Origin of the sequence: Heliobacterium mobile (genome assembly GCF_009720735.1) — a bacterium.
Classification (GTDB): domain Bacteria; phylum Bacillota; class Desulfitobacteriia; order Heliobacteriales; family Heliobacteriaceae; genus Heliobacterium; species Heliobacterium mobile.
This window is the reverse complement of sequence record NZ_WNKU01000007.1, coordinates 115,343-159,048: the sequence shown is the minus strand read 5'-3', so window position 1 is coordinate 159,048 and position 43,706 is coordinate 115,343. Positions and strand designations below refer to the sequence as shown.

The 43,706-nt window shown below is 48.3% G+C and carries 44 protein-coding genes, 5 tRNA genes and 1 riboswitch (1 of these 50 cut by a window edge); of the genes, 16 read left to right on the top strand and 33 right to left on the bottom strand.

Going from position 1 to position 43,706, the window contains the following annotated elements:
- Positions 1 to 177: 177 nt before the first annotated feature.
- Positions 178 to 2,103: a threonine--tRNA ligase gene (gene thrS, locus GJ688_RS08430; RefSeq protein ID WP_170291805.1), complete on the bottom strand. Its 1,926-nt coding sequence runs from the start codon at positions 2,101 to 2,103 to the stop codon at positions 178 to 180.
- A 275-nt stretch (positions 2,104 to 2,378) separates the two neighbouring features.
- Complete coding sequence (ytxC, locus tag GJ688_RS08425; protein WP_155476099.1) at positions 2,379 to 3,296, bottom strand: putative sporulation protein YtxC; 918 nt, start codon at positions 3,294 to 3,296, stop codon at positions 2,379 to 2,381.
- Between the two features lie 162 nt (positions 3,297 to 3,458).
- Here ytxC and GJ688_RS08420 point away from each other — a divergent pair, with 162 nt between their 5' ends.
- The gene (locus GJ688_RS08420) at positions 3,459 to 4,016 is read left to right on the top strand and encodes a GerD family protein (protein ID WP_155476098.1); all 558 of its coding nucleotides are present in this window, start codon (positions 3,459 to 3,461) and stop codon (positions 4,014 to 4,016) included.
- 20 nt (positions 4,017 to 4,036) lie between these two features.
- On the opposite strand, the gene GJ688_RS08415 is transcribed toward GJ688_RS08420, so the two are convergent.
- Positions 4,037 to 5,485, bottom strand: coding sequence for an N-acyl-D-amino-acid deacylase family protein (locus tag GJ688_RS08415; RefSeq protein ID WP_170291800.1), 1,449 nt, complete (start codon positions 5,483 to 5,485; stop codon positions 4,037 to 4,039).
- Positions 5,486 to 5,570: 85 nt separating this feature from the next.
- Here GJ688_RS08415 and tpx point away from each other — a divergent pair, with 85 nt between their 5' ends.
- Positions 5,571 to 6,089 carry a thiol peroxidase gene (gene tpx / locus GJ688_RS08410; protein WP_155476096.1) on the top strand — a complete coding sequence of 173 codons (519 nt, stop codon included), beginning with the start codon at positions 5,571 to 5,573 and terminating at the stop codon, positions 6,087 to 6,089.
- Positions 6,090 to 6,267: 178 nt separating this feature from the next.
- Positions 6,268 to 6,747, top strand: a complete 480-nt coding sequence (locus GJ688_RS08405) for a ribonuclease H-like YkuK family protein (protein ID WP_170291799.1) — start codon at positions 6,268 to 6,270, stop codon at positions 6,745 to 6,747.
- A gap of 1 nt (position 6,748) precedes the next feature.
- Here GJ688_RS08405 and GJ688_RS08400 read toward each other — a convergent pair whose 3' ends face one another.
- Complete coding sequence (locus tag GJ688_RS08400; RefSeq protein WP_170291798.1) at positions 6,749 to 8,185, bottom strand: GTP pyrophosphokinase; 1,437 nt, start codon at positions 8,183 to 8,185, stop codon at positions 6,749 to 6,751.
- Positions 8,186 to 8,398: 213 nt separating this feature from the next.
- Here GJ688_RS08400 and GJ688_RS08395 point away from each other — a divergent pair, with 213 nt between their 5' ends.
- Positions 8,399 to 9,265: a YitT family protein gene (locus tag GJ688_RS08395; RefSeq protein ID WP_155476093.1), complete on the top strand. Its 867-nt coding sequence runs from the start codon at positions 8,399 to 8,401 to the stop codon at positions 9,263 to 9,265.
- A 52-nt stretch (positions 9,266 to 9,317) separates the two neighbouring features.
- Here the strand turns inward: GJ688_RS08395 and GJ688_RS08390 are convergent, their stop codons facing one another.
- Both GJ688_RS08390 and GJ688_RS08385 read right to left on the bottom strand, forming a co-directional pair.
- Positions 9,318 to 10,319 carry a MerR family transcriptional regulator gene (locus GJ688_RS08390; protein WP_155476092.1) on the bottom strand — a complete coding sequence of 334 codons (1,002 nt, stop codon included), beginning with the start codon at positions 10,317 to 10,319 and terminating at the stop codon, positions 9,318 to 9,320.
- A 162-nt stretch (positions 10,320 to 10,481) separates the two neighbouring features.
- Positions 10,482 to 11,117 (bottom strand): deoxynucleoside kinase, encoded by a 636-nt coding sequence (locus GJ688_RS08385; RefSeq protein ID WP_170291797.1) that lies wholly within the window; start codon positions 11,115 to 11,117, stop codon positions 10,482 to 10,484.
- Positions 11,118 to 11,402: 285 nt separating this feature from the next.
- Here GJ688_RS08385 and GJ688_RS08380 point away from each other — a divergent pair, with 285 nt between their 5' ends.
- Positions 11,403 to 12,137 carry a LysE family translocator gene (locus tag GJ688_RS08380; protein ID WP_155476090.1) on the top strand — a complete coding sequence of 245 codons (735 nt, stop codon included), beginning with the start codon at positions 11,403 to 11,405 and terminating at the stop codon, positions 12,135 to 12,137.
- A gap of 183 nt (positions 12,138 to 12,320) precedes the next feature.
- Here GJ688_RS08380 and GJ688_RS08375 read toward each other — a convergent pair whose 3' ends face one another.
- Together GJ688_RS08375 and GJ688_RS08370 are read right to left on the bottom strand one after the other, a co-directional pair.
- A complete protein-coding gene (locus GJ688_RS08375; RefSeq protein ID WP_155476089.1) occupies positions 12,321 to 12,989 on the bottom strand; it encodes a PspA/IM30 family protein in 669 nt (222 codons plus the stop codon).
- A 37-nt stretch (positions 12,990 to 13,026) separates the two neighbouring features.
- Positions 13,027 to 13,551, bottom strand: coding sequence for a DUF4178 domain-containing protein (locus GJ688_RS08370; protein ID WP_328597338.1), 525 nt, complete (start codon positions 13,549 to 13,551; stop codon positions 13,027 to 13,029).
- 131 nt (positions 13,552 to 13,682) lie between these two features.
- On the opposite strand from GJ688_RS08370, the gene GJ688_RS08365 reads away from it, so the two are divergent.
- Positions 13,683 to 14,381 carry a peptidylprolyl isomerase gene (locus GJ688_RS08365; protein ID WP_155476088.1) on the top strand — a complete coding sequence of 233 codons (699 nt, stop codon included), beginning with the start codon at positions 13,683 to 13,685 and terminating at the stop codon, positions 14,379 to 14,381.
- A gap of 114 nt (positions 14,382 to 14,495) precedes the next feature.
- On the opposite strand, the gene GJ688_RS08360 is transcribed toward GJ688_RS08365, so the two are convergent.
- The 5 genes from GJ688_RS08360 to GJ688_RS08340 form a co-directional block, all read right to left on the bottom strand.
- The gene (locus tag GJ688_RS08360) at positions 14,496 to 14,699 is read right to left on the bottom strand and encodes a hypothetical protein (protein ID WP_155476087.1); all 204 of its coding nucleotides are present in this window, start codon (positions 14,697 to 14,699) and stop codon (positions 14,496 to 14,498) included.
- Between the two features lie 183 nt (positions 14,700 to 14,882).
- Complete coding sequence (locus tag GJ688_RS08355; RefSeq protein WP_155476086.1) at positions 14,883 to 16,598, bottom strand: methyl-accepting chemotaxis protein; 1,716 nt, start codon at positions 16,596 to 16,598, stop codon at positions 14,883 to 14,885.
- Between the two features lie 239 nt (positions 16,599 to 16,837).
- Complete coding sequence (locus tag GJ688_RS08350; RefSeq protein WP_155476085.1) at positions 16,838 to 17,623, bottom strand: LysM peptidoglycan-binding domain-containing protein; 786 nt, start codon at positions 17,621 to 17,623, stop codon at positions 16,838 to 16,840.
- A gap of 275 nt (positions 17,624 to 17,898) precedes the next feature.
- Positions 17,899 to 18,963 carry a hypothetical protein gene (locus GJ688_RS08345; protein ID WP_155476084.1) on the bottom strand — a complete coding sequence of 355 codons (1,065 nt, stop codon included), beginning with the start codon at positions 18,961 to 18,963 and terminating at the stop codon, positions 17,899 to 17,901.
- Between the two features lie 13 nt (positions 18,964 to 18,976).
- Complete coding sequence (locus GJ688_RS08340) at positions 18,977 to 19,615, bottom strand: YigZ family protein (RefSeq protein WP_155476083.1); 639 nt, start codon at positions 19,613 to 19,615, stop codon at positions 18,977 to 18,979.
- Positions 19,616 to 19,806: 191 nt separating this feature from the next.
- Between GJ688_RS08340 and GJ688_RS08335 the strand changes: the two genes are divergently transcribed.
- Positions 19,807 to 20,277: a TspO/MBR family protein gene (locus GJ688_RS08335; RefSeq protein ID WP_155476082.1), complete on the top strand. Its 471-nt coding sequence runs from the start codon at positions 19,807 to 19,809 to the stop codon at positions 20,275 to 20,277.
- Between the two features lie 172 nt (positions 20,278 to 20,449).
- On the opposite strand, the gene GJ688_RS08330 is transcribed toward GJ688_RS08335, so the two are convergent.
- From GJ688_RS08330 to GJ688_RS20625, 4 genes are all read right to left on the bottom strand, one after another.
- Positions 20,450 to 20,821: a NifB/NifX family molybdenum-iron cluster-binding protein gene (locus GJ688_RS08330; RefSeq protein ID WP_235910853.1), complete on the bottom strand. Its 372-nt coding sequence runs from the start codon at positions 20,819 to 20,821 to the stop codon at positions 20,450 to 20,452.
- A gap of 124 nt (positions 20,822 to 20,945) precedes the next feature.
- A complete protein-coding gene (locus GJ688_RS08325; RefSeq protein ID WP_155476080.1) occupies positions 20,946 to 21,413 on the bottom strand; it encodes a QcrA and Rieske domain-containing protein in 468 nt (155 codons plus the stop codon).
- 14 nt (positions 21,414 to 21,427) lie between these two features.
- A complete protein-coding gene (locus GJ688_RS08320) occupies positions 21,428 to 21,700 on the bottom strand; it encodes a DUF5320 domain-containing protein (RefSeq protein WP_155476079.1) in 273 nt (90 codons plus the stop codon).
- 264 nt (positions 21,701 to 21,964) lie between these two features.
- Positions 21,965 to 22,444, bottom strand: coding sequence for a PadR family transcriptional regulator (locus tag GJ688_RS20625; protein ID WP_155476078.1), 480 nt, complete (start codon positions 22,442 to 22,444; stop codon positions 21,965 to 21,967).
- Positions 22,445 to 22,782: 338 nt separating this feature from the next.
- Positions 22,783 to 22,979, top strand: a riboswitch (cobalamin riboswitch).
- Between the two features lie 185 nt (positions 22,980 to 23,164).
- On the opposite strand from GJ688_RS20625, the gene GJ688_RS08310 reads away from it, so the two are divergent.
- Both GJ688_RS08310 and GJ688_RS08305 read left to right on the top strand, forming a co-directional pair.
- Positions 23,165 to 23,866, top strand: a complete 702-nt coding sequence (locus GJ688_RS08310) for an energy-coupling factor ABC transporter permease (protein WP_456237461.1) — start codon at positions 23,165 to 23,167, stop codon at positions 23,864 to 23,866.
- Positions 23,863 to 24,204: an energy-coupling factor ABC transporter substrate-binding protein gene (locus GJ688_RS08305; protein WP_155476076.1), complete on the top strand. Its 342-nt coding sequence runs from the start codon at positions 23,863 to 23,865 to the stop codon at positions 24,202 to 24,204. The genes GJ688_RS08310 and GJ688_RS08305 overlap by 4 nt, the downstream gene beginning before the upstream one ends.
- Before the next feature lie 86 nt (positions 24,205 to 24,290).
- Here GJ688_RS08305 and GJ688_RS08300 read toward each other — a convergent pair whose 3' ends face one another.
- The 4 genes from GJ688_RS08300 to GJ688_RS08285 all read right to left on the bottom strand — a co-directional run bounded on the left by GJ688_RS08300 (position 24,291) and on the right by GJ688_RS08285 (position 28,700).
- Entirely contained in the window at positions 24,291 to 25,559 is a 1,269-nt protein-coding gene (locus tag GJ688_RS08300) for an ArsB/NhaD family transporter (protein WP_170291803.1), read from the bottom strand.
- Between the two features lie 105 nt (positions 25,560 to 25,664).
- Positions 25,665 to 26,489, bottom strand: a complete 825-nt coding sequence (gene yqeB, locus GJ688_RS08295; RefSeq protein ID WP_155476074.1) for a selenium-dependent molybdenum cofactor biosynthesis protein YqeB — start codon at positions 26,487 to 26,489, stop codon at positions 25,665 to 25,667.
- A 4-nt stretch (positions 26,490 to 26,493) separates the two neighbouring features.
- A complete protein-coding gene (locus GJ688_RS08290) occupies positions 26,494 to 27,600 on the bottom strand; it encodes an XdhC/CoxI family protein (RefSeq protein ID WP_155476073.1) in 1,107 nt (368 codons plus the stop codon).
- A 65-nt stretch (positions 27,601 to 27,665) separates the two neighbouring features.
- Positions 27,666 to 28,700, bottom strand: coding sequence for a molybdopterin-binding protein (locus GJ688_RS08285; RefSeq protein ID WP_155476072.1), 1,035 nt, complete (start codon positions 28,698 to 28,700; stop codon positions 27,666 to 27,668).
- A 320-nt stretch (positions 28,701 to 29,020) separates the two neighbouring features.
- Here GJ688_RS08285 and rbr point away from each other — a divergent pair, with 320 nt between their 5' ends.
- On the top strand, positions 29,021 to 29,560 hold the full coding sequence (gene rbr / locus GJ688_RS08280) for a rubrerythrin (protein WP_155476071.1): 540 nt from the start codon (positions 29,021 to 29,023) through the stop codon (positions 29,558 to 29,560).
- Positions 29,561 to 29,769: 209 nt separating this feature from the next.
- Here rbr and GJ688_RS21000 read toward each other — a convergent pair whose 3' ends face one another.
- Both GJ688_RS21000 and GJ688_RS08275 read right to left on the bottom strand, forming a co-directional pair.
- On the bottom strand, positions 29,770 to 29,898 hold the full coding sequence (locus GJ688_RS21000; protein WP_268892045.1) for a hypothetical protein: 129 nt from the start codon (positions 29,896 to 29,898) through the stop codon (positions 29,770 to 29,772).
- A gap of 127 nt (positions 29,899 to 30,025) precedes the next feature.
- Complete coding sequence (locus tag GJ688_RS08275) at positions 30,026 to 30,631, bottom strand: HD domain-containing protein (RefSeq protein WP_207708777.1); 606 nt, start codon at positions 30,629 to 30,631, stop codon at positions 30,026 to 30,028.
- Positions 30,632 to 30,707: 76 nt separating this feature from the next.
- Here GJ688_RS08275 and GJ688_RS20995 point away from each other — a divergent pair, with 76 nt between their 5' ends.
- The 3 genes from GJ688_RS20995 (at position 30,708) to GJ688_RS08260 (ending at position 35,505) form a co-directional block, all read left to right on the top strand.
- A complete protein-coding gene (locus tag GJ688_RS20995; RefSeq protein ID WP_155476070.1) occupies positions 30,708 to 32,042 on the top strand; it encodes an MFS transporter in 1,335 nt (444 codons plus the stop codon).
- Between the two features lie 203 nt (positions 32,043 to 32,245).
- Positions 32,246 to 33,535: an FtsZ/tubulin family protein gene (locus GJ688_RS08265; protein ID WP_155476069.1), complete on the top strand. Its 1,290-nt coding sequence runs from the start codon at positions 32,246 to 32,248 to the stop codon at positions 33,533 to 33,535.
- Positions 33,536 to 33,567: 32 nt separating this feature from the next.
- A complete protein-coding gene (locus GJ688_RS08260; RefSeq protein ID WP_170291796.1) occupies positions 33,568 to 35,505 on the top strand; it encodes a BUD32 family EKC/KEOPS complex subunit in 1,938 nt (645 codons plus the stop codon).
- A gap of 8 nt (positions 35,506 to 35,513) precedes the next feature.
- Here the strand turns inward: GJ688_RS08260 and GJ688_RS08255 are convergent, their stop codons facing one another.
- Positions 35,514 to 35,756 (bottom strand): hypothetical protein, encoded by a 243-nt coding sequence (locus GJ688_RS08255; RefSeq protein ID WP_155476067.1) that lies wholly within the window; start codon positions 35,754 to 35,756, stop codon positions 35,514 to 35,516.
- Positions 35,757 to 35,982: 226 nt separating this feature from the next.
- Between GJ688_RS08255 and GJ688_RS08250 the strand changes: the two genes are divergently transcribed.
- Complete coding sequence (locus tag GJ688_RS08250; RefSeq protein WP_328597337.1) at positions 35,983 to 36,609, top strand: fumarylacetoacetate hydrolase family protein; 627 nt, start codon at positions 35,983 to 35,985, stop codon at positions 36,607 to 36,609.
- A 75-nt stretch (positions 36,610 to 36,684) separates the two neighbouring features.
- Here GJ688_RS08250 and GJ688_RS08245 read toward each other — a convergent pair whose 3' ends face one another.
- A complete protein-coding gene (locus GJ688_RS08245; protein ID WP_155476065.1) occupies positions 36,685 to 36,822 on the bottom strand; it encodes a hypothetical protein in 138 nt (45 codons plus the stop codon).
- Between the two features lie 280 nt (positions 36,823 to 37,102).
- Between GJ688_RS08245 and GJ688_RS08240 the strand changes: the two genes are divergently transcribed.
- Positions 37,103 to 38,044, top strand: a complete 942-nt coding sequence (locus GJ688_RS08240) for an alpha/beta hydrolase (RefSeq protein WP_155476064.1) — start codon at positions 37,103 to 37,105, stop codon at positions 38,042 to 38,044.
- Here GJ688_RS08240 and pglX read toward each other — a convergent pair.
- The 4 genes from pglX to GJ688_RS08220 form a co-directional block, all read right to left on the bottom strand.
- Positions 38,030 to 41,545, bottom strand: a complete 3,516-nt coding sequence (gene pglX, locus GJ688_RS08235) for a BREX-1 system adenine-specific DNA-methyltransferase PglX (RefSeq protein ID WP_170291795.1) — start codon at positions 41,543 to 41,545, stop codon at positions 38,030 to 38,032. The genes GJ688_RS08240 and pglX overlap by 15 nt on opposite strands.
- Before the next feature lie 199 nt (positions 41,546 to 41,744).
- Positions 41,745 to 42,011 (bottom strand): hypothetical protein, encoded by a 267-nt coding sequence (locus GJ688_RS08230; RefSeq protein WP_155476062.1) that lies wholly within the window; start codon positions 42,009 to 42,011, stop codon positions 41,745 to 41,747.
- Between the two features lie 440 nt (positions 42,012 to 42,451).
- A tRNA-Leu gene (locus tag GJ688_RS08225) sits at positions 42,452 to 42,539 on the bottom strand.
- 22 nt (positions 42,540 to 42,561) lie between these two features.
- Positions 42,562 to 42,636, bottom strand: a tRNA-Cys gene (locus GJ688_RS08220).
- 90 nt (positions 42,637 to 42,726) lie between these two features.
- On the opposite strand from GJ688_RS08220, the gene GJ688_RS08215 reads away from it, so the two are divergent.
- Positions 42,727 to 42,966, top strand: coding sequence for a hypothetical protein (locus GJ688_RS08215; RefSeq protein ID WP_155476061.1), 240 nt, complete (start codon positions 42,727 to 42,729; stop codon positions 42,964 to 42,966).
- Between the two features lie 51 nt (positions 42,967 to 43,017).
- Here GJ688_RS08215 and GJ688_RS08210 read toward each other — a convergent pair.
- The 4 genes from GJ688_RS08210 to speE all read right to left on the bottom strand — a co-directional run.
- Positions 43,018 to 43,092, bottom strand: a tRNA-Gly gene (locus GJ688_RS08210).
- 3 nt (positions 43,093 to 43,095) lie between these two features.
- Positions 43,096 to 43,171 (bottom strand) — tRNA-Phe (locus GJ688_RS08205).
- 3 nt (positions 43,172 to 43,174) lie between these two features.
- A tRNA-Asp gene (locus GJ688_RS08200) sits at positions 43,175 to 43,251 on the bottom strand.
- Positions 43,252 to 43,351: 100 nt separating this feature from the next.
- Positions 43,352 to 43,706: the end of a polyamine aminopropyltransferase gene (speE, locus tag GJ688_RS08195; protein WP_155476060.1), read on the bottom strand. 482 nt of this gene lie beyond the right edge of the window; 355 of the gene's 837 nt are visible here — the last part of the coding sequence; its start codon lies off the right edge, out of view; it ends in the stop codon at positions 43,352 to 43,354.

Here is a 43,706-nt window from a genome sequence, read left to right as displayed (position 1 = left end):
CGAATTCATTAGGAATTCGCCTATTTCATCCACCTCGCGGTGGACACCCTTGCGCTTGGCTAATGGTTGGCAACTGCTAGCCCCCATAGCGGACTTTCACCGCCGAGTTACGCGCCGTGCGTGGCGCACAAAACAGGAGCCGCTAACATCGTTAGCGGCTCCTTCGCTTTATTTAGATTATGAGCAAGCTTTTTCTGGATTCTTTTTCGTTCCGATTTCCTCTATCAGCATCTTCGTAAACTCATCGAGTCCACAGGCGCCCTTATCCCCTTCTCCGTATTTGCGGACGGCGACAGCACCGTTCTCAGCTTCCTTGTCACCGACCACCAACAGGTACGGGATTTTCTTGACTTGGCCTTCCCGAATCTTATAACCGATTTTTTCATTACGGTCATCCACTTCAGCCCGGATACCCCGTTCAGCCAAGTGGGCCAGAACCTTCTGGGCGTATGCATGATGGCGGTCTGTAATCGGCAGCACCCGCACCTGCACCGGGGCCAGCCAGGCTGGGAATGCACCGGCAAAGTGTTCCGTAAGGATGCCGATAAAGCGCTCAATAGATCCGAAGACAACCCGGTGAATCATGACAGGGCGGTGTTTCTGCCCATCTTCACCCACGTAGGTTAGGTCAAACCGCTCCGGCATTTGGAAGTCCAGTTGGATCGTTCCGCATTGCCACGTCCGACCGAGGCAATCTTTCAGGTGGAAATCGATTTTCGGTCCATAGAAGGCGCCATCGCCCGGATTGATTTTATAATCCATGCCTTTGGATTTTAAGGCGTCTTCCAGTGATGATGTGGCAAGCTCCCAAATCTCGTCACTGCCCATGGCTTTTTCCGGCTTCGTGGACAATTCGATATGGTAGTCAAAGCCGAATGTCTTATAGAACCGGTCCACCAGATCGATGACACCCATGATCTCTTCTTTGATCTGCGAAGGCAGCATGAAGATGTGCGCGTCATCTTGGGTGAAACAGCGGACCCGCATCAAGCCGTGAAGGGCTCCAGAAATTTCGTGGCGGTGAACCAGTCCCAGTTCCGCCATGCGCAGCGGCAGATCGCGATAAGAATGAATGGAGTTTTTGTAGACGAGCATACTGCCGGGGCAATTCATCGGTTTGACACAAAAATCCTGCTCATCAATCTGCGTGAAATACATATTTTCTTTATAATGATCCCAGTGACCTGAGCGTTCCCAAAGGGAACGGTTCAAGATGATCGGGGTCCGGATCTCCTGGTAACCGGCTTTAGCATGTTGCTCACGCCAGTACTTCTCCAGTTCGTTACGAATGATCATCCCTTTGGGGAAGAAGAAGGGGAATCCGGGACCTTCTTCCATGATCGTATACAATTCTAGTTCCTGGCCGAGTTTACGGTGATCGCGGCGCTTCGCTTCTTCTAAGCGATGCAGGTAATCGTCCAGTTCCGCTTTTTTGGGAAAAGAAGTACCGTAAATCCGCTGCAGCATCTTGTTCTTTTCACTGCCGCGCCAGTAGGCCCCAGCCAGGCTCATGAGGCGCATCGCTTTAATCTGCCCGGTTGTCGGCAGGTGAGGGCCGGCACAAAGGTCGATAAAATCACCTTGGCTGTACATGCTGATCACAGCATCTTCCGGCAGATCCTCCACGAGTTCGACTTTGTAACTTTCACCGATCTCCTGGAAAAACCGAATCGCTTCTTCACGGCTGACTTCGCGCCGGACAATGGGCAAGTCCTCTTTTATGATCTGGTCCATTTCTTTTTCGATGGCTTGTAAGTCTTCCGGAGTAAACTTGTGTTCCGAATCAAAGTCGTAGTAGAAGCCTTCGTTGATAGCCGGGCCAATACCCAACCGGGTACCCGGAAAAAGCCGTTGCACCGCTTGGGCTAACAAGTGAGAGGAAGAGTGACGATAGACGTCCCGACCTTCCGGATCATCGAAAGTTAAGATCTCCACGAAGGCATCTTTTTCGATAGGCGTAGTTAGTCCGACGACTTTACCGTCGAGCTTCCCAGCCACTGCATGCTGTGCGAGCTTTCGGCTGAGGGCCGCAGCCACTTCCGCAACCGTCGTGCCTTGGGGAAATTCCCGAACGGCACCATCTTTTAGAGTAACCTTAACTATACTCAATGTATGTCCTCCTCACATATAGGTAAACCTCTCGCCCTAGAAGCTAGGCGAGAGGCGAAAGTCCGTCTCAAAATATAATTTTAGACCTCATATATGGGCTTGTCAACCGAACCGCTTTTTTTAACAGCGAAGTAAATCTTCGATAAAAAAGAGGTTCGATTTCTGTCATGAGTAGGTGTTTCAACTTTTTGAGGAACCGTCGATAATTCAAAGACCTTGAACGAACAGAGCCCCATCTAGATGTATAGATGGGGCTCTGTTCGCTATGTTCACCGCTGCAACACCCTATTATCTTGAATCATCATGCATCTATCACAGCCCGGGCAGTAGTGCAGTCGTTCTCCAAAAACGGCTTGTATCGTCTGCATCGATTCGTTCGACTGAACGCCTTCCGTATAATGAATGACTACTTGAACAGGAGCGACTGTGACTAAAGCGCTGATCAAGAGATCTTCGAAACAGATTTCCTCGTGTTGCAATGCATCTTGATGAAAACCATCGACGATTTCATTGTTCACCGGTCGTCCTCGTTCATCAAGGAGTTGAAAACCGCCAGGACGCATATACACGTGAACGATAGGGACACGCGTATCTTGAATCTCCAAGAAATAGCGTAACAAGCAGACGAATTCTTTGTACTCCTTCTCCATCATATATTCGTCTACAGCCACATCTACAGAGTCGGATAGGGACGATAAATAATCACGAAGTCGAAACCGGAGAAAGCCGTCGATGTGAACTCTTCCAAAGGTGACCAGTACATCGAGCATCCGTTCCAGAATCCGCTGACTTCGACCCACCCGATAGATGATATATTCCTTTGAGGTCTCTTCCTCTTGCTTTAATATCTGTGTCGCTTTCTCAGCGATGACCCTTCGTTCTTCTTCTGAAAAATAGGCATATTCGCTGTTGATACGCTTTTCAACCAGTTCCTGTTCCCAAACGTCAAGGATCCAGTCTGTCAGCTTTCTCGCACAGTATTGGCGCAAAATCAGCGCCATCTCTTCCGGCGATTCGCCTTCCGGGTGTTCATCGAGGTAGCACGTGAACTGGTGAACCCCGTTTAACCATTGTTGGCGGGTACCGAACTGCCATCCTTCTCCGGCCAGTTCAGCCAATTCGCAGGTGATTCGGTAACCTAGTTCATCCAGGTTACGGCTTGCACCGATAGATAAGATCAGGGCCAAGGAGTTCACCCCCTTTGATGTCTTTATTATATGTACGACAGCAGGGGAGTATACAGTTTATTCCCTCCATTAATATCCATATTCATTCCTGGAAAAGTAGAAGAATAGGGTCTTTCAGAACGGGCAATTTACCATTGAAAGCGAAAAAGGGGGGATAACTACATGCAGCGCTTACTCTGGTTACTTGTGATCGCCTTTGTACTGATCACTGGCATTACCTCCTGCTCTCCTCAGCGCCGTCCCGCTGAATCGCAAGGCCAAGGCCAGCAACAGGGGCAGCAAAATCAACAGGGACAACAGGGGCAGCAAGGCCAACAGCAACAAAAACCAGAATACCAGGACATGAAGGCCATGATGCTGGACATTATAAAAACCGATGAGTATCAGCAACGGCTGGCGCGCATGATTCGGGACCCCGAATTTCAGACGATGGTTTTGTCGCAAGATCCAAAGTTTATGAAGACGTTCCAGGAAATGTTGATGAGTTCCCAATTTCAAGAACAGCTTGCCTTGGCAATGAAAGAAAAAGAAGTGAAAAAGTCGATAAAAGAAACGGTCAAAGACGCTATGGACGATCCAGAAGTTAAGAAGAAAATCCAGTCTGCGGCGAAAGCCCAAGGAGGCAAAAGCGGCGGCAGTGAAGGCGGCGGTGAGAAAGGCGGTAGCAGCAGTGAAGGCGGCGGCGGAGACAAAGAAACCAGCAAAGATAAAGGCGGTTGATTTTTGTATTCGGGCTAAGCTTACGAATTAAAATGCAAACGCTGACCAGATCGGTTCCCTGTCGGTTCTCCTTCTTTAACTGCTGCCTGACCGTTGACAAAAACATATCTCATCCCCACAGGTAGCAGATTCGGTTTGTTCCGCTCTGCCCGATCTTGCACGTCTTCCAATCGAAAGATAAGCATGTCTGCCTTGTAACCAGGAGCAATTTTCCCCCGGCCAGAGATTCGAAAGCGCTGAGCCGGCAAGCCGCTCATCTTGGCCACGGCCTCTTCCAATGAAATCACTTGTCTATCGCGGACATAATGAGCCAACATCTTGGGAAAGTTGCCGTAGGCGCGAGGATGGGAAACTCTTCCGTTAGCGTAAAGCCCGGAATCGCTGGCGATAAATAAACGGGGATGGGCAAGTCCCAATTGAATATTCTCTTCCGAGATGGAAATACGTCCCGTACCAAAATCCCAGGAAGAAAAATCATAGAGGTACATGTCCCCCCAAAGATCAACTCCCTTTGCCACCGCATCGCTAATCCGTTGGAGAACTGCCGGATACTTGTCCCAATTGTCTCGGAAAAGAGCCTTCACATGGCTGTACTGCCAGGAAACACCTGATTCGAACGCTATCTCTGCCATCTCGTCGATAGACTCTAACAGTTGGACCGATTCGCTGCGCAAGTGGGTAGCCATGATCCCTCTATGGTGGGCAAGCGCTTCGGCGAGTATTTTCAGTTCCCGCTGGGTCGCTGATGATTGAGGTGCATATTCCAAAGCGAAAGAAAGGCCCGGTGAGCCTGCTTGAAGCCCTTGTTGAAGCAGGTCGACCATTCGATCGATTTCTCTACTACTAGCCTCACGTTCCGCTTCCTCCCCCATGGCTAACCTGCGCAGATTTCGATAGCCCATCAACTGCCCATAATTGATCCCCAAGTCGCCGAGACGCTGATAAAAACGCGGGATATCGTCGACCGATTCGCCACAATTTCCTCCAATTTGCGAAGTAACGCCTTGAAGAAGGCGAACCTCGGCCCGGGGGTTTGTCTTCAAATACTCTTCGTTATGGGTATGTACATCGATAAAACCGGGTGTGATGCAGGCACCGTCTGCAAGGATCACTTGGCAGTCCGGTTTTAATCGATACCGCTCTGTACCCATGTACAGTACATGCTGATCGATATTGGCGTTGCCCTCCATCACGGAGGAAATTCGGTCCTTCGTCACTGCCACCGTTCCTGAAAAGCCTGGTTTGCCTGTTCCATCGATCACGCGGCCGTTGGTGATGATCAAGTCCCAGTCGACATCCTGAATATCGGGCAATGTTTTCCTTTGAAGTTCGGTGGTAGTTACGCCTCGATTCGGTTCTTTGTTACTTTGCTGATGAGTTCCGCCAGCGGCACAACCGGTGAGACCTGTCAGTGAGACACTCCATGCCAATCCCTGAAGAATAAACTCCCGTCGGCTCCTGTCAAACATCGTTCTCCTTCCCTTCGCCATAAACAATCTTTTTGATGAGAATCTGGTATAATAAATATTCAAACTGCTAATAGGGGGAATTCAGATGGCTGAACGTACAGGTATCATCACATTTCAGGGAAATTCCTTAACTCTCATCGGTGCGGAAGTGAAAGTCGGCGAAAAGGCCCCTGCCTTTACGGCCACTGCGAATGACTTGTCCCCTAAGTCTCTTAACGACTTTGCAGGCAAGGTAAAATTGATCAGCGTGGTCCCCTCACTCGATACGCCTGTCTGCGATCTGCAAACGCGTCGTTTTAATCAAGAAGCGGCCGACTTGGGAAAAGATGTAGTCATACTAACTTTGAGCTGCGATTTACCCTTTGCCCAAGCACGCTGGTGCGGCGCCGCTGGCGTCGAGCAGGTCATAACCCTCTCGGATCATAAAGATGTTTCCTTTGGACAAGCTTACGGCGTGTTGATTAAAGAACTCCGTCTCTTGTCCCGGGCTATTTTTGTCGTCGATAAGCAGGATCAGGTAACTTACGTGGAGTATGTCCGGGAAATTACCAACGAACCTGATTACAACCAAGCACTTGCAGCCGTTAAAAAATCTTTAGGGTAATATTTTCCATACTCAGGATATTGAAAAAGCAAGGAGTATCCCTTTTTTGGGAACCCTTGCTTTTTTTCTTTTGAGGTCAACGAAAAGAGACGGTTCATCTGAATTTGTCCATAAATCCATCATCCATTGGATATCATAGTAATAGAGAATAGTGAACTGAACCAAGGAGGTTATGACGATGCTTTTTCGGGGCCAACAAGGTCTTTTGCCTTTAGAGAAGGTGGTTCGAGCCTTCCAACTATTCTCAGCCGAAATACCCGATGCACCAGTACGCCTCTGGATTGGGACAGACAGCCAGATTCACGGTGGAACGACTCGCGTCGTCACATCGATCACCGCCTACCGCGAACACAAAGGCGGGCAGTCCTATCAATATGTTCAGGTTTTGGAACGGGCGCTGACACTCGCCGAAAAACTCGATGTAGAAACACACATGTCCATCGAGGTCATCGGGAAACTGCGGGAATTGCTGAATCAGAAGCTCATTTACTGGGAGTTGGAATTACATATCGATGGAGGAAATAATGGGATGAGCCGGCTTCATCTCCCTCGTGTCGTCGGATGGGCCGAAAGTATGGCTTCCGTATATCAGTACGCCGTACGGACAAAACCGGACGCCATCGGTGCCAGCCGTGTGGCAGACCGGTACGCCAAATAGACTAGCCGCTTGCACCGACGAGACGGGGACTGCGTAATTCCTGCAGTTGCCCATCGATGAGCGAAAACAACTGGTCCAGATCGTCTTCCTTAAATATGAAAGATTCCGGTTCCACCAGTTCGGGCTCATGAAACTCATCCCATTCAATCTCCGGATACCGGTAGGTCACAGAGATGGGGCCGGCGACGCGGTAATTCAGTTTCACGAAAAATGTGATGACTTCATCTTCCCCGTTCTGGGGATCCCATTCCGAATCGATCTGTACACTCAGCCGATCTCCTACAGCCGCTTTAAACAAGGTCACCGTGCCTATGTTCAGCATGGAGGGACAGATCGTCAGATGTTCACCGAGGAGCACAGACGCTTTTTGTAAACGGTTCGCCAGCGGGGATTGAATTCGATCCATAAAAAACTGCTGAAACTTGCGGTGCATATGGCTCGCTTCTTCCCACTCGCTGCGCAGCTTGTTTTTCTCTTTTAATGGAGCCGCAGAAAATTCCCAGCGAAGAACCGGCAGGATCATCGAGTAACAGACTTTACAAAGGCGAACCGGCTCTACCCCTTGTTTCGAACCGTCGCTCTGAGGAATGATGGCTCGAACTTCTTCATGGAGAAGAAAAGGTGCTTTGCAACAGGAACATCGGGCCAATTCCTGGGGGTCGAAGCTTTCTGCGGGAAAGCCCTTCCGACCGAGTTGAAAGCTGAGTTCTAAGATCGTCATATTCGAAAAATATTTGGACGGGTCAAAAGATAAAACAGCACCGCTTCGCGGTTCCGTCCGGCGAAGCAGATGAGCCAATTGCTTGGCGTAGAGACGAATTTCGTCAACCTCCAGGTCGCGAGATACGGCCTGGCGCATGACCATCATCTTTTCATCAGCTTTGTTCGTTTCTTCGGCGATCAGACGCAAATTTTCCGAGATATGAGTAGGCACTTCTAAGCCATATTTATACATCATCGAATGCTGCAGGACAGCCCAGAAATGCTGCCCCACTGTACGAACCTGGATCTCGGCAAACCGAGTGATGGGACCTTCGGGAGCATACATGTCATATTCAATAATCAAGTGATAACTTCGATAACCGCTTGCTTTCGGGTTACGGACAAAATCTTTTTCGTTCACCAAGCGCATGTCCGAACGTTTTTTCAGAATATCTACGACCCGAGCGATGTCATCTAAATGTTGGACAATCACTCTTAAGCCGGCGATATCTTTTATATTTTTCGTGATACCTTCATTGACAGGCCATCCGTAGCGGCGCGCCTTTTCAATCAAACTTTTTGCCTTTTTCGTTCGGCTTTCAATAAACAAGATGACCGGACGGCCATACTTAATTTCTAATGGCCCCCGCAGTGCATCGAGTTTAACCCGCAGTTCTAATTCCATCTGCCGGTAAGAAGCAAGGATGCTTTCTAGTTGTTGACAGGTGAGTTCCATGGGCATTCACCTCAATCGTATGGGGCATATTTGTAACATGTCGTACATTCTTTTTATTCGCCGAAATGATGCGCCGTTCCTTCCCTGATGTATGTATACTTGCCGAGAATTATGAACTTTTTGTCAGTTCGGGAATTAGAAAAATTGGGGCGGCCATTGACCTTTACCAATTCTTTGATTAGGCTGATAGTAATTCATAGGGATTAAACTTAAGTGACGAGAAAGGTTCGGTGCCCCGTGAAAGAGACGCTGCGTGAGTACGCCCTTGTGATTTTAGGTGCTCTTTTCTTTGCCATCGGAACCCGGGAGTTTATCCTTCCTTCCAAACTGGCACCGGGCGGAGTGGCTGGCCTGGCTACGTTGATCTATTACATGACGAACATCTCTCCAGGTATTCTAATGTCCCTGATCAATCTCCCCTTATACATCCTCGCTTACCGCAATATCAACCGGGAGTTTGTCTTCAAGACCTTTCTCGCCGTTACGGCCTCATCCACTTTTATCGACTGGCTACGAGTACTTCCGGACTTTTCTACGCAAAACATCCTTCTCAATGCGTTGTACGGAGGCTTGATTTACGGAACTGGAGTAGGACTGATCGCACGTGTCGGCGGAAGTCTGGGTGGCGTCAATATTCTCGCAAAAATCTATTCCAGCCGGTTAGGTATTTCCTTCGGTACCTTGAACCTCACCTTAAACTCGATCATCGTTGTCCTTTCCGGATTGTTTATCGGTCATGAAGCAGCCATGTATACGATCGTTGCCTTCTACGCTTCCAACCGTTTGGTGGACTTCATCCAGGAAGGCCTGCCGAAAAAAGCAGTGACGATCATCTCCAAAGACCCAGAGTTGATCGCCCAAAGTATCATGGAAGAAATGGGACGAGGCGTCACCTTTCTCAAAGGAGAAGGCGCCTTTACACACAACGATAAAAATGTGATTCTCTGCGCCATTGAACCTAACCAGTTGTTCACCCTGAAAAAAACGGTCTACCGGATCGACCCAAACGCCTTTATCATCATTTCTGACGCTAAGGAGATTTTAGGGAGAGGTTTTAGGCCACTAAATCCATCTACGTAAAAAAGAAACCCCCATTTCGGGGGCGCGGTATCCCGCTTTATTTATATGAACATTATTTTGACAATATCGGTGATGAAGAGCGGCCCCAAAGCCGGTTCCACCATCCTTTGACACCTTTCTGGTTTTGGTCCCGCAGGACCTTCTGTCGCCATTTGATGATCATTTCGGTCGAACGATCTACCGACCGTCTCACTCCGTCTACAGAGCTCTTCAGTTCATCGAGACGTTGTTCGACCATCTCTGAACCGTTTTGTTGGTTGCCAACCACTTGGCTCAAGGTTTCACTCACTTCCACCATCAGCTTCTTCACTTCACCCACCGTAGACTGGTTGTCTACGGACAATTTATGGATGAAAGCTTGACGCATTTCCCCATCCGATTGGCTGGCGGCTACTTCCTGCAGCGTACACCGCATATCATCGAAGACGGTGTCTACATTGTGCTGCCAAGCATCGAGCCCACCGCGGAACTCACTGAGGCCATCGTTCAAGTCGTGCCGTACTCTTTCCATCGACGTCCGCAGATCACCGTTTACACTCTGATGCAGATGGACCACCCGGCCTTCCACTTTGCTCAAGTGCTGGTGAAACCCTTTTTTCAGGCCGAGCACATCCGACTGGACCTCGACGATTTGCTCGATCAGTTGTTCCATGCGTTGTTCCCAGTTAGGCATGGATCGTAACAGTTCGATCAGTTCTTTCGCCGTCGCTTCAGCCTCGGAAGAACTGTTTAGTCGTCTTTCGCTCTCCACCGGACATGGTAAAGCAGTCGCTTCACTCGCTTGTCCTTTCTCGACGGAGCCTTTTGCCTCCGCTTCCCCCTCCTGCACAAGCTCCTTCTTCGGCGCTTCCACACCCAGGACAGTCGATACAACGCCCCGGTGCCGACAAAAGTCTCGTAATCCTTCCAGGGGAATCAAATACATAAACCCTCCCGGGATCTTTTGCTGCTTAGCAGCCAATTCGCCACGGTGAATGGCGTCCCGCAGGGTATATCGTTGCAGACCAGTCATTTTCGATGCCTGGGCAACCGTCAACTCTCCCGGCAAGCTCATCGCGCGTGCCCCCTCCTTCTCACCCCAAATATTCGGCACTGCCGCTGCCATTTCCTTCCATCTGATTACATTTATATCAAATTTTTTCCAATATTTCAATTGTTAAAGGCAAAAAATAAAGAGGACCGACAATGGTCAGTCCTCCTGTTGCGATTTGATGACTTATTTCGCCGCTTTGTAGGCGCGAGTGATCTCTTGCAAAATAAAAGCTCGATCTTCTGGTTTGTGAACATAATCGAGGTTGGTCACATCCAAGGTCAGCAAAGGGCCTCCTTTGTAATCACGGTAATTATTTTCGTAAAAGACGTTCAGCAAGGCCCAATAATCGCGCTCCACTTCGACTTCATCGGCACGCCCTCGCATATGGATACGCCGTATCGCTTCATCTGTATCTACTTTTAGATAAACCATCAGACGAGGCGGTTCTAGTCCATCAATCATGCTGTTCAATAGATTTTCATAAACGTTGTATTCTTCGACTGTCAGGTATCCCTGTTCACGGTACATTTTCGCGAAGATGGCATCTGAATAAATGGAGCGATCCATAATCGCCTGGTTAGAACGGGAAGCTTCCCGGTATTGTTTAAAACGGTTGGTCAAAAAGTTGATCTGCATGGGAAAAGCCCATCGTTCCCGGTTGTGAAAAAACTTGTGCAGCAGTTGATTTTCATCTTCAAACATCTCTCTGAATTCAACCAGGTTCAGATCTTTGGCGAGCAAATCGACGAGAGTCGACTTCCCCACACCAGTCACTCCGTCGATCACCAATTGAACCTGACCGGACTTAGATAAAGTCATAAAACGCACTCCTTTTGGATCTGCAATTCTCTTTACCATCAGGCGCAGTCGCGCCGTATCTATCTCTTGATGATTACTTCGCTAACGTCTTCGGAATATCCTTCCACGAGCGGGAAAGTATCTCTTTGTCTATGGAATGTGACTTTTTGATTAGACATTTTTGAAAACCCTATGATATACTAAATCAAGCCATGTCCTCGGAATTACTTTTGTCTTACTGTAATATTTCGACCCCTTGAATCATATACATTTTTGGTAAGTACGATTGAAAGGAGGGCCGTTTACGTGGTCTATGCGGTGCCCCTCCAACCCTTGCAGAGCGTGCAGGCATTAATCAGCGGGTTGCTGCTTGGCATCACTTTGGCCATGCCCCTTGGCCCCATCGCGGTAGAAGTACTTCGTAATTCCATGCGCTACGGATTTTGGATGGGGTTGGCCGTCGGTACAGGAGCAATCATCGCTGATGGTTTCTATCTGATTCTGGTTCAATTCGGCCTTGTGCCTTTATTAGAAATGCCCTGGGTGCGTACCATCTTCGGTTTTGTGGGATCCATCGTTCTCTTCGTGATCGGCGCTTCTCTCGTTCGACCTCACAAACAAATGGCAAAAGCCTTCCCCGGTTCTGGAGAGATGGCACCGGAGATGGAGTCTCCCTGTTTAGGGCAGAGTAAATTTTCCCTACAATCGCTTTTATCGAATGCCACCTCCAATCGGGCAACAAAACGAGCTCTTTTAAATGGTATGTTGATCACCGGCCTAAACCCTTTGACGTTGACCTTGTGGATCGGTGTCGGTACTACGGCCGTTTCCAGTTGGAACTCCTCCTCTCCGTTGCTCGGATTGATCTTCATCTTTGGCATCCTCTTCGGACAGGAACTTTGGTTCGCTGCTATCTCCCGGCTAGCTCGTACCCGTTTCTTTCAATGGCAGATGCATATCGTCCCTTGGATTCAAAAAGGATGCGGCGTCTTAATGATCGGCCTTTCCTTCTTTACCATCTGGTATACCTTTTTCCGTTAAGAACTTAATTTCGCTAAAAGAAACCCCCTGTCCTAGACATTTCCTACGGACAGGGGGTTCGTTTTTTCTTTATCCCTTTGATAGACTTCATTTCGATGATCAAGGTACTATCTTCGAGATAGTAACGTTAATTATCAGGGTAAATTTATAGTTAGGTGTTGGTTTTTGGATTTCTTCGCGTTCTTACTTGCCTAATTGACGCTTCAAGGCAGCAAGCTCGTCGTCCACACCTTGGCCCTTATCTAAAGCAGCCAGTTCGTCATCGAGGCTTCCTGCCGAACCATGAGCTAACTCTTTGCTCGCTTCAGCGCGGGCTTCTATGCCTAAAACCTTTTCTTCCATCCGGTCAAAGCCCCGGCGCGCCGAATTACTGTCAAAACCACTCATAACCGAGTGGACTTGCTCTGTAGCCTTTGCCGCATTGGCCCGAGCCACAAGCGTATCCCGGCGGGCTTTTAACTTTTCGAACTCAGAACGCATCTCTGTCAACTGGGCTTTAAGTTTTTCTGAGGTAGCCGAATGAGTGTCATACTGGCTTTTGAAGTCACGTAACCGAGTTTCGTGGTTCTTTTTGTCTTCCAGGGCACGTTTAGCTAAATCGTCTCGACCAGCATTGATCGCTTTTACGGCGTCTTCCTGGCGTTTTTGAACCATCGACTCGGCCTCTTTGTATTGGGCCTCAAACTTCTTCGTCACCGCAATCTGCTGAGCTACCGCAGCAGATGCTTCCTGGATATCTTCGTCCATGTCCCGAAGGTATTGATCTAACATCTTTACGGGATCTTCTGCCTTGTCAAGAAGGGCGTTGATATTGGATAAGGTTAGATCCTTCAATCGTTTAAATAGACTCATAGCTTCTTTGTTCCTCCTCAAATTTCACAAATTCACGTTATCCAGCTACGATGGACAGTTCAAAAGCATCAATCCAACGCCCATCGTAATGAAAAAAGCGTCCCTGCTGCCATTCGATCCGGTAGATCTCACGTTGATCCGTCTCGAACTGCCAAAACATCAGCTGTCCCCGTCCGACCGTCGTCTCTCCAAAGGTGTCGACCAGACCTTCGCCATGGTAATCTAGGAAAAAATGTTTCCCGTCTAAAACATATTCTGTCTTCACATCGGTCATATCGCCGATCCGTCCGGCAAAGGGGGTGAGTACAACCGCCTTATCTGGTACGGAACGATCGATGAGCAATCCCTGCCGCTGTCGGCCAGACTTTAAGCCGTAAAGGACCCATCCCGGTTGCGCATGGTAGATCACTTTGCCCTCAATGATCCAGTCCTCCAAATCGAGCGAAACGACCTGGCCCACGTTGAGGTCGAACAAGGTGCGTTCTTTTGAAACCGGTTCATCGGTGTGAACTTCTGCCTCGAACATCTGGCGCAGGCGTCCAAAGAGGCTCAATATCCTCACCTCCATCTCCATCTTCTCATAAATCGGTCTCATTGAAAAGATTTCATACAATTTTCTTCACGACTTGTTTGTGAATGTTTGTCTGTTTATACTAAAAGCGTTGCACAGTTTCTACGAAAGGATGAAATGGAATGAATTTTACTTGGAAAAAAGGCACTGCCTTCGTCACCTTAGCTATCGCGACGTTCTTGGTCGGTTGCAACCAGACTTCCAATAAACCCTCCGAACCGGCCCCTGCTCAACAAAGCAAGGAATCTCCCGCTCCAGCCGCCAAAGCGCCGACAGCCGAAAAGAACAATAAGTATTCCAAAGCCCCGGAAATGCAGATTGACACGAAAAAACAGTATATCGCCACGATACAGACGAACCTCGGCAATATAAAGATTCAACTGTTAGCTGCCGAATCGCCCAAAACGGTCAACAATTTCGTATTCCTAGCCCGGGAAGGCTTTTATGACGGAATCCCCTTCCACCGAATCGTCAAAGACTTCATGATCCAAACAGGTGACCCTTTGGGCAAGGGTATTGGCGGTCCCGGCTACAAATTTGACGATGAACTACCGCCCAAACTCTCCTATGGACCAGGCGTTGTAGCTATGGCAAATTCGGGTCCAAACACAAACGGAAGCCAGTTCTTTATCTGTAACGGCGAGCAAGCGAAAGTTTTAAACAGTCACCCTAATTATACTGTATTCGGAAAAGTCATTGAAGGTATGGACACAGTGTTAAAGATTTCGGACGTTCGTGTTACGAAGAGTGACTTTGGCTCAGAGGTCAGCAAGCCCACACAAACCATTGTCATGGAAAAAGTCACAATCGAAGAAAAGTAATCAAACTGTCGCCCCCTGTATTACCAGGGGGCTCTTTTTCACCTTGTTTTTTTAATCCCAGGGCGAAATAAAAAAACCGTGAAAAAATATCACGGTCTTTTTGCTCTTGAAAAACTAGATGCACTTGCGCGTATCGGCAGGCCACTGCGATTTGCATTCAGGACATTGCCAGGCAACCGTCTGATCACCGTTATAGTTCAAAATGCCAATCGTCCGGAAGACCGAGCAGCAGTTATCGCTTTTCCGAGATGATTCACTTTTTTTGTCCGCCAATAAACTGGCTCCACATTCAGGGCACGTCGTCAACATTCTACCCATGAGGTTCTCCTCCTAACTTCAACAGATGTGAAGTTGTTTATCTTTTGCTAATGCTATTTTAACGAAATGTCGCAAAAACTACACATTAATTATTAAATCGATGTAACACTTTCTATACATTACTTTATCATAGTCTATACATAAAAGACAAGATTTGCCTCTGATGTCAGAATAATTAGATTTTCAATAACAAAACTTGTTCACAGCCTGGCGTAATTCTTGACCGAGTGAGGCCAGCATTTTTGCATTAGAAGAGATTTCTTCTGCAGAGGCGTATTGTTCCTCTGTCGTGGCGGCAATCGTCTGTGCATAGTCACTAATTTTCTTGGCGATCGCGCTGATCTCTTCGGTGGCATGAACCGTATTCGCACTGCCGACAGCCATATGCTCGATGGCACTAGTCACTTCACCAATCTGCCTGGACACACCGGCTGCCTCTTTTTCGATTTCCTGAAATGTCTTTACACCTTCTTTGATGGTTAGAACGCCCAATTTTACCGCATCGGAGTTATGCTCCATCGCCTCCACAGCTTCATGAGTTTCTTCGTGAATTTCATGAATGATCTTCGTGATTTCACTGGCAAACCGTCCCGCTTGTTCAGCCAGTTTACGAACTTCCTCAGCTACAACAGCGAAACCTCGTCCAGCTTCCCCGGCCCGAGCGGACTCAATCGAAGCGTTTAAGGAGAGAAGATTCGTCTGTTCCGCAATTTTATCGATCTGTTCAACCATTTTCTCGACCTTCTGGGTTTGCTTTTCGAGCTGATGGATCAAGGTAGCCACTTCGTTCGTGGAATGATTGATCTGTTCCATATCATGCATGGCCTTAATCATCGTTAACATGCCTTTAGAGGCCTTTTCGCTGGTCAGAGTTGCAGAGGAATAGACATGCTGTGCCGACGCGTTGATTTGCTCAGCCACGGCAGATATCGCCTCGGCGTTTTTAACGGTAGTCTCTAGATGATTTTTATGGTCTTCTAAGTCTTTCGCCAATTGTTGCGCCACAGTAGCGACCTGACTGACGGCATGTTTGTTCTGGTCTGTACTCGCACTCAGCTCTTCTGATGAACCGCCTAACTCTTGTGAGCCTTCGTCAATTTTCAAGACAAGATTCCGTAAACTATTTACCATCTCATTGAAACGAACCGCCAACATTCCAAACTCATCGTCTCCGATGATAGGTATCTTTTCTGTTAAATGACCATCAGATATTTGTTCTGCCGATTTTAGCAAAATGCTCATCGACCGGGTAATGCGGCGAACCATCGCGTATACGGCGAGTATCGAGAATGTCATAACGAGTACAATGAAGGTAATTAGTATGCTTCTTGTTTTATCGTGGTCCTGGTCGTTTTTGCGCAAATCCAAAGCGGCACTATTCAGGTTATAATCAACCAGACTTTCAGCCGACTGCCATAGGTGGTTAAAGTACTCTCGCAGTTCCCCTTTTAACAAAAGGGTAGCTTCTTTATCATCACTATCCCGCGCTAAATCAATAAATTTTGTACTGGCGGTTCGAAAAGCTTTCCACTCTTCGCGGATCGAATTTATGGCCTCAATGTCTGATGGTTCCATGGCTGTGTCTCGATACTCTGTAATCGCCCTTTCAATTTTTTCTTCTATTTCCGCTAGAGTCTTTTCATTGAGTTCATCTTCATCTTCGAAATAGGGGTGAGAGAGTTCTATTTGTTCCCTGCGGTATTCCACAAACAAGCATTTTAACTCATTGGACAAATCGACTCTCGACAGCCATATATCGTTCATCTTTTCTAACCTTTGATGGGAATCTTCATACTTCGTTAAGCTATACATTCCGAAACCAATGAATAAAAGCAAGGTGATTCCAAAGGAAACGAACAGTTTCGCTCGAATGCCCAGATGGGCTCCTTTCCAGCGCATAGGGTCAGAACATCTCCTTTCCAGCTTGCCCTGCTACAATGAGATCATTTGTTGTGCCTACTACCTCCCCCCCTTTTCATATACTTCAAATTTTCGTCGTATTTACATTTTAACAATCGTTATTTTTTTCGTTACAATTCTTATATTTGAGAGTAAAAAAAGAGGCCAGTTCAAATAAAATCATTGAACTGACCTCTTTTTTTATTTGAAAGTCTCTTTTACTATGAACAGCAAGAATTTTAGTTTCCGATAAACTCTTGCACCCAAGCCCCTTGATAGTAGCCGACACCAATAGTGTCATAATTCGAATTTAAGATATTCGCCCGGTGGCCGGAACTGTTCATCCAGCCCTGCATGACTTCCTGCGGGGACTGTTGACCTTCGGCGATGTTTTCTCCGGCATAGCTGTAGGCAATACCATATTGCTTCATCATATCAAAGGGAGAACCATAGGTCGGGGAGGTATGAGAAAAGTAGTTGTTTTGGATCATGTCTTTCGCTTTATCGGTAGCCATCGCGCTCAAAGGCCCGTCCATCCGAAGGGGTTGTAGTCCCGCTTTTGCCCGTTCTGCGTTGACCAGTTGGGCCACTTGCTGAGCAAAGCTAAGTTGCGGCGCTGGCTGTGGTGACGGTTGAGGAGCGGTTACAGAAGAAGGGACATTGAGCACCTGTCCAACATAGAGGTAGTTCGGGTTGACCTGAGGATTCGCCTGCGTCAGGCTGTTCAAGGAAACACCCAGTTTGGAGGCGATTTTCCACATGGTATCACCGGAGACAACCCGATAGGTTTTGCCTTGTGACGAAGGGATGGTCAATGTTTGACCAGGATAAATCGCGGTGGAAGACATGTTGTTGGCCTGCATCAGATTGGAGACAGATACACCGTTTGTCGCAGCGATTCTCCAAAGGGTATCACCGGATCGAACAGTGTAGTTCGACGAAGCCATGGCGGGTCCTGCTAAACTGGTAACTAGAAGCATTCCGGCAAGAAGGCTCGATGCCAGGGTCCAAGCTTTTCTCTTCATGTAGCGTCACTCCTTTCGCAAAATTGTAAGCCGCTATTGGATAACGACTTGAAAAGAAAGCTTGATGAAGTATAACACAGTAAAATTTCAACATCAATCGCATTTATATATTTACATATAATTACCTAACTAATAGAGTACCCAAATTAACACCCATTGAGAGCTTATGGAATGTTCATTTCATCATCCCTTTGTAATAAATCATCATCAGCGAGACTTCTGTTTAAAACTAAAAATCCCCCGCTTATCTCATCGGGGGATAAAGATATAAAATCCTAAAAAAGTTTTTCGCCGATACCCATCAATACTTCAAAAACGATCAATAGGATGATCGCCAGTTCGAGGAGCACGCCTCGATGATTGATGACCTCATCATTCAGCATGGAATAATTGCCTTCGATCACTTTTAACTTATGGCGGATGCTGTCCATCCACACCGATGTCCGTAATATGGAATGAGCCGCTCCATAGACACGCGCATAAAAAATATCTTCTGTCACTTTGATGGAATTCTGGATTTTTTCGGTCACTTCGTTGATATCGATTGCAAGAGCCATTAACGATTTCATGATCTGGCGGTATTGGCGAAGACGGGAGTACCAGAAATCCTGGTCAGCCCGCTCAATGTCGTCATACATACGTTTCATCTCTCCCGACAACAACCGATCGAAATACCGCAGTTCTACCAGTTGCGTTAAGGCAAACTCCACTAATTCGGGAATATCGGTGCTTCCTTCCGCGTCGACAACTAACGCAGAGTCCCAAGTGAGGATCGTCACGTCTTTCGTTCCGTAGGAAAAAGAATTTTTCAAGGTATCGTGGCGAACTTTTGGGCTTACCGGTTCCCGTTCAGCTAAAAGAATCGGAACAGGATCCCATTCATCCCGCCAACGACGGAAGAAAAAGAGGGTAAAGTCTTCCTCCACTTTTCCCTCTTGCAGCGGTTCCATGGCTCCCGATAATAAGCTGGTGACTTTTTCGAGCCACTTATGAAAGAGAGATTCCAGTTCTTCCTGTGTATACAAGGCAACCGATAAGTCCAAGAGTTGCTCATAAGTCAAATCATCGGGAAGCATGATTCGCAGGGTAAGTCCGATCACCCCTAGATCATACACCCGGGCTAAGACATGACAGGTGTAATTTTTTCCTCGGAATGAAATCTCCACAGGACCTAAATCGATCGATACAGGTGGATTTTCGATGATGATCGATTTGGGTCGCACACGGGATAAGCGCATGCGGCTCGTCGGCTTTTCCTTGGCAAAGATCGCCTGAACCAATCCTAGGTCAAATTCTTTGGCCTCTTCATAAATCCGGTACAACCAAATGGAATCCTGCATGGTTTCTTCCCCTTTAGAAGTCTAGAGGAGTATCCACATAAAGGACCCCCTCCTGCGCTATGGACGCTTGACCGGAGGTCCAATCATTCACCTTTTTCTCAAGGTTCCCCTCTAAACCGTTTATCTCTAGGGCCACGACGGTGACTTTATCAGTAAATCTCGTTTCATCGATGCGATAACCGAGGGAGCGCAGTTCATTCTCGACAGCTCCATAAAAGGTATAATCTATTTCGATGGCCATCCGCGTATGCAATCGACGCTCCACGATTCCCGCCGCTTTTAGTCCCAATGTCGCTCCTTTGCCATAAGCGCGGATCAGTCCGCCTGCGCCCAACTTGATGCCCCCAAAATAACGGGTCACCACGATCACTGTATCTTTGATCCCCATCTTTTTGATCACTTCGAGAATCGGTTTTCCGGCGGTGCCGGAGGGCTCTCCGTCATCGTCGGCTTTTTGGTGTTCATCCTTTTCTCCGATCACATAGGCGGAACAGTTATGGGTCGCATCCCAATGCTTCTTTTTGATTCGCCCGATAAACTCTATTGCCTCTTCCACCGTTTCAGCGCGGTTTGTATAGATAAGAAAGCGGGATTTGCTAATCTCCAATTCTGTTTCTCCGTATTCTTTCACGGTTTGATATATTTCAAGCATGATTTTTGTAGCACCTCAAGAAAAGCATACCCTACCGCTTCGCTGGGCACAATGCCGTATCGATAAAAAGGCTCATCGGGCCTAATACTTGACCGTATAGTCGGCTCTTACTAACGAAAAACTAAGCGAAACTACTTGTTTGCCAAACAATCCAGGCCTAAGCAAGTATGTAAAAACAGGGGTGATAAAGAATGGTCGATAAACTCTCTGGGATCACGACCTTTTTGCTTACCTATTTCGCTTTTTCCATCACCAGTTGGCTTTTTCCGATGGATCGGAAGTGGCTTGAGTCCCTGGACAAGCCGGCTTGGTCCCCTCCCGGCTCGGTCATCGGTCTCGCTTGGGTCGTCATCTTCGGCTTGATTTCCCTCGCTGTCGCCCTTTTGCAGGAGAAAATTGGCTGGCGTCGTCTCGGTTGGCTATGGAAAGGGGTCTTTATTGCTAATTATCTATTCAATCAACTCTTTATCATCGGACAGTCTTTCAGCCGCAACCTTTTGCTTTCCTTTTTGGATACGGCTGCTATCGCCGTTACTGCCTTTGCCTTAGTCTTCGTCACTTGGTCTTATTCCCGCCTTGCCTCGATGCTGTTTCTCCCCTATGCCCTCTGGTCAGGGCTGGCCACTTTTCTTTCTTACACTATATACCGACTTAACCGGTAAGAGAAGGAAAGTAGCTCATTAAATCTTTGCAAACATGAAAAAGACCTTTCCCAACATCTCTATTGGGAAGGGTCTTTTTTTGAATAATCCCTTTTCATCGAATGAGCCTATGAGCCAACAGTCATGAACGACTAATTAATCGGCCTATAGTCAAAACCAGCCTAGCAGTCCATCAATGGTGACTGCACACGTTCCTGTCATCGATGGGCGCGATTTTTCCCGCGCAAAAAGCGTCGACGACTTTCTCTACAGTCTGCTCGCTCGCTTGATACACTTCAATCCCTGCACGGCGAAAACCGGACAGAGGGCCTCCACCGATCCCTTGAACAACGAGCGAATCGACTTGATGAGCCGAAAGCAGTTGCACCGGCCGCGTGCACCCACCATGAACATGGGGCGGGTTTTGAATCACGTCGCTTCTTATGACTTTTCCTTCTTCCACGTCAACGACGGTAAAGCAATCACAGCGGCCAAAATGACCAGAGCAAACGGCTGAAAGGCCACCAGGAGCAACGGAAGGCACGGCAAGACGCTTTTTCGACATATGATTCATCCTTTCTTAGCTTTACCAGTGACTGTTCTGCCACGGCCAAAGCGCTCATCTGTTTGATCATCTAAATTAGGCCCTAAACTGGTGATTAGCACTTTCAACGGATTCACCTTCTCACTTATGCGCTCGTATTTTCTCCTTTATCCTGCACGATCACAGTCCCGTCAGAGGAAATCGATACAGCCAAGCGTTTTAAGGGCTTTGGCGGAGGTCCAGCCACGTTTGCCCCTACAGCATCAAAAACGCCGCCGTGACAGGGGCATACGATTTGCTTGTCTTTGAGATTCCCTTTGGGCACATCAACAGTACATCCCAAATGGGTGCATTTCAAGGTAAAAGATATAACTTGGTCTTTATCCACTTTCATCGCCAAGGAGGGAACGTCTTCATAGGCAAAGAAGACCGGTTCCCAGGGTTTCATATTGTCGATATGGGTGACTTTTTTCGGAGCCGGCGGTTGAAGCAACGAATCGGGAGGATAGATAAAACTCCCGGTAGCGGCTATCGGAGCGGAAATCGCTGCGACAGCCGGGACGGCGATCATACCGCCAAGAAACTTCCGTCGAGATAGGTTACGGTCCTGCATGGTTCGAATCCCCCTTAAAAGAATTGGCGTCCTTTACGCCCATTTCTCCGGCCCAGTCCTTGACCACCAAACTGACAAAGGTTGTCGATACAGTTGCGGAACATCGGACCAAGCCCCCTGCCTCCGAATCCTGTGCCAGTTCCCAAACCTCGACCGGCTATTTTTCCATCTTCGAAGGCGCTCTTCAGATTTGCTGGTACGTCTTCCCATTTCATGACACAGCGACCACGGCCTCGACCGGTCATCATTCCTTTGCCTAGAGGTCCTGCTCCATTAAATCCAGGCATACTGATTCCCTCCTCACTATTTCTGATTTGCTCTCAACTCGTTTACTCACGACTCACTATTTATGAACTCTGCTCTTACTGAACCTGCAATATGAAATATTTCGGGAAAAGCTGTTGTCATTCCGTCACTGCTAACAATTTATCACTATTGAATATCCGTCACTAGCTAGATACACTTGAACGCACCGATTAGGGGCACGAACTCACATATGTAACGTCCTGCATCTAACGATACCGTTGCCAGAGGCAACGGTATCGTCGGTTTCATTCAGCCTCACCAGAAGGTTCGATCCCCTCAAAGACCCGGAGAAAGGCTTCCAAATCGCTTTTTTGCTTTTTAAGACTGACCGCCCAAGCACGGAGATAACATTCTCCCTCTGGGGTGATCGAGTACACCTTTCGGGCTGGACCTCCTTTCCCAGGCTCCAGCCGGGATGACACCATCCCATCTTCTTCAAGGCGCCTCAGGTAGCGGTAGACAACAGCCGCATCAGGCAAGACATGGATAAAGGGCATCTGGGACAGCTTTTCCATCAATTCGTACCCGTGAGCGGGATGCTGCCGTAAGCTTAACAAGACACTGGGAAAAGCCATGGAATCGGTGCGACCACCATGTCCTCCGCCACAGCCGCAACGGCCTCGTCCTCTCCCCCGGCCACGGCCGTAACCAGGGCCGGCCTCAGCTGTTTCGTCAGGACCAAGATCACTGCCACACTTCAAATCACTTTCTTCTTCGAATGTCACATGGCATCACCCCTCGCCAGTATTATCTTATGTCACTACTTACATTTTATCACTAGTGATAAAATGCTGTCAACAATTCTTTCCAGTTCTCCCTAAATATATTTATCGGATCATTTTATTGTAAATCGTTGCATTCGTCGGTATATTGTGACCAACGCAGTATGTATGCAGATAAAAAGGATCATCGAAAGCCCTTTATTGCCCATGATCGCAGATAGTTTTGATACAGACAGGATTCGAGCGCTCGTTGCGAAACCATAAAAAACCGTAAAATAAAGAAGGATATTTGAGCTAAGAGTTGAATACATGTAAGTAACTAATGATCTCTGGAAAACCGAATATGGATTGCTGGAACAGGTCGCCCAACCTATCTTTTTGTTGGGCGTTAGAAAGGGAAGTTCGGTGGAAATCCGACGCGGTCCCGCCACTGTAAGGGGAATGACCCTCCACCAATGTCACTGGCGTTTAAGCGCTGGGAAGACGGAGCGGCCAGATGAACCCGAGCCAGGAGACCTGCCTGTTACCACGTCACCGCATTGACCCACGGCCGATGGGGAGGTGATGGTTCAGACGTAAGTATCGTCACAGTACAAAAGGAATTGTCTAGGCGACACTTGTTCTGGATTTCACACACCCCCTGCCGGTTTCATCCGGCCAGGGGGTGTTTCTGTTTAGAAACAGTCCCATCTTGCAGATCTACGTAAGTCATGCCCATCAGAGATTGAAGCAGGAGGATTTGTTATGCACATCATGGAAGGCTTTTTGCCAGCCACACACGCCGCTGCATGGACAGCCGCATCAGCCCCTTTTGTCATCCACGGCGTTCGCTCTATCCAAAAGACGGTTAAAGAGAATCCAGAGGCAAAAATGCTGCTCGGCGTTTCCGGCGCTTTTACCTTCGTACTCTCGGCGCTGAAACTTCCCTCGGTGACCGGAAGTTGTTCCCACCCGACCGGTGCTGGATTGGGAGCCATCCTCTTTCGCCCGACAGTCATGTCTGCTTTAGGCGCCATCGTCCTTTTATTTCAGGCCTTATTGCTTGCCCATGGCGGCATCACCACCTTGGGTGCCAATGTCTTTTCTATGGCTGTCGTCGGTCCCTTTGTAGCTTATGGCATATACCGTCTGGGACAACGTCTCAATCTGCCACTCAGCCTATCGATTTTCCTAGCCGCTGCCCTGGGCGACCTATTCACCTATGTCACCACGTCCTGCCAATTGGCTTTAGCCTTTCCCGATCCTGTTAGCGGTTTTATGGGTTCTTTCATCAAGTTTAGCACCATTTTTGCCGTCACCCAGATTCCTCTGGCCATCAGCGAAGGTTTCATCACCGTCGTCATCTTCAACACACTGGCCAAGTACAGCGGTCAAGAACTCTCACTGCTCAACGTGTTTCACAAAAAAGAGGAGGTCAAGGCATGAGCAAGTTCTCTTTGCGCAGCAACATCCTGCTGATTGTAGCCGCTGTTCTTCTTTCCGCAGTTCCCCTGTTCATGTCCTTTGATGTACCGGAAGGAAAAGAGCTCTTTACCGGTTCCGATGATCAAGCAGAGGCTGTGATTCAAGAAATCAATCCTGACTACAAACCATGGTTTCAATCCCTCTGGGAGCCCCCAAGCGGTGAAATTGAAAGCCTCCTCTTCGCACTCCAAGCGGCATTAGGCGCTGGATTTATCGGCTATTACATAGGGCGAGTTCGGGAGCGGCAAAAGCTGCTCGGCTCCGAAACGGGGAAAAATCTCTCCTTATACAACCAATAGGTAACTCGGATTGAAAATCGAAGGCCCTGGACTTTTTCTGAGGAAAAGCCCAGGGCCTTCTTTGTTTTCTTTGTGAATGCGTGCTTCTAAAAATATCTAACATACACATACATATGGGCCATCGCTACAGAAAGGAGCATAAAAGGAAATCCAATCACCAAAAACTTTCGGAAGGATATAGGCATTCCTGCTTTTTCGGCGATACCGGCCACGATAATATTGGCGGAAGCACCGACGAGTGTCCCGTTCCCCCCTAAACAAGCACCTAATGCCAACGACCACCAGACCGGTCCCAGTTCCATACCGGATAAGCTGCCCATCTCATGAATCATCGGGATCATGGTCGCCACAAAGGGAATATTGTCAACAAAGCCGGAGGCGATGGCGGAAAGCCACACGATTAAAAAGGACGTCGTTTGTGTGTTGCCTTGAGTGACCGTAAGAGCCCATTGGGCCAGTGAAGCGATGACACCGGTCGACTTCAGTCCCCCCACGAGAACAAAGAGACCGACAAAAAAGAAGATCGTCGGCCATTCTACATGGAGCAAGATATCTTCCGGTTCTTCCCGGCTGATGATCATCAACACCATGGCACCGGTCAGCGCAATCGTGGCCGACTCAAGGTGAAGTACTCCGTGTAAGGTAAAGCCAACGATAGTCAGGCCCAAGACAACCAGTGACTTTTTGAGCAGCGCCCAGTCCTTGATTTCTTCCTTCGGCTCCATAGTCAGGATCATCCGGCGGCTTGCTTCATCACCTTTTAACTCTTTACGATAGACCACCATCAAGAGTGCCGTCGATACCAGCAGAATCAGCAGCGCAATAGGAGCTAGGTGAAGCAAAAAATCCATGAAGCCAAGTCCTGTTGAACTGCCAATCATGATATTTGGGGGATCACCGATCAGGGTCGCTGTACCGCCGATGTTGGAAGCTAGCACTTCTGTGATCAGATAGGGTACGGGATTCACTTTCAACGTATCGGCTAAGATGATGGAAATCGGCGCAATCAGAAGAACTGCTGTAACGTTGTCCAACAGGGCAGAGGCAAATGCTGTAATCAACGATAACAACCCTAACAGATAAAGAGGATTACCTTGGGTCACCCGGGCTGCCCAGATGGCTAAGGCTTCAAAAATACCGGTGCGGCGAGTGATGGCGACGAGGATCATCATGCCAATCAATAAGCCGAGCGTATTGAAATCGATGTCATCTTTAATGGCGACTTCCTGGGTCAAGAAGCCCAGCAAAACCATCACAAGCCCGCCGAGCATAGCTGTAATTGCCCGTGGGATTTTTTCCCAGATAATCAGACCATAGGTGATCACAAAGATCACGATCGAGGCGATAAAACCAATATCCGTCACCGATAATTCCTCCCTTTTCCAGTGCAAAAAGACAAAAAGGAGCCTGTCGATGACAGGCTCCTCCTATTTGCACAATATGCACTTTATCCAGAAGTATTATACGATATCTATGCCAGGATTACCATAGTTTTTGCTACAAGCGGCCAGCATGGCTTCGAGAACCCCGCCCGCAACAGCTCTTGCCTTATCGCTGATGGTGAAACAGGAGTCCCGATCGGCTCGCGGATCTACATCTCCGATTTTCATTCCTGATGTGACTGCTATTCCATCTTTGATCAACCCGCGCAGCATGCCCGGAATCGTACTTTCAACGGGATGACCGTTGACATTCCCCACGATTTCGCCCGCTTTTACCAGATCACCGATGGCTTTGATAGCGGTAAAAGTCCCGTCCACCGGTGCTCGCAGCAAGCGCTCATGACTGAAACCGCCGATTTCGCCGGGAATCCCCGTATTCGCGATAGCCGGACCTTCCCAGATCACCCGTCCAAGATAATGGCCGCGCTTCGTCTCTACGACGGCATGGACATCCTTCCCTGCGTAAAATCCAGGGCCTAAAGCGATCACGACTGGCGCATCATCGATGCTCGTTCCCAGATTCTTCTTGGCCATGGTAGCGTCAATGAGCACATGGGGCCTTATTTGCAGAATCGCCTGCCCGGAAACATCGGTGAGCACCGGGATGATCCTCTCTCGGCGGTATTCCATGGCCTCCTCTAGATTCATGACCCTTTTAGCGGTAACCCCTTCCACCGTCACCTCACCGGAATACATCGCTTCAGCAAAAGACACGGTCCGGCGAACGACCAAGGGATGCTCCAGTTCGGTCATAACCGGCACAAAACCGGAGCGGTAGAGCCGGTGAGCGACACCACTGGCTAGATCACCAGCACCTTTGATGACAATCAGAAGTCTTTGCATAGAATCAATCCCCTTTACGCACTGGAGCGATGAAAACTTCCATGGTGCCGCCACAAGCCATTCCCTCTTCAGCCGCATCGTCATTATTCAAGGAAAAGCGAAACAATCCCGGTTCCCCGCTCTCTATTCGCTGTAACGCCTCCCGGCGAACGTCCCCTTCGATACAGCCGCCTCCGATGGTTCCCATCATCCTTCCATCCTGGAAGATGAGAAGTTTCGCACCAGCCTTGCGGGGCGTGGAACCTTGTGTGGCGATGACCGTAGCTAGTGCTGCCGGCAGCCCTTCTTGTGAGGATTGTACTAAAGCCTTTAATAAGCCTATGTCCTGCATGGTGATCCCGCCTTGACGATACTTGATCAGTTCGGCGGCAATGCTCACGGCGATTTCTTCCGGTGTTTCAGCGCCGATATCGAGTCCGATAGGCATACGGAGACGTTCGATCAGACCGGGATCGATGTCCTTTTCCTGCAAGAGATTTCGAATCAGGTGCACCCTTCGACGACTGCCGATCATGCCTAAATAGGCTAGGTTTTTTTCCAACACTTGCTCCAAACAGAGGAGATCATGGCGATGTCCTCGGGTGACGATGACCACACTGCAGCGTCGGTGCAGGGGAAGCTTACCGATGGCATGGACAAAATCATCACAAATCACCTGCTCTGCATCGGGAAACTTCTCCCGATGCGCGAAGGAAGGCCGGTCGTCGACAACAGTGATTTGATATCCGAGCATCGCGGCGATAGGGACCAATGCCTGTGAAATATGACCGCCGCCCAGCACGACGAGTTCATCAGGAGGAAAAAAAGGTTCACCGACCAAAGCGATTTCTTCTCCCTGGTCGTCTCGTAGTCCTTTCTGAAGGATCAGCTTTCCCGAATGATAGACTTCTTCCGCCAAGCGGTCCGCCACATTATCCAGTCCCAGATCACCGAGGGATCCCTCGATCCATTCAGGGGACCATAACCGTCTCTTCCCTACACCGTTACGGTGGATGTCGTCCTTTTCAGCCTTGTCAGGGAGCACCGGAGGGGTCCTTCGAACCTGGATGACTGTGAGCAGAACAGCTGGTTCTCGACGATTTAAAATCTCTAAAAGCTTGGCATATATCATAGGTCCTCTCCATCCTTACCTACGACAGAATCCTTTTCAATTAAGAACATGAATCGCACCCAAAGTTATCTTCCACCTTGGCCGAAACTGCAGCGAGGAAAGTGGCATTCTGTACAACCGCGGCAAAGCCCTCCATGAGCCATCTCTACAATGTCATCGCCATCCATTCGTTCGCCTGCAAAGATCCGAGGAAGGATTAAATCGAGTAGGGTGATGCGAAAATACATGCCGCAAGCAGGGATGCCGATAATCGGGACGTCGCCATGATAGGCCAGCAAAAACATCGCTCCTGGAAGCACTGGCGCACCATACTTTTCAACAAAAGCCCCGCTCAAACGAATCCCTTGGGGCGTTACGTCATCCGGATCGACCGACATTCCCCCGCTAACCAATACCAACCCTGCTCCGGCTGCGACCATCGCCGAAATCTTTTGCGCGATCACCTCGGGGTCATCCAGTGCATAGTCGGCATGTAGTACTCGGGAACCATAAGACTCGACTTTTTGCTGTAGCACCGGACCAAATTTATCTTGAATCCGCCCGGAAAACACCTCGGCACCAGTGACGACGATTCCAACGTCCATCGGCTGATAAGGGATTACCTCGACAATTTTTCCCAAATCCATGCAGATGGCTTCAACTGCTCCGATGACCTCTTCTTTTACCGCCAAAGGAATTACCTTCGTTCCTGCCAACAGGTCCCCCTCTATCACCGGGGTATTGTTGGTCAACGTTGAGAAGATCACTTCCGGCAATCGATTGATCTTTTTTAGGGCCGGTACGTTGATTTTCAGCAATCCCGTTCGGGCAGCATGGAGATTGACTCGGCTTTCTCGCGGTTCGCTGCAAGTCACCCCTTCACCGGCGGCAGCCGCCCCTAGTCGCACTCCCGCTTCATCCTCATGGATCTCATCTACTTCGAAGTCGAGCACATAAATTCGTGATTTACCCATACTGAGTAGTTCGGGAACGTCTTTATCTCGAATCACATGGCCTTTGCGAAAGCAGGGTCCCTTGAATCCGCCTTTTTCAATTTTGGTCATATCATGGGGAATCACCATACCCACTGCCTCTTCAACCTTGACCATTTGGACTTTCATGCCTTACCTCCCGAGAAGCCTATCGTCTACTGCAAGTTCTAGCACTTGTGGTTTTTTACACATTTTGGGCCGCAAATACCTTCATTTTAGACTATTCGACATACTTATCGACATATTTATGTACAATTCGCGAAACGCTACTATATCTCCTCCCTCGATGAAGCATGCCGATTTCAGCAAATGAATGTAATCTTGCCTTTTTTCAAAAATATTATGAATCTTTAATCGAAAGCACTTATAACCAATGCAAGGAGGTATAACCGAAATTTTGTAGAATGTGATTATTACGACAAATATTTAATCGATGGAGGTTACTACGAATGACAGACAAGCTAAAAGGAACAAAAACAGAAGCCAACTTAAAATATGCCTTTGCCGGTGAATCGATGGCGCGAAATAAGTATACTTATTTTGCGAGCGTCGCTAAAAAAGAAGGATATGAACAAATCGCGGCCAAGTTTTTGGAGACCGCCGAAAACGAATCAGCTCACGCAAAAATCTGGTTTAAGTTGCTCCAAGGTATCGGTGACACGAAAACCAACCTGGAACATGCAGCTCAAGGTGAACATGACGAATGGACTGACATGTATAAAGGGTTCGCCGAAACAGCTAGAGAAGAAGGTTTCTCCCAGATTGCCGACTTGTTTCTCCGCGTCGGTCAGATCGAGAAGGAACATGAAGAGCGATATCGGGAACTTCTCCAGAATCTTGAAAATGGCACCGTTTTTCGCAAGGACGCCGTCCAAACCTGGCAATGTAGAGTTTGCGGCCATCGCCATGAAGGGCTAGAGGCACCGACGGTCTGCCCCACATGCAGCCATCCTCAAGCATATTTTGAACTAACCTGTAAAAACTACTAAGCCAAAAGGTATATTTCCGCAGACAGAATTCGTTAAAATGCTATCGGATTCCAAGGCGAGGATCTCTTCCGAGATCCTCGCCTTATTGTTTTTGCCCATCAAAAAAATATAAACCGTCAAAGCACTCTTTCTCTGACAGTTTAAAACGTAGAAACAATATGATTTTTCGTAGCTCCCGTCTGTTGTCACGGTTTTTCGGAACCTTATCGTTACCGATAGGCTGGATTCGGATTCGTGAACTTTTCCGATTGGTTTAGCAATCCAAGCAAAAAGTCCAACTCCTCCGTCGTTAACAGCTCCGCCCAAATTTTTGGGAAATCATCGTTGTTTCGGGCCATTTAACCTTCCCTCCTAACAGTCCCCCGTTAAATTCAATCAATAATTTATTCGATATAAAATCAATCTTTCCTGCTTTTCTTGCAAGAAGTTCTTTCACAAAAAATAAAACCGCCGCAGCGCAGCAGTTTATTTCAAACTTGATATCCTATGCAATTCCTTCACGATCTGAGTCACTTCCCGTACAAGCACCTCGTCAGGCAACCGTCGGCGGATCACCTTGCTGAATTCATCGTAATACCAAAGGGTCTGTTCCTTAGTGGCATGAAAGCGGCTCCAAACCTCTTCGCCATAGCGCTCTATATCGTGCAGCAAAGACCGTCCATTATGAATTTTATCAGCCAGGGAGACGTACAATGCTCCGGTGCTCGCTTCTTCCAAATGGGCCAGGTATTTTTGCTTTCGCTCCAGCCATGGTGGTTTTGGTGTGTCATCAGCATCACTGCACTCCAAAACGAGGTCCCTTACATCCTGTCCAAAGAGGCTGGCGATTTTTTCTGCCATCGCCCTCCCGCCTTGATCTTCCACAGCATCATGAAGCAAAGCTGCGATTACCTCTTCTTCTGGCCTCCCACATTCGATAAGCATAGAAGCTACTGCCAAGAGATGACCTACATAAGGTCTTCTGCGCTCACTGCAGTAAAGCATTTCATTTTTGGAGAGTTTTCGCTCTTGATCCGCATGGAGCTGCATGGCAAAGATGAGGGCGTCTCGAAAGCGCGCTGTCAGTTGCACCCTTAACCTCTTCCTTTCGTTTACTCAAATATACTTCGCCGGGGGAAATAAAAAGTTCCGAGGGAGGTGATGAGGCGTGACGATTACTCGTCTTGTGCTCTTTTTTGACGCCGTAGCTTACATCATCGCCACGACATTTTTCGATATCAACACCGTCCTCCCCAGTTTTATCTATTCTGTCAGCCATTCAGAGATGTGGATCGGCCTTGCCTATGCTATCAAGCAGATCGGATTTGTCCTGCCTCAACTGTTCATGATGACCAAAGTTCATCATCTACCGAGTCCCGTTCGTTTCATTTGGCGAGTGATGCTTTTCGACCGTCCCCAATGGCTGTTCTTTCTGCTGATGCTTACTGCAGGAGTTGGCAGGGAGCCGACGTTGTTTTCTTTCTTCTTCTGTTTCACCCTGTTCTCTATTGGGGAAGGAATCATTCAAGTGCCTTGGATGGACCTTTTCGGCCGTTCTGTAGAAACGGATCGACGAGGCCGATTGTTCGGTTGGATTCATGTCGCCGGAAACACCGGTGCGCTCGTAGCCGGATACATCATCTCCAAGGCGATCCCTGATGCCGATCACGGATTGCCTGCCGATTACCTTCCCGTTTTTACAGTGGGCTATCTATTGTTGTTACCTTCGCTGCTCTTTTTTCTGCAAGCTCGTGATCGGGCACCTCAGCATCCTATTTATCGGCCATCTCCCTATTCTTCACAATCCCAGACAGGGTTCGCACGGTTACCGTCTCCCCGATTATTCAACAGTAGATCGCCAGTTCGATCATCGTCTTCACCGCCACCGGCCCTTACAGCTGTAGTCTCTATCGGCACCTGGTTTCGGCACTGCTTAGGCAACCGCAATTTCCTCTATCTCACATTCTGTCAATACGCTCTGTCCTTAAGCTTGCTCGTATCTCCATACTATCTCATTGCTCAACTGGAAAAACCTCATGTAGACCTCAGCATGGGCGATATGATTTTTTACAGCATCGCCGGATCAGCAGCCGGTGCGCTTCTCTTCGGTTACCTCGGCGATAAAAAGGGAAACCGCTCTGCTATGATCACCGCATCAGCTCTGGCCCTGTTTTGCCCGCTTCTGTTCGTACTCTGTGACATCATTACCTCTCATGAACGATTGCAATCCTTGCTGGTGGCCGCCTTCACCTTACAGGGAATCGCTTCCTCCGGTTCGCTAAGTTTCTTCAATTACTTATTGGAAATGTCCGGCGACAGAGAAAGACCCCACTTTGTAGCGATAAACAGCCTGCTTCAACTTCCCGTCGCTTTACTTCCGCTGGCAGGAACGATGCTGAGGGACCATATGGGCGACACGCTAACCCGTCTAGTCGTATCTCTGTCGGCAATTTTCGGGTTGCTTCTTGCTTTGTACCTCCGGGACGCTCGTCAACCATCATAACACATCGGTTCACTGTTTAATATTGGTCTCCTCAAGCAACCACTCAACCGACAAAGAGAAGAATATTTTTGGAAAAATTTGTTTTTCTTGCAGGAAAAATAGGCGGGTAGGAAGAATGAATTTTCCAGAAACTAACAACAAAACGGCAAGATTTTTATCAATCGGTATTTTGCGCATAATTTTGCGAGAGGAGCGACTCAAACATGAACATGGAAAACTTCCACAACTCCACAGAGGTAGCCCTGAAATTCGGATTTATCGGTATTGGTCAAGGAGGCGGAAAAATCGTCGACGCCTTCGCCGGAATTAAAACGTCAGAAGGAAAACCTCTCTATGAGACCTTGGCTGTCAATACGTTCCCCGGTGACCTAGCTGCCTTGAAAAACGTCCCTCAAGACCGGAGAGTTCAGCTACGCGGCTGGGAAAAAGGTTCCGGCGGCAACCCTGACGAGGGATACAAAGCCTTAGTTCACGATGAAAACCGGGAACGTGTCCTGATTCGTCTTGAAGAGGTAGCCCAAAAGTCAGATGCTTTATTTATCGTCGCTAGCTATGGCGGCGGCACCGGTACGGGCGGTCATGGCGAGTTGATCAACTGGGCCAATCAGATGGGTAAGCCTGTCGGTGCGATCGTGACTTTACCACGGAAAGGGTATCTCGAAGAACTGGAGAACGCCCTGTCAGCGTTAACCCACTTGGTGAACAATCAATTAGGCTTAGGGGCAAAACCCTTAAAAAGCTTGATTTTGCTTGATAACGAAAAACTCTATCGCGATTTTCTTGTCGAAAAGGAACAACAAATGGTTCCTGAAGATGCCGATTGGTTGAGTTACAGCAACCGGAAACTATCGTCTATTCTCCACGACCTGAATGTGTTAGCCACAGGCTCTAGCGACATCAGCATCGATGGTCAAAACCTCTTCAACGTCCTCTTTAGCGGCGGCTGCCTCGCCTTAGGGCAGCGTCAGACGAAAGAGGACAACAGTGATAACAGCCTATCGAATGAAGTCCTCCAAACGATCGAAGGCAACAATCCACTCAGCGACGGCTTCGATTTCCGCAAGACTGTAGCCGGACTATATCTGGCGGTTACGAAAAACGGCAGCCACTTGATCAACAACATGGAAACATTATCGGATGAGTTGAAGACGAGATACCCCGGCCTAGGTCGCTGCCATTATCGTGGTTATGTCGATTGGGCGAAAAGCGATCAGATGCTTCTTTACACCCTGATGTGCGTCCGCTCTCTCCCAGAACGAGCCCGTAATCTAGTGAAAGAATTCGTCGTCGGTAAAAAAGAGGAAGAAACGTTCCTCGCCTCTATCAATGACTTCGCCATTGAAGCTGACGTAGACGGTTTTTGCCTGCGCCTTGACGAGATGGAGATGGAGATGATCGAAGAAATCGATTTTGGCGCTGCAGCCGTCGAGACGGCCATCGCTCAGGATCGGGAAGCTCCCAGCAAGACTGAAGTGAGCCGTTGGCGTATGTAATCAGGGGAAAAGCCAAGATGGAGATGTTCAATATGCCATTTCCGCGAGGACGTGAATATTTAGAATCGGTAGAAGATCTACGAAATGCCTTTGAGGACCGTGAACTTCGAAGCTGTTTCGTGGAACGAACTCCCTTGGGTCGACCGAAGCTATACTCAGGGGGCTATACGACCACCTTTCACTTCTACCGACCACAGACAGGCTGGGCCGTTCGATGTTATTTGCAAGAGATACCGAGTTTGGAACACCGCCTACAAGTGATTCGGCTGCTCATGAGAGAGAAGCTCGGCAAACTTTTTGTACCCTCTGAATGGTTGAAAAAGGGCATTTGTGTCGGCGGCCAATGGTATCCCATCGTCAAAATGCCTTGGATCGACGGAGACCTGCTTCATGATTACATCGAAAAAAACTTATCCCAACGGGCTGTGCTGCAGCAATTGCCCAAGGCTTTTTTGCAGCTCATCGTCCAGTTGAATAAACTGGGTGCAGCCCATGGCGATCTGCAGCACGGCAACATCATCGTTCATGATGGGAACCTGCATCTCATCGGTTATGATGGGATGTATGTCTCCGACTTATCCAGCCTGGGACCGCTTAACTTGGGCCATCCCAACTACCAACACCCATTACGCAGCGATGGCCATTATGATGAAAACATGGACAACTTCTCTTCTATCGCCATCTATCTGGCCATGGCAGCGACGGCCCTCTCGCCGATCCTATGGAGACAGTTTGCCGACGGTGAAAACATCCTCTTTCGCCAGGATGATTTTCACCACCCTGAACAGTCGGAATTGCTTGCTCGGATGAAAGAGCTTCCCCAACTCGCTCATCTCATCGACCGGTTTAAAGCGATTTGCCGGCTTCCATATGAAAAGATCCCACGCTTGGTCGATTTCCTCTCCCGAAACTATGTACTTCCTCCCCAACAAAACGTTTCTCTACCATCAGCCACGATGCGAAGCTCCTATCCGCTGATGGAAGCCACCGAGCCCGAACCATTATTATCCCATGTGGGCCAGCGCGTTGAGGTGGTAGGAAGAATCTCTCGTATCCACCGAGGATTCCGCCGACCAGAGATATTCTTTCATTTCGGCCTTCCTTCTAGAGAGACTTTTTCTGTGATGGTATGGTCGGAACAGATCGACACGCTGCGCCGAAATGCCCTGGTTGAAGAATTTTCCGGTAAAAAGGTTCGAGCCACCGGAGTTCCCACCATCCATGAAGGTAAGCCTGTAATGATTCTAGATAGTTTGACATCCCTTCAAGTTATTGAGGCTCCCATCATCACAGCTACCGAATACCGAAGCAGGGCTTCGTCTAGTCCAGCAACGTCACAGGTAAACACCCGAGATAAAACTGCCGTTCCGGCTCAGACAATCGTGCAGACCGCTGCCGAAGAACCCTCTGCGAAATCCAAAGTCGCTGAAGTTCCCTTACCTTGTAATGCCGAGTCTGAGGATGAGCCTGAGGACGCATCGCTTACCACGGAAGCGACAAGACTGGAGAATATTACCGAAGAACTCAGCCAGGATATTGCCCTATCGGGGTTGTTAAAAAACGCTCTCGCTAATGCCGATAGAGATCACTCGGCGGCCCCTGTCCATCTGGAACCATCCCTTTCACCTGCGGACGAGGCGATTGATACGCAGAACAATAATGAAGAAGGGGATCGTGAACCAGATCGGGTAATCGATGCCGGCTCAAAAGCGGATCCAGTTCCTGATGGGACGAAAGATCTATCTACAGTCCCAAGGATTGAGAACAAAATCCCCCCAACCCCGCCCTCAGGCCCACCGCTTGCTAGGGAACCAGTATTGCCCAAAAAGAAAGGACAACGCAAAGCAGCGGTTCGTACCGGAACCCCTTCTTCGCACTGTCCTGCTCATATCCCCTATGGGACAAGCCCATCAGCAGTTCCCAGCAACCTATCCCTGATCAAAACAGTCTTTCGATATTTTTTTGATTAACCGTGCCCTTACTGCTGATCGGTCTCCATGGAAGTAATCAAATCCAGTCGCTGCAATTCCTTGATAAACGATTCACTGTCGGTGAAATGGATGGAATTTCCCGTCTCCTGTTGGACCGTTGTCTTCATCTCTTCCATGAAGTTCGTCACCGACGGTTTCACCGTCGTAGACTCTTCCATCATTCCGCGGACAATATCTTCGTAAGTCTCCCCTTGAACGGCCAGACCCTCTTTAAAACGAACGCGAATCATTTCCGCACCTCTTTTCTTACTAAAAGCTATGGCCTTTACCGGTTTTACGGCCCGAACTTCGTTTACGCCTAGACTTTTTCCTTGACTGCATCGGTCCTGTTACTAAGTGTTCTCGCCTTGCTTTGACTTATTCACGTCAGCCTCCCTGCTCGACGCTAGTTTACAGGAGAGAATTGACCCGTTATGATTGAGGTACAGCATCTCACAAGAAAGGTCTGACATCTCTGTGAACAACGTACGCAACATCTACTGTGTCGGTTGGAACTACCGCCTTCATGCGCAGGAACTGGGCAACACCGTGCCCGAGTCGCCGATCATCTTTACCAAACCTACTCACGCTTTAGTGGAGATGACCGGGCAGGAGATACCTTTTCCAGCGGATCAAGGTTCTCTTCACTATGAGGCTGAGCTCGTACTCGTTATCGGCAAGGCTTATCGTCCAGGAATCAGGGTGGACGAGTTGGTGGACCGAATGGCCCTCGGTCTCGATATGACGCTTCGCGATAAGCAAAACGAAGTAAAAAAACAGGGCCGCCCCTGGTTGTCTTGCAAAGGATTTCTTCGTTCTGCGCTGATAACTAAGACCCTTCCCTTTCCCGGGATAGATAACCTCGGTAAAACAGAATTTGTATTGCAGAAAAATAACCAAGAAGTGCAGCGCGGCAATGCAAGCCTGATGGTCTTTGCTCCTCAGACACTCGTCGATTACATCGGTTCCCGTTATGGGCTCGATGCGGGGGATCTCATTTTCACCGGAACTCCGGTCGGTGTAGGCCCCGTCAATCACGGCGACCATCTAGCCCTGTACTGGGGCGAAAAACAACTCGGCGAGTGCACCGTCCAACTGGGATAAAAGAAGAAACCCCTGAGACATTTCGTCTTAGGGGTTCTTTGTATGGCTGGTAGTTTGGGAATATTACTTAGATAATTAGTGCTCAATTGTCTGCTGCTGGTCTACGCAATAACCGCAGCCGCCACATTCGACACATTCATGGGGTTGATAGACGCACATCAAGAGCGTGTCAAATTCCGTTGTGGGCAGGACTTTCAGAATTTCTTGAGTCATATACAGCGCCTCCCTTTACCGGTTCTGTTGCATCAACCTTGTGATTTACACCACTATTTGTGAATGTGTTAATTTTCTTTTATTGTAGTCTATCTGTGAAAATATTTCAAGTATTATCTCTTTTTTGTCAGGCTCAAAAAAGCGCTATATTTAAAAAGCATTCTTCTCATGGCAAAACTGCTCCCACCACTTTCCACCCACAAACTGCGATTCAGTGGTATGGTTTTATCACATTTTATGGATCCTTAAGAAGAATAGCGAGTATAAGGAGGCTCATCAAGTGACCCTCGATCCACAAGTCAAGGAATTTCTACAACATTCTTCTTTTACCGGAACTTTTCCCTTGAGCATGCTCTCGCCAGGTATGATACGCGCTGCCTCAATGATGCACATCGGGCCGATCGATGAAAACGACATAGGCAACTTGCAAAAGATCGAAAACCATACCGCTATCGTCGATGGGCGGGAGATCCCTATGCGAATCTATACGCCAAAAGGCAGTGCCCCCCACCCTGTTCTGGTCTTTTTCCACGGCGGTGGATTTGTCGTAGGTAATCTCGACAGCCATGACGCCTTCTGCCGCGAAATGGCCCAAATTACCCCTTGTGCCGTTGTCTCCGTCGATTACCGGTTAGCGCCGGAACATAAATTTCCAGCCGCTTTGGAAGATGCTTACGACGCAGTCACCTGGGTGCATGATCACGCCGAGGAATTCCACCTGGACAAAGAGCGCATTGCAGTCGGTGGAGACAATGCCGGTGGAAATTTGGCTACCGTCGTCGCCATTCAAGCCAAAGAAAAAGGATTTCCCAAAATCGTCTACCAACTGCTCTATTACCCGTCTACGAATTTTCTTGGCGGAACCGAGTCTATTCGTGAATTCGGCAAAGGCTTTCTTCTCACCATTGAGTTGATGGAATGGTTTGCCCGGCATTATCTTCGCGACGGTGAAGACAGAAAAAATCCCTACGCTTCTCCGCTGCTCTACCCTGACCACCATGGACTGCCGCCAGCGATGATCATCACCGCCGAGTATGATCCCCTCCGCGATGATGGAGAAATGTACGCGAAAAAATTGGAGGAAGCGGGTGTCCCTGTTACATTGAGACGATACAACGGAATGATTCACGGCTTTGCCAGCTTGCTGGATCATTTCGACCAAGCCAAAAAGGCTCTAGAAGACGGGGCTAAGCACTTGAAAAACATCTTATATCTTGGCTAAAACCGATTGCAGTTTGAAGTAGTTCACTTGCACGCCCTCATCGATATCAAGGGAAAGGGCTTGCTCGGCTAGACGGCCCAGTGTTTCACTGAATCGATGGCATTCTTTCAGCTGTTCCCAAATTATCTCTTTCCTTTTACGGAGAGCACTTTTTTCCGGATTCGAAATTTCAGAGCTTTCTAATCTCCTCAGTTCGGCTTCATACATGCCTATCTGCAGGGGTAAGTATACCGCTCTCAGGTTCGTCAGTGTTTCCGGAGCATAGCGATGCATGTAGATAAGGGCCTGAAAACCCTTCCATGGTCCCGAATTGAACTGCCAGTAGATCGGCCTTTTCCGATAAACCTGAAGGTGATCTTTGAAAAAATCATTATGAAGATACCGTCTGATAGCCTGCCGGGCCGTTTCCGCTGATTTTTTTCCTAAAATCCGAGCGACGTAGTTCAAGTTCTCTTCTAACCGCTCGATACCGAAGGATTCACCCATAAACTGTACAAACCGGTGGACGATATCATGCTCTGATGAAAGTCCGCCAGCTATGATTTCGCCACAACTGGCTCGCACTTCGCTATTGGCGATGAAAACAATATTATCTTCAACGGGACCAAAGGCAGTTTTCACCCAGCCTGCATCTTTTACCTTAACCTCCCAACTCCGTTCAGCCTTATTCTGCCGCCATCGTTCACCGAAATCGCCGCCCGCATAAATCAGACCAGCTTGGGCGAGCGAATACCGGCCAAACATACAGCCGATAGCGTAGGACAAAAAGGATTTGACATTGCGAAGGGCGTCGGTTTTTTGGATGGAAACATTCTTATCGAGCACGTTCGGTGCCAGTTCACCCTTCAAACTGTACAAATCGATGAATACCCGGTTCAGTTCCTCTTCGTTCGCTTTTAACCGCTTAAATTGTCCTTCGGCAAAACCTTCCCAACGTTGGAAAGCTTCCTCGAAGCTGTCCCCCTCCTGTTTATGCATGAGCAAAGGGTGCCGCGCAAAATCCCAAGAAATCTCCTGGGTGTCCCAGTCTCGCTGGGACAATTCTATGTTCTGCCTCACGAGCGCATTGACCTGGGATAGGATATGTTCATCAGGTTCTACCACAGGCAACCGGGCGATATCACCCGGTTGATAGTTGATGGTTGGGTTGAGGCAATCGATCAAAAAAATCAACTTAGAATTTAAGAGCCCCAGAAAGTAGTTCCGTTTGTCTTCTTCGCAAAAAAAACAGCTTCCGCCATTGTCAAACAAATAGCCATAGCCAAAGGAACGGGCGCTGAAACTGCCCGATGTAACCGTTGACCAAGTGATCCCTGGGACATAGTAATATTCTTTGTTTCGCAGGTTCGATTGGGCAAAGCTTCGCAATTCCTGGCCCTCATCTTGCCAGTTCAAAACGAATTCATTATTACCATACCACTTGCGAAAGCTGCCGCCTTTGTTGTATGGAACCCATTTATAGCCTCCCTCTCGTGCCTCCTCGACGTTTTTCGCAGTAAATCTAATGTCCCCCTTTTTCACTTCGTACCACAACCGGAGAAACCGGGCGTTATCGCCCGTATCGATGCCTTTGCAGCACTTCCCAAAAGCATCTAAAGGGGGTGCGTCCTGGAACAAGGCGTAGCTTTTTTCAGTCAACCAGTAGGCGATCGACCGGTTCGGTAATTTTTCGAACACATGCTGAGCGATCGCTTTGTTTCGACTGTGAGGCGGCGGGAACACTTTCGGATGTTCTTTTTCCATCCCTTCAGGTTCTATATACAGATATCGTCCTTTAAACAAAGGGATAGAACGGTTACGAAAGACCGTCGCCGATGTACCGAAAGCGATACCCATGACCATATTGGCCATATGCAGCAACGACCCTATGGTCTTTTGCGAAAGGATAGAGGCTCTAAACTTTTCGAAGGACCGCAGGTACATCCATGATTGCATCGTAACCATGGCGTTGAACCCATGAGGCTTACACCAGCGAAACCCTTTTTCGATAAACACGGCAAAAAGGTCACTGCTGCTATCGGGATAATGGCGGTCGACGTACTGGACAAGTTTTTTCCCCATCCCTTTACGACCCATATAGGGAGGGTTCGTTACCACCACGTCATATTTTTGCGCCATGATCTTCGCCTGTTTTACGAGCGACGTCAATTGCCGAAGAGCTTCCCCTATTTCCTTCGGCTCCTCTTCAATCAGCTCGCTGTCACTTTTCCTAATTTCATTCCGGTTCTGTTCCAGCCCCTTATGACCAATAATTTTCTCACCTATTTCCTTCAGCCTAGCTTCCATCGCATCGAGATGTACCGGGGGAATCTCTAGAATCGATCCGAATTCCTTTGCGTCCTGAAAGAGATCGAGGATTCTTGTAAGGTCTTCCTGATGAGAGCTAAAAAATGCATCGATAGCGCTTCGGGAAAAATTGTTGCTTTCCTGGATAGAACATATATTTAAATTGATTTTATCTTCGAAAATCTGAGGGTTTTTGCTCCTCGCCTTCATCAATACAGCAAAAGCAGCCAGCTTTACCGATGTATCATCAATATCTAAGCCAAAGAGGTTCTTTTCTAGAATCAAAGCGGGGATATCCCTTTCCGAGTAACCGGCAGCTTGGTAGATATCATAAAGAACATCGAAAGCGTAGACGAGCATGTGCCCGGCCCCAACAGAGGGATCGAGCACTTTGATCGACTCAGGCTGTAACCCCCTGCCAGCTACCCAGGTTTTTTTCAACTCCGCACGAACGTCATCTTCCTGCTCTTCTTCAGCGAGGTAATAAGGCCACTTGGCTTGCAACGCTTCATTGGGGTGGGCTTCCATCCACAACCGACCTAAAGAGTTTTCCACGAGATAGCGCACGATCCACTCCGGCGTGAATAACTGGGTAGCAGCAGGGATCTTATCCTTTGAAATTTTGATGTTTTTCTTTAGTCCTTCAAAGACTTCGTCTTTTTTCTCGGAGATGTAAAACTGGTACAACCATCCGATGACTTCAACCTGTTCTTGAAAATCCGCCTCGTCGATGCTCTCGACCAGTTTCCGAATGACAGATCCTCGGGATAGTAAATTTGAGGGAAGCAGCCTCTCTGCTCTTTCATCGATCGTCTCAAACAATTCGGGAAAAAAGGGCTCTAGGACGTTCCATTGCAAGATGAGGAGGTATCGGTACAAGACCTCCTCATCGCCGCGCTGTATGTAATGAGAAATCCTCTCTTGGTCATCAGGTGCGATTATCTCCGAGTTTATTTGAACAGAATTTGGGTCTTTCAACGACAGGATTTTAACGCCTGCAGGATAATAATCATTCACTTCCATGTACCATAAGACGCAGAAACGAATAAACCAAGACAAAGCTGTTTCCTCGACGAGAAACCGTCGTTTTTTTGCCTCCTCTGAGGTTAACTCCCCCTCGGTTATTCCCAAAAGCTGATCTGCTTTGTGTCGGATTTCTTCGATAAGTTGCTTTCTAGCGGAGAGAGCAAAATTTTTTAAGGCCCTTTTATCCACTCGAATTGCCTCCCTATGAATACGCAAGGTCTAATAGGAATATTTTGTCAGATACGATAATCGAGTTACTAAGGACGCCGGAATAAAAAAGCTTCGAGACCCATTGGTTCACAAGGGATGATAAAAACAGTTTTTCGCAAAAAACCTCCTTCTGCTTATCCAGCAAAAAAGGAGGTTCTTCGTCATCTTTTCGGTTATTTCAGCGAGAATCCATCAATACCCGGCTATCCCAATCGTTCTGAATGATCCCGTATTCCTCATCCGTCACTTGTTCTTCCGAAGTGATCAGCGCCTTTTCGTTAAAGATGGCGTTCGACGGCACCAATCCTTTTTGTTTTAGAATCCGGATTCGGCTGGCGATGCGCTCCCGAGCATCGGCCTCGGCAATATCCTTTTCAGCACCAATCCCTAAGAAGCCTTCCACTTCACCATTGGGCCACCGATATGCAACGCGGTAAACAAACATAAAAACACTCCTATCGATGTATATTCGATACGGAAGCTATGTTCGATCCTTCAACTTTCATTGGCCCTGTTTCAAACCACTTTTTTAGTATACCTCTGAGCAGGTGGATTCACAACTGGAATAAGTCTCTCCGCACTCTTCCTCAAGGGCCATTCGCAAATCTCCTTAAGTCTTGAAGAATGTGGATAAATACAAATAGGCCCAACAGATATTCTTGTTCAGCCGAAAAAACAAAAAAATCCCCCTGCAGGCGTTTCGGTCTCTCCTGCAGGGGAAACAGTGTAGGGACACAATTTATTATAGCGTCTACTTCTTTTATTTACCAGCGGGATAAAAACAATATTTTTGTCGAAATCTCTCGTTAGCAGTTAGATTCGAACGTAGAAAATTTCCCAGTAAACAAAAAAAACACACCTTATAGTGTGCTTTTATGTATGAAGTGGTGCCGGAGGCCGGACTCGAACCGGCACGGTCTTGCGGACCGAGGGATTTTAAGTCCCTTGCGTCTACCAATTCCGCCACTCCGGCGTATTTGTCGTGAAAAAGCGATTGGAGGCGGCACCCGGATTCGAACCGGGGAATAAAGGTTTTGCAGACCTTTGCCTTACCACTTGGCGATGCCGCCGTAGTATTTAAATTTTACCAGATTTAAGAAGCTGCCGTCAAGGGATTACTAAGATCGTCAATAGATATCTACGGGGAAGGAGTTGAGATAATGGCAGACATTTTTACCCATTTAGGGGACATCATCTTCACCGCCGACGTCCATAAGATTGGGGACATGATCGAGCGACTGAAAGACGGTGATGAACTGATTATCTCTCTGGAAGCGAACGACGCCCACCAGGCCGATAGCATTTTAGCCTTTCTCGACCGTAACGGCATGGATTATCATGCCGAAGGCAGTCACGACGGAAAAGAGTACCGGATTATCGCACGGCGAAAGCTTCATTGATCTCAAAAATAAACGCCACCTCGGATTTTCGTGGTGGCGACTTTGTTGTTATGGAGCGGGAAACGAGATTCGAACTCGCGACCCTCGCCTTGGCAAGGCGATGCTCTACCGCTGAGCTATTCCCGCAAGTGGTGCCTCGGGGCGGAATCGAACCACCGACACGAGGATTTTCAGTCCTCTGCTCTACCGACTGAGCTACCGAGGCATCTGGCGGAGCAGACGGGATTCGAACCCGCGATCTCCAGCGTGACAGGCTGGCATGTTAGGCCTCTACACCACTGCTCCGTGCCGACAAGGGATATTATAGCGAAGTTGTCCCCTGTCGTCAATTCTTTTTTACTGGTTGATTATTCCCTTAAGATCATTCCGCCTTAATCGTGAGGGCTTACTTAAGCAAGTCTTGAACGAACTTCGGCAGTGAGAATACAGCTTTGTGCAGAGCCGGAGTGTAGTACTTCGTATCCCGTTCCGGAATCGTGCTGACGTCGACAGCTTCCGGATCGTATACTTTCGAAGCGATCGTAAAGCTCCACAGACCGGAAGGATACGTGGGGATAGAAGCGAGATAAAGCTTCGTGATCGGGAAGATGCCCTTGATGTCTTTAAAGACGCGGGAGATCAACTCGGCGTTGACAAAAGGCGACTCCGTCTGGGCGACCATGATGCCATCCGGTTTTAAGGCACGGTAAACGGCTTTGTAGAAGTCTGCGGCGAAGAGGCCTTCCGCCGGTCCTACGGGC

Bases quoted from the DNA above. Each gene is read 5' to 3' on its own strand.
- GJ688_RS08420 (WP_155476098.1), top strand. From the start codon at position 3,459: ATGCAGCGCTTACTCTGGTTACTTGTGATCGCCTTTGTACTGATCACT.
- GJ688_RS08415 (WP_170291800.1), bottom strand. From the start codon at position 5,485: ATGTTTGACAGGAGCCGACGGGAGTTTATTCTTCAGGGATTGGCATGG.
- tpx (WP_155476096.1), top strand. From the start codon at position 5,571: ATGGCTGAACGTACAGGTATCATCACATTTCAGGGAAATTCCTTAACT.
- GJ688_RS08405 (WP_170291799.1), top strand. From the start codon at position 6,268: ATGCTTTTTCGGGGCCAACAAGGTCTTTTGCCTTTAGAGAAGGTGGTT.
- GJ688_RS08400 (WP_170291798.1), bottom strand. From the start codon at position 8,185: ATGGAACTCACCTGTCAACAACTAGAAAGCATCCTTGCTTCTTACCGG.
- GJ688_RS08390 (WP_155476092.1), bottom strand. From the start codon at position 10,319: ATGAGCTTGCCGGGAGAGTTGACGGTTGCCCAGGCATCGAAAATGACT.
- GJ688_RS08385 (WP_170291797.1), bottom strand. From the start codon at position 11,117: ATGACTTTATCTAAGTCCGGTCAGGTTCAATTGGTGATCGACGGAGTG.
- GJ688_RS08375 (WP_155476089.1), bottom strand. From the start codon at position 12,989: ATGAGTCTATTTAAACGATTGAAGGATCTAACCTTATCCAATATCAAC.
- GJ688_RS08365 (WP_155476088.1), top strand. From the start codon at position 13,683: ATGAATTTTACTTGGAAAAAAGGCACTGCCTTCGTCACCTTAGCTATC.
- GJ688_RS08360 (WP_155476087.1), bottom strand. From the start codon at position 14,699: ATGGGTAGAATGTTGACGACGTGCCCTGAATGTGGAGCCAGTTTATTG.
- GJ688_RS08355 (WP_155476086.1), bottom strand. From the start codon at position 16,598: ATGCGCTGGAAAGGAGCCCATCTGGGCATTCGAGCGAAACTGTTCGTT.
- GJ688_RS08350 (WP_155476085.1), bottom strand. From the start codon at position 17,623: ATGAAGAGAAAAGCTTGGACCCTGGCATCGAGCCTTCTTGCCGGAATG.
- GJ688_RS08345 (WP_155476084.1), bottom strand. From the start codon at position 18,963: ATGCAGGATTCCATTTGGTTGTACCGGATTTATGAAGAGGCCAAAGAA.
- GJ688_RS08340 (WP_155476083.1), bottom strand. From the start codon at position 19,615: ATGCTTGAAATATATCAAACCGTGAAAGAATACGGAGAAACAGAATTG.
- GJ688_RS08335 (WP_155476082.1), top strand. From the start codon at position 19,807: ATGGTCGATAAACTCTCTGGGATCACGACCTTTTTGCTTACCTATTTC.
- GJ688_RS08330 (WP_235910853.1), bottom strand. From the start codon at position 20,821: ATGTCGAAAAAGCGTCTTGCCGTGCCTTCCGTTGCTCCTGGTGGCCTT.
- GJ688_RS08325 (WP_155476080.1), bottom strand. From the start codon at position 21,413: ATGCAGGACCGTAACCTATCTCGACGGAAGTTTCTTGGCGGTATGATC.
- GJ688_RS08320 (WP_155476079.1), bottom strand. From the start codon at position 21,700: ATGCCTGGATTTAATGGAGCAGGACCTCTAGGCAAAGGAATGATGACC.
- GJ688_RS08305 (WP_155476076.1), top strand. From the start codon at position 23,863: ATGAGCAAGTTCTCTTTGCGCAGCAACATCCTGCTGATTGTAGCCGCT.
- yqeB (WP_155476074.1), bottom strand. From the start codon at position 26,489: ATGCAAAGACTTCTGATTGTCATCAAAGGTGCTGGTGATCTAGCCAGT.
- GJ688_RS08290 (WP_155476073.1), bottom strand. From the start codon at position 27,600: ATGATATATGCCAAGCTTTTAGAGATTTTAAATCGTCGAGAACCAGCT.
- GJ688_RS08285 (WP_155476072.1), bottom strand. From the start codon at position 28,700: ATGAAAGTCCAAATGGTCAAGGTTGAAGAGGCAGTGGGTATGGTGATT.
- rbr (WP_155476071.1), top strand. From the start codon at position 29,021: ATGACAGACAAGCTAAAAGGAACAAAAACAGAAGCCAACTTAAAATAT.
- GJ688_RS21000 (WP_268892045.1), bottom strand. From the start codon at position 29,898: ATGGCCCGAAACAACGATGATTTCCCAAAAATTTGGGCGGAGCTGTTA.
- GJ688_RS08265 (WP_155476069.1), top strand. From the start codon at position 32,246: ATGAACATGGAAAACTTCCACAACTCCACAGAGGTAGCCCTGAAATTC.
- GJ688_RS08260 (WP_170291796.1), top strand. From the start codon at position 33,568: ATGCCATTTCCGCGAGGACGTGAATATTTAGAATCGGTAGAAGATCTA.
- GJ688_RS08255 (WP_155476067.1), bottom strand. From the start codon at position 35,756: ATGATTCGCGTTCGTTTTAAAGAGGGTCTGGCCGTTCAAGGGGAGACT.
- GJ688_RS08245 (WP_155476065.1), bottom strand. From the start codon at position 36,822: ATGACTCAAGAAATTCTGAAAGTCCTGCCCACAACGGAATTTGACACG.
- GJ688_RS08230 (WP_155476062.1), bottom strand. From the start codon at position 42,011: ATGTTTGTTTACCGCGTTGCATATCGGTGGCCCAATGGTGAAGTGGAA.
- GJ688_RS08215 (WP_155476061.1), top strand. From the start codon at position 42,727: ATGGCAGACATTTTTACCCATTTAGGGGACATCATCTTCACCGCCGAC.